The organism is Pseudomonas sp. YA1, assembly GCF_058680555.1.
Genome location: NZ_JBZWBG010000012.1, coordinates 1 through 55,816, shown reverse-complemented (window position 1 = coordinate 55,816; position 55,816 = coordinate 1). Strand labels below are relative to the sequence as shown.

Genomic DNA, 55,816 nt, shown 5'->3' with positions numbered 1-55,816 from the left:
AAGGCCATCGCCAAGAAGTTCTCCGCCGTCGCCGAAGGCCACCTCGGCGTGGAGCAGGACCTGGTCACGGTGCCGCTGCTGCACGACACCCCCACCGAGCTGGCGCAGCCGTTCGGCGGCGACGGCCATGACTGGAAGAAGGGCGAGTGCGAGCCGATGCCGGGACGCAACCTGCCGACGCTGCACCTGGTCGAGCGCGACTACCCGAACGTCTACCGCAAGTTCACCTCGCTCGGTCCGCTGCTGGACAAGCTGGGCAACGGCGGCAAGGGCATCGGCTGGAACACCGAGAAGGAAGTGAAGCTGGTCGGCGACCTCAACCATCGCGTCGTCGAGAGCGGCGTCAGCCAGGGCCGGCCGCGCATCGACAGCGCCATCGACGCCGCCGAGGTGGTCCTCGCCCTGGCTCCGGAAACCAACGGCCAGGTCGCGGTCAAGGCCTGGGAAGCGCTGTCGAAGATCACCGGCCGCGAGCACGCCCACCTGGCGCTGCCCAAGGAAGACGAGAAGATCCGCTTCCGCGACATCCAGGTGCAGCCGCGCAAGATCATCTCCAGCCCGACCTGGTCCGGCCTCGAGGACGAGCACGTCAGCTACAACGCCGGCTACACCAACGTCCACGAGCTGATCCCGTGGCGCACCATCACCGGTCGCCAGCAGTTCTACCAGGACCACCCATGGATGCAGGCGTTCGGCGAAGGCTTCGTCAGCTACCGGCCGCCGGTCAACACCCGGACCACCGAGAAGCTGTTGAACAGGAAGCCCAACGGCAACCCGGAGATCACCCTGAACTGGATCACCCCACACCAGAAATGGGGCATCCACTCCACCTACAGCGACAACCTGCTGATGCTCACCCTGTCGCGCGGCGGTCCGATCATCTGGCTCAGCGAGCACGACGCGGCCAAGGCCGGGATCGTCGATAACGACTGGGTCGAGGTGTTCAACGCCAACGGCGCGGCGACCTGCCGCGCGGTGGTCAGCCAGCGGGTCAAGGACGGCATGGTGATGATGTACCACGCCCAGGAACGCATCGTGAACGTACCCGGCAGCGAGACCACCGGCACCCGTGGCGGCCACCACAACTCGGTGACCCGCGTGGTGCTCAAGCCGACCCACATGATCGGCGGCTACGCCCAGCAGGCCTGGGGCTTCAACTACTACGGCACGGTCGGCTGCAACCGCGACGAGTTCGTCGTGGTGCGCAAGATGAGCAAGGTCGACTGGCTGGACGAACCCCGCCACGGCGGACTCGGCGGCGACGCCCTGCCGCAACCGCTGCCCCAGGACATTTGAGGAGAGACGCCATGAAAATTCGTTCGCAAGTCGGCATGGTGCTGAACCTCGACAAATGCATCGGTTGCCACACCTGCTCGATCACCTGCAAGAACGTCTGGACCAGCCGCGAAGGCATGGAGTACGCCTGGTTCAACAACGTCGAGACCAAGCCCGGGATCGGCTACCCGAAGGAATGGGAAAACCAGGAGAAGTGGAAGGGCGGCTGGGTGCGCGCGGCGGACGGTTCGATCCGCCCGCGCATCGGCGGCAAGTTCCGCGTGCTGGCGAACATCTTCGCCAACCCGGACCTGCCCGAGATCGACGACTACTACGAACCGTTCGACTTCGACTACCAGCACCTGCATACCGCGCCCAAGGCCGAACACCAGCCGGTGGCGCGCCCGCGCTCGCTGGTCTCCGGGCAGCGCATGGAGAAGATCGAGTGGGGCCCGAACTGGGAGGAGATCCTCGGCACCGAGTTCGCCAAGCGGCGCAAGGACAAGAACTTCGACCAGGTCCAGGCGGACATCTACGGTGAGTACGAGAACACCTTCATGATGTACCTGCCGCGCCTCTGCGAGCACTGCCTGAACCCGGCGTGCGTGGCGTCCTGCCCGAGCGGGGCGATCTACAAGCGCGAGGAGGACGGTATCGTCCTGATCGACCAGGACAAGTGCCGCGGCTGGCGGATGTGCATCTCCGGCTGCCCGTACAAGAAGATCTACTTCAACTGGAAGAGCGGCAAGTCCGAGAAGTGCATCTTCTGCTACCCGCGCATCGAGGCCGGCCAGCCCACCGTCTGCTCGGAGACCTGCGTCGGGCGCATCCGCTACCTCGGCGTGCTGCTCTACGACGCCGACCGCATCCACGAAGTGGCCAGTTGCGAGAACGAGCGCGAGCTGTACGAGAAGCAACTGGAGATCTTCCTCGATCCGTTCGACCCGGCGGTGATCGCCCAGGCGCGCAAGGACGGGGTGGCCGACAGCGTCATCGAGGCGGCGCAGAAGTCGCCGGTGTACAAGCTGGCGATGGACTGGAAGCTGGCCCTGCCGCTGCACCCGGAATACCGCACGCTGCCGATGGTCTGGTACGTGCCGCCGCTGTCGCCGATCCAGAACGCCGCCGCCGAGGGGCACATCGGCAGCGACGGGGTGATCCCGGACGTCGAGTCGCTGCGCATCCCCGTGCAGTACCTGGCCAACCTGCTCACCGCCGGCGACACCGCGCCGGTGCTGCTGGCGCTCAAGCGCCTGCTGGCGATGCGCGCCTACAAGCGCGCCGAGCACGTCGAAGGCCGCCAGGACCTGGAGGTGCTGGCCAAGGTCGGGTTGAGCGTGGAGCAGGTGGAGGAGATGTACCGCTACCTGGCCATCGCCAACTACGAGGATCGCTTCGTGATCCCCAGCGCGCACCGCGAGGAAGCGCTCTCCGATGCCTTCGCCGAGCGTTCCGGCTGCGGCTTCAGCTTCGGCAATGGCTGTTCCGGCGGCAGCAACTCCGCCGTCAACCTGTTCGGCGGCAAGCCGACCAACCGCCGCGACGTGATCCAGGTCGTGCAGATCCAGGAGTGAGCGCCATGAACGATCACAGCCAACTGTTCCGCCTGCTCGCCCTGCTGCTCGACTATCCGCGCGCCGAGCTGCGCGAGGAGAGCCTCGGCCTGCATGCGCTGATCCGCACCTGCGAACTGCCGGAAGCGCTGCGCGACGGCCTCGCGGCGCTGCTCAACGAACTCTGCCAGGGCGACCTGCTGGACGTCCAGGCGCGCTACGACGGTCTCTTCGAGCGCGGTCGCTCGGTCTCGCTGCTGCTCTTCGAGCACGTCCACGGCGAGAGCCGCGACCGTGGCCAGGCGATGGTCGACCTGCTCGACCGCTATACCGGGGCCGGCCTGCAGATCGACGTACCGGAGCTGCCGGACTACCTGCCGCTGTACCTCGAATACCTGTCGCTGCTGCCGTTCGCGGCGGCCAGCGAAGGGCTCGCCGAAGTGGCGCACATCCTCGGCCTGCTGGCGCTGCGCCTGGAGGAACGCGGCAGCGCCTACGCGGCGATTTTCGAGGCGTTGCTGGAACTCGGCGGCGAGCGCCCGGACCTCGGCGCGTTGCGTCGCGACCAGGCCCAGGAACAGCGCGACGACAGCCTGGAGGCCATCGACCGGGCCTGGGAGGAAACCCCGGTGAGCTTCACCGACCCTGCCGGCGGTTGCCCGTCGAGCAGCGGCCGCCGTCCGACGGCGTCCACCGAACAACCATTGCAATGGGTCGCCCAGCCGGTACCGCAGATGCAGTACCGCGCGGCCCGCGAAGGAGTCTGAGCATGTCGACCAATCTTCTGTTCTTCGGGATCTATCCCTATGTCGCGCTGCTGATCTGCCTGGTCGGCAGCTGGGCGCGCTTCGACCTCTCGCAGTACACCTGGAAGGCCGGTTCCAGCCAGATGCTCAGCAAGAAGGGCATGCGGGTATACAGCAACCTGTTCCACGTCGGCGTGCTGTTCATCCTCGCCGGCCACTTCGTCGGCCTGCTGACCCCGGCCTCGGTCTACCACCACCTGATCAGCACCGAGAACAAGCAACTGCTGGCGATGGTCTCCGGCGGCTTCTTCGGCGTGCTCTGCTTCATCGGCCTGAGCGGACTGATCCTGCGCCGCCTGACCGACGCACGGGTGCGCGCCACCGGCAACGCCTCCGACCTGATGATCCTGCTGGTGCTCTACGCCCAGCTGATCCTCGGCCTCTCCACCATCGTCGCCTCGACCCATCACATGGATGGCTCGGTGATGGTGATGCTCGCCGACTGGGCCCAGGCCATCGTCACCCTGCGTCCGCTGGCGGCGGCCGAAGCCATCGCGCCGGTGGGCCTGGTCTACAAGCTGCACGTCGGCCTGGGCCTGACCCTGTTCGTGCTGTTCCCCTTCACCCGCCTGGTGCACATCGTCAGCGCGCCGGTGTGGTACCTGGGCCGGCGCTACCAGATCGTGCGCCAGAAACGTCCTGCCTGAACCCTGGGCGGCCGGCGCATCCGGCGCCGGCCCGCCGAACCGAGGTGATCGATCATGAGTTGCTCCCACTACGAAGAACGCGTCGAGAAGGTCGAACTGCCGCAACTGAAGGTCAACGGCGTGGCCATCGGCGAAGACCTGCTGGCCCGCGAACTGCAATACCACCCGGCGGACAGCTACGCGCTGGCGCTGGAGGCCGCCTGCCGTGCGCTGATCGTCCGCCAGTTGCTCCTGCAACGGGCCGACGCGCTGGGCATCGAGGCCCGCTGCGAAGACGGCGAGACGCCGGAGGAAGCGCGCATCCGCCAATTGCTGGAGGAAGAGGTGCAGGTCCCGGAAGCCGACGAAGACGCCTGCCGGACCTGGTACGCGGCCAATCCGGGGCGCCTGCTCGGCCCCTGGCGCCTGCAATTGCGCCATGTGCTGCTGGCCTGCGCGCCGGACGACCTGGAAGGCCGCGAGACGGCGCGCAAGCAGGCCGCGGAGCTGCTCGACGAGTTGCGCGGGCATCCCGAGCGCTTCGTCGACCTGGCCCGGCGTTTCTCCGCCTGTCCGTCGAAGGAGGCGGGCGGCGACCTCGGCTGGATCGAGCCGGGGCAGACCGTCCCCGAATTCGAGAAGCGCCTGCTGCGCCGCGCGCCCGGGCTGCTCGAGCATCCGCTGGAAAGCCGCTATGGCCTGCATGTGGTGGAACTGCTGGCGCGCGAGGGCGGCGAGCCGCTCGACTTCGACGCGGCCCGCGCGCAAATCGCCGCGCACCTGCAAGCGCAAGTGTTGCAGCGGGCCGTGGGGCAGTACATCGGCGTGCTGGCGGGAGACGCCTGCATCGAGGGCTTCGCCTTCGAGGGCGCGGATGGGGCGCTGGTGCAATAGGTTTCGGCGCCGTTGTTTCCCTCTTCCTCCCGCACATCAATCGGAGTACCCAGGACATGACCGACTGGATCGATGGCCAAGGCCGACAGATCGACTACCTGCGCCTGTCGGTCACCGACCGTTGCGACTTCCGCTGTGTCTACTGCATGGCCGAGGACATGCGCTTCCTGCCGCGCCAGCAGGTGCTGACTCTGGAGGAGATCGAGCGGGTCGCCCGGCTGTTCGTCGCCGGCGGCGTGCGCAAGCTGCGCCTGACCGGCGGCGAGCCGCTGGTGCGGCCCGGCATCGTCGGCCTGTGCGAGCGCCTGGCGGCACTGCCGGGGTTGCGCGAACTGTGCATGACCAGCAACGGCTCGCAACTGGTGCGCTACGCCCGGCCGTTGTACGACGCCGGCCTGTCGCGTCTCAACATCAGCCTCGACACCCTCGATCCGCTGCGCTTCCGGGCGATCACCCGCAACGGCGAGCTGGACAAGGTGCTGGCCGGCATCGACGCCGCCCAGGCCGCCGGTTTCCGCCGGATCAAGCTGAACGCGGTGGTGATGAAGGGGCGCAACGCCGATGAGGTGCCGGCGCTGGTGGACTTCGCCATCGCCCGCGGCCTGGATATCAGCTTCATCGAGGAGATGCCGCTTGGCCAGGTCGGCCGCGAACGTGGCGAGAGCTTCTGCTCCAGCGACGAAGTACGCGCGCTGATCGCCCAGCGCCACGCCTTGCTCGACAGCGCCGAGCAGAGCGGCGGGCCGGCGCGCTACGTGCGCCTGGTCGAGCATCCGCAGACACGCATCGGCTTCATCTCGCCGCACTCGCACAACTTCTGCGCCACCTGCAACCGCCTGCGCCTGACCGTCGAGGGCCGCCTGCTGCTGTGCCTCGGCCACGAGCATTCGCTCGACCTGCGCGCGCTGCTGCGCCGCCACCCGCTGCACGACGGGCCGTTGCTGGAAGCGATCGGCGAGGCGCTCCAGCGCAAGCCGGCGCGCCATGAATTCAGCGCCGCCGGCGAGGTGCAGGTGCTGCGCTTCATGAACATGAGCGGCGGCTGAGGCGACTCAGGGCGTAGCCAGCGGGCCTTCGCCAGGGGCCAGGGCGAGGCCGCTCTTCTGGTAGGCCAGCAGGGTCTCGCTGCTGTACAGCTCACCCCAGGAAAACATCACGGCATAACCGTCGCTGGAGCTGCGCGCGATCACATAGCTGTAGCGGCTTGCAGTCGAAAACCGGCGGGCTCGCAATCAGCGCGATTTTGGGCTCAGATTATCTGCGACTGACGGTGGAGGCGGGCTCACATTAATTGCGAGCGAGCTTGCAATCCGTGCGCCGGGCTTGCAATCCGTTACCGCGGGCTCAGGCTCTTTGCGACTGACGCTCATACCTGTAATCCGGCACTTTGCATCTTTTCCTGCAACTCGAAAATGTCGGTGCGGTAACCAATTTCTTCCATCGTGGGGCGGCGCAGATCGTTACACAGCTTGGGATGGCCAGCCAGGACAATGGACAAGCGTCGCCGGCCGCTGTCGTCTTCGGCCAGTTCGAGCAGTCGCTTCAGACCGGTCAAGGTATGGCCATTGAGATCATGGGCTTCATCAACGAACAGGGCCACGGGGCGCTTGCTCTTCTTTACCAGTTCGTACAGTTCGCGATCCCGTTTTTCGATCTGGGTGGGAATGCGTACCTGTTTCTGGGTGGAAAGGTCATAGAAGAGCGCGGCGATGAAGGTGGCCAGCTTGATGTTGTGCTTCTCGATGGCCATCGATCTGGACTCCGTGACTTTCTTTTCCTCTTCCAGCAGGTGCTACAAACGACGCAGCATCACCGTCTTGCCGCTGCCGATCACACCCCACAGGGCGATCAGCCGGCCTTCGAAGATGGCGCCGCGGATGTCTCTCATCAACTGCTGATGATGGGTGGTTTCGAAATAGCCCGCCTGATTCGAGGGGGGCTCAGTCCGTAGCCAGGGTCTCGCTCAGCACCTGGTCGATGAAGGCGCGGTCATCCATTGAAAGCTTGGCCAGCGGCATTGCCAGTTCCTCGGCGATAGCCGGCTTGGCCGCAATGCGGGATTCCTGGGGCTCGAAAACGAAGGGCTGGATGGGGAGCGTCGAGTCAGTAGAACCGGGCTCTAGTCGTACATCTTCCCCGGAAAGCGCCGCGATCGGCAGCCCCAACTGGTCCGCGAGAGATCGGATACGAGCCGAGCGCTCGTCTGCCTTGCTGCGCTTGAAAGCCCGGTAGCGGTGCTGCGGAATGGGGCCGGACACCGGGTAGTGAGGACCGAACCGCTCGCCATCGAACTCGGCATGCAGCTCATCGTCGAACAGCCCCCAGAGCAGCACGACGTAGTCGCCGGCCATCTCTGGCTCAAGCTCGTACGCGGTACCGTCGGTGGTGATTCGGGCATCAGGCCCGACTTTGCGCCGCTCGGGCTCCCGAGCAAAGCGGCAGAACTGATCCCATGAGCACATTTCACGGATCCCCTCTGTTGGCACATGGGTGATCCAGTCCTCGATCCGTGAAAGGGGTTCGGCACGATGTGTCTGCTGGTTGTAGGTGCGCACTAGGTAGCGCAACAGCCACTCGTTGGCCTGGGCTTCGGTTTCCGGCTTGTGGAAGTGGTACAGGGTCTCGTGGGCTTCCTTCACTGTGCGGAAAGGACGTTCGACCTTGCCTTTCGAGCGGGCCGTGGTGCGCGTTCCATCCTTGCTGGCAGGGATGTGTGTCTGCCACTCGATGCCCAGCGCCCGCATGACGCTCTGGAAAACGCGACGCTTGGCCACCGGACCGTTGTCCAGATAGATCAGCTTGGGCCGGCCCTGAAAGGGAAAACTCGGGTCCGCTTTCGGCGCCATCGAGTTGAACAGAAAACGAAGTGCCGTCTCCGCATCCTCACCATAAACGCAGTGGTATTCCTGGTAGGCCACACCGCTGCGGTCATCCACCACGCTGAACAGCATCAGGGTGGGTTCGCCCTTGGCGGGATCGATCCACCGCGGATGCTCAATATGCTTGAGGTCCGACGGCGACATGTCGAACTGCCAACAATCGTTGCTGTGCTCAGCCTGGAACCGAGTTGCGCCTGGCTCCCGGGACAGTTGAGCAGGCCTTAATCGCCAATGTGATAGATATCGGTTGACGGTGGGTCTGTGGAGTACGCCTCTTGGGGCAACAATGAGGCCCCGGTCAGTTTCTACACCGTACTCTTCCAGCAGCTCAATGGCGCGGTGTGTAGATAGATGCCGCCCCTGCTTGTTGGTGGTGCGCAGCTTCAACGCCGCAATCAGTTCGCAGTAGCGCTCCAGTTCCGCCTGGGGCAGGACGCGGGGCTTGCCCTGGTCGGAGCGGTGGGCTGCCTAGGCCTGTGCAGAAGGACCAGGGCGCGATAGACCGTACTGGAGGAAACGCCGTACAGTTCAGCTACAAGGGCCACCTGACGGGCCCGCTCCGGGCTCTTCTTCGGCAAGTGATCCAGGCGCTGCCGCAGTTGCAGCAGCGAATCGACGGGAATGGCCTTACGCCTGCTGGTGGGCATTCCGTTCTGCCTCGGTGATGTAGTTGTAGAGCGTCGAGCGGCCGATTCCCATCATCCGACAGATCTCCACCACGGTGTATTGGCGCTCGTGATAGAGCTTCAGGGCGACTTTGCGCTTGGCGGGATCCAGGCGTTTCTTGCGGCCGCCCAGCCGACCGCGAGCACGTGCTGCAGATAGTCTCGCATGGGTGCATTCACTGATCAGGTTGCGCTCGAACTCGGCTAGCGCGGCAAAGAGGTGGAAAACCAAACGCCCTCCGGTGGATGTGGTGTCGATGTTCTCCTGGAGTCTCTTCAGACCCACGCCGGCATCCTCCAATTGCTCGACCAGGTAGATCAGGTCCTTGATCGCGGCCAAGCCGGTCCAGCCGCCAGACCACCACCGTGTCGCCCCGCTTTAGATTGGCGAGAAGCGCGGCCAGGCCGATTCGATCGGCCTTGGCGCCGCTGGCAGTGTCTTCGAACACTCGCTCGCAACCCGCCTTGGCCATCGCATCGCGTTGCAGGTCCAGTAGTTGATCGTCGGTGGAAATGCGCACGTACCCAATCAGTATGATTTCGTCCAGAAATGCGCGAAAGGCAGCATAGGTGAATTTTGAAAGCGAGAAATCGTTACTGGACTAAAAGTACGCGGCTTCTGGGGGCGGCCAAGGGGAACGAGGCTGGCGTCCAGAAAACGGTCGTCTGATGGACGCTTCCACGAACGGAGCGATACCGCAAAGGGAAGAATGGAGTGCAACCATCGTAGAGCTTCAAACTGAGATATTGCAGTTGATTGCCGCATCTGGCCGGCCTATTGCCGTGCATTTTCTACCTACTACTGCATCGCTAAAGAAGGTTCTGTAAATATATTGGTTCAACTCTTTCGATAGGAAAGCCATTCATGACAAATAATAGTGCGCCACCACTTGTCGTGACCAGAGGAAATGATAATGGTTACGAGCCTGGGTCGATGGTTATTACGCATGTACAGGCTAGTGGGCTAGACATAATCCAGTACATTCCAGGTCGGTCAAGCTACGGTACTCCACCATTTGTCCCGCCAGGACCAAGCCCGTATGTTGGCCCTGGAATGCAAGAGTACAGGAGGCTAAGAGATACTCTTGATAAGTCCCATTCAGAACTCAAGAAAAACCTGAAGAATAAAACCTTGAAGGAGGTAGATGAACTCAAGAGTGAAGCGGGGTTGCCAGTTAAAGCGGTCAGTGCCAATGACATCCGCGATGAAAAGAGTATCGTTGATGCACTCATGGATGCCAAAGCAAAATCGCTAAAGGCCATTGAGGATCGCCCGGCCAATCTTTATACGGCTTCAGACTTTCCTCAGAAGTCAGAGGCGATGTACCAGAATCAGTTGCTAGCCAGTCGAAAGTTCTATGGAGAGTTCCTTGATCGACATATGAGTGAGCTGGCCAAAGCGTACAGCGCTGATATCTATAAGGCGCAAATCGCTATCTTGAAACAAACGTCTCAAGAACTGGAGAGTAAAGCCCGGTCAATGGAGGCGCAAGCCCAGCAGGTCACTCAACAGCTCGGTGCCGACTTCAACGCGATCACCACTCCGACCGCCACCAAGGTCCAGCAACGTGTGAAAGCAGTGGATGCTAGTCTGTCTCAGGTTTCCACCCAGGTCAGTGGTGCAGTCGCCTCGGCAACCCAGGCGGTGCAGGTCAAGACAGCGCAAGCCCAGCAACAAGCCAACAGCCAGATTTCGTCCAGCCAGAACCTGATCAGCGCGGCATTTCGGAATCAGATTGCCTTGGCAGCACAGGCCAGTGGAGAAGCCCAGGTCACGGCTTTCAACACCAAAGTCAAGCAGATCGTCAACGAAGCCACGGCGTTTTCGACAGCACGAAAACAAGCGCTGGCTCAGTTTGCTGCCAATGCGGCCGCCGAGGTCGAAACCGAGGTCAACAGGCTAACCGCCCAGGTCAAGGCCAGCCCCACCAAGGCGGCTTCGCAAGCTGCACAAGCAACCCTTCGACAATTCACTGAAAGCACCTATGCCAAGGTGAACACCTATGCCCAGCAGACCGAAGCAGCGCTGCAGGCCAAAGCCAAGGAGGTTTCGGCAGCGGTAGCCGAGGCACAGCGTGCGGCGACCAACGATTTGCAAAAAACAGCCGATGTAGTACCAGGTCAGATCATTCAGGCTGCGAACACCTTGGCGATGCCGGCTACCTCTACGCCGCTGGTTTTGGTGGCCGGGTTTGGTAGTGCGGCAGTGGAGACGGCTCGCCTGGCGGCTTCCCTAACGAATGCTGTCAATCGCCTGGTTCAGATTGCTGGTAGTGGACCCGGCGCATACGTTGCCACCTTCGCGGTGCTGTCGCTGTATTCCGACCAGGCTGGTAAAGACAGTGACAAGGTTCCTGCCGGCGTTCGCAATGCATTGGCACTGGAGGCGTCCGCTCTGGGGCTTCCTGGCACGGCTGATTTGCAAAGCGTCGCCAAGGCAGGTGGCACGGTTGATATGCCGGTACGACTCACGAGTGCTGCACAAGAGAGCCCGAGTGGTAAATCGCAGATTGCCGCGATGTTGACCAACGGTGCAACTGTCCCCAAGGGCGTGCCTGTTCGCGCCGCGACCCTCAATGCTGCGACGGGCCGGTATGAGGTGACGGTTCCCGCAAAGTCCACCGTGCCGAATACACCACCGCTGATCTTGACCTGGACCCCTGCCACCCCTCCAGGAAGCCAGAACCCCTCAAGCACCACTCCGGTCGTACCGCAGCCGGTTCCGGTGTATGAGGGAGCAACGATCACCCCAGTACAGGCCGAGCCGGAGTCCTATCCGGGAGTGCCGTTAGATCTGGACGATCTGATTGTGATCTTCCCGGTGGGCTCGGGGGTTAAGCCAATCTATATAATGTTCAATCATAACCCTCATGATGTTGTTATTGATGATAAGATCAGAGAGCAAATTCCAATTAGAGGGTGGACTGAGGTTGAAATTAGAGATGTTATCGGAAAAGGTGCAACAGGTAGTTCTTCAGATAAGCGTCGGCCTAATAAGACGATAGATGGGCTGGGGCGGAATGACTCTGCAACAGTATATGGAAGTCCTCCTAATGGATATATAGTTGTGAACGATAGGACAGGTGAAATTATTCAAATTGCAGATCGGAACGATTCCGCATGGGCGGTTGACGGGCGAATCATCTGGAGAAATAAGTAATGATCAATCCTAATTCTGTCAAAATAGTTGACAATGGCCTAGATTTTTTTTCAAAAGAAGGCAATGGGAAGATGTGGCTAACTACGAAGGCAACTCTGGAAGTCGTATCTTTGGCAACTAAAAAAGGGTTGGCAATTTCAAAAATTGAGGGATTCATCTGGCATAAGGATGTAGGGAGGTTCGAGGCAAGACTTGATGCCATATTTGAAGGGCTTGTCAATCCAGTAAAAGTGCCTGATGATGTCAATAATAATAACACTAGAGCGAAAGAGAGTACAGAGGAAGATGCTTCTCTTGGGCATGATGCTTTTATTGTAACAATTGCCTCCAGAAAATAAAGGTGGAAACCTTGGGGCTGAGTTGGCTTGCAATCCCTTGTATGGACTACAAACAATATAGGCTCAGCCCCCTTAGGGATGGTCTGAAGTAGCCATGTCTTTCTGGCCGACTTCAGCCCCCGGCGAATTTGAAAGCGGAGAATCGATTAAAAACGATCCGATCACCCGCTCATTTCTGTGTTTTTAGCCGCCGCGAGCACCTCGCAGCAGCCATTCCCCCATTACAGACGCGCCTCTGCTTGCGCTTGCCGGCGTACTCGGCGTCGGCAAAGGTCATCTGCTTCATCGGGAAACTCGGGCAACGGGATCGGCGTATTACCGGTATGAGCGTCAGTCGCAAAGAGCGTGAGCCCGCGGTAATGGACTGCAAGCCCACCGCATGGATTGCAAGCTCGCTCGCAATTAATGTGAGCCCGCCCCCACCGTCAGTCACAGATAATCTGAGCCCAAAATCGCGCTGATTGCGAGCCCGCCGGTTTTCAATTGCAAGCCGCTACACATAGCTGCGCCGCGCGTCCGGGTGGCCGGGCATGTCCAGCCCGACCGGGTCCCGTACGTCGCTCAGGCACCCTTCGGTACTCGCGCTCGGCGCCGACCTGGGCGCGCTAGCTGGCGGAGCGCGGTTTGCGACGGGTAGCGAAGCCTCTCAAGGACGTTGACGAAACGAAAAAATCCCCGCGGCATGAGCGTGACGCGGGGATCCAGGCGTAAATAGAGCCTTAACCGTGATAGCTGAAATGGAGCAAGGGGGTGATGTCTGCGTAGCGGAACACCTCGCGGGGTGGCTGTGTATGGCTCAAGACTAAGTCCCGCGGGCCGGCGGGCCTATTCCTCGAAGGAGGTAAGGAGGGGTAGCGGAGGAGGGACGGCGATTGACGATGTATACTTTTTGGTCCAGATTGGACGAAAAGTATAAAGGCGGATCACCGTCTGTTTCCCGCCCGGGCCGCGGGCGCACCTTCGTCACCCCTGGAGTCGTCCATGATCAAGTCGCTGAACACCAAGAACTTGCTGGGAGGCCTGCTGCTCGGCGTGCTCACCAGCGGATCCGCCGTCGCCGCCGATGGCAACCTGCGAATCGGCATCGAGGCCGCCTACCCGCCGTTTTCCTTCAAGACCGCCGAAGGCGAACTGGCCGGCTTCGACTACGACATCGGCAACGCGCTGTGCGCGCAGATGCAGGTGAAGTGCCAGTGGATCGAGCAGGAGTACGACGGCCTGATTCCCTCGCTGAAAGTTCGCAAGATAGACGCCGCGCTGTCCTCCATCACCATCACCGAGGAGCGCCGGCGCTCGGTGGACTTCACCCACAAGTACTACTTCACGCCGGGCCGCCTGGTGATGAAGGAAGGCGCCCAGCTCGACGACAGCTTCAGCCAGTTGGCCGGCAAGCGCATCGGCGTGCAGCGCGGCGCTACCGCCGACCGCTTCGCCAGTGCGGTGCTGGCCAAGGCCGGTGCCGAAGTGGTGCGCTACACCAGCCAGGACGAGATCTACCTGGACCTGGTGGCCGGCCGCCTCGACGCCACCTTCGCCGACTCCATCCCGCTGCAGACCGGCTTCCTCGATACCCCGCGCGGCAAGGGCTACGCCTTCGTCGGGCCGGAGTTCAAGGACCCGAAATACTTCGGCGAGGGCGCCGGGATCGCGGTGCGCAAGGGGGACGCCGAGCTGGTCGGCAAGCTCAACGCGGCGATCGATGCGATTCGTGCCGACGGGACCTACAAGCGCATCGAGGGCAAGTACTTCAAGAGCGACATCTACGGCGACTGACCGCTCGCCGGCGGCGGCTGCCGTCAGTCGCCGCCTTCCTTCAGCTCCTTGAGGTGCTTGTAGACCGTCGCCCGGCCCATGTTCAGCACGTTGGCCACATAGTTGGCGGCGCTCTTGCCCTTGAACGCGCCCTCGGCGTGCAGGGCCAGGACCAGTTCGCGCTTGTGCTCGCGGGTCAGCAGGTTCAAGCCGAGCTGGCGCTGCCGCAGCCAGCCGTGCAGGAAGGTGTTGATGCGCTCCTGCCAGTCGTCGCGGAACAGCGCGTCCGGTTGCGGGATCAGCTTGCTCGGCGAGAGGAACAGGTCGAGCGCCGCCTTGGCGCTCTCGAACAGACTGATGTTCAGGTTGATGCACAGCACCGCCAGCGGCTGGCCGGCGGCGTCGCGCAGCACGGTGCTGACCGAGCGGATCTTCTGCCCGTCCCAGTTGAGCTTCTCGTAGGGACCGATGTTGCGCTCGTCGCTATCGCCTTCGAGCATGTCTTCCAGCGCCGAGTCGTCGCCGACCTCGCGCTTGGACAGGTTGTTGGCGATGTAGTCGACCCGCTGGCTGCGCAGGTCGTGCAGGACCACTTCGGCGTGGGGGAAGAACAGGGTGGCGATGCCGTCGGCGATCGCCCGGTAGTTCTCCAGGCTGGGGTCTTGGCTCGGGCTCATGCGCAGGGGTTCTCGTGGGGCGGCGGGCGAGGCGAGTGTGCCGCAAACCCGCCGCCGGGTCATCAGGGGGACAGGCGGCGCGGCGACAGCATCGCCTCGTCCAGGCCGTGCTCGCGCAGGTGCGCCGGCAGCGGCTGGTGGCGGATCAGCGCGGCGCTGGCCTCGCCCATCGCCGCCGAGGTCTGGATACCGTAGCCGCCCTGGGCGGCGACCCAAAAGAAGCCTTCCGCATCGGCGGCGTAGCCGGCCACCAGGTCGCCGTCGGCGACGAACGAGCGCAGCCCTGCCCAGGTGTGTTCCGGACGGCGAATGGTGAGGGTGGTGGCTTCTTCGATCAGGTACATGCCGGTGGCGATGTCCAGTTGCTCGGGCTGCACGTCGTGGGCCTCGACCGGATCGGCGTTGGCCGGAGAGCCGAGCAGCATGCCGGCGTCCGGTTTCAGGTAGAAGGATTCGTCGAGGCTGACCAGCATCGGCCAGTCGTGGCAGTCGATGCCTGGCGGCGGGGCGAAGATGAAGGCCGAGCGGCGCTTGGGTTGCAGGCCCAGCGGGCGGACGCCGGCCAGCCCGGCGATGGTGTCGCACCAGGCGCCCGCGGCGTTGACCAGCACCGCCGCGCGGTAGCTGCCGGCGGCGCAGCGGACTTCCCAGGCGCCGTCGACCCGGCGGATCTCCAGCGCTTCGTGGTTGCACAGGACCTGCCCCTGGTTGCGGCGGATGCCGCGCAGGTAGCCCTGGTGCAGGGCGTCGGTATCGATGTCGGCGCCGGTGGGGTCGTAGGTGGCGCCGAAGACCTTGTCGCGACGCAGCACCGGCACGATCGAGCAGGCCTGTTCCGCGTCCAGCAGGCGCATCTGCGGCACCAGCGCCTTGCCGCTTTCGTATTGACGGCGGAGTTCTTCCGGATCGTCGCTGAAGTCGACCACCATTTCCGGACGCGGGCTGAGCAGCGGATGCTCGCAGAAGCCGGCCGGCGGGTTGTCGAAGAAGGCCCGGCTGGCGGCGGTGAGCGCGCGCACCTGGGGCGTGCCGTAGGCCACCGTGTAGTGCGCGGCGGAGCGGCCGGTGGAGTGGTAGCCGGGCTGCGCCTCGCGCTCCAGCACCACGACCCGGCCGTGGGCCGACAGCCAGTAGCCGGTGGATGCGCCGGCGATGCCGGCACCGATGACGAGGTAATCCGCTTCGATCATGCTGCTCTCCTGCATCGCGCGATCAGCCTGCCTGGCGCAGGCGGTAGAGGGCGTTGGCCAGGGCTACGTCTTCCAGGCCCAGGCCGATCGAGCGGAAGAACGCCGGGCGCCGGTATTCCGGACGTGGCGCCTGGCCGCCGAGCAGTTCGGCGAGGTCGCCGCGGATCGCCTCGGGGCTCCAGCCATGCTGTTCGGCGGCGATCAGCATCTCGCCAGCGGAGCCTGGGGTGGTGTGCCGGTAGTCGCAATAGACGTCCATGGCCGCCAGGCTTTCCGCCGGTACCTCATGGGCGCGGGGCGCGTTGGTGCTGATCGAGGTGACCAGCGCCGGGCGCTCGAGTTGGCGCGGGTCGATCACCGCTCGGGCCGAGGAGGTGCAGAGCAGGATCACATCGGCTTCGTCCAGCGCTTCCTCCAGACTGCCGGCGGCTTCGGCGCGCGGGTCGATGGCGCGCAGGCTTTGCAGGCGGCGCTCGTCCAGGCACGGCGAATGGACTCGCACGCCCTGCCAGTCACGCAGGCCCTTCACGTATTGCAGGTGGGCATGGGCTACCGGTCCGCTGCCGATCAGCGCCAGGCGGCCGGCCTCGGCCGGAGCCAGGGCATCCACCGCCACCGCGGTGGTGGCGGCGGTGCGCGCGGTGGTCAGCCGGGCGGCATCGCAGAGCAGCAAGGGCTGGCCGGTCTGCATCGACATCAGCAGGGTCCAGGCGGTGACCAACGGGCCCTGTTCGCGAACGATGTAGGGTGAAGTCTTGACTCCGTAGACCTGTTCCTGGGCGAGCACGCCGAGGTAGTTGATGAAGTCGCCGCGACCGGCGGGGAACTCCACCAGTTGCTGGGCCGGCTGGAGCGCCTGGCCGGCGGCCAGGTCGAGGAACAGCTGGCGCATGGCCTGGAGGACGTCGATACGGGCGAGCAGTTGCTCGGCTTCGGCCTGCTGGACGATCAGGGGAGTGGCGGCGCTCATGCGATCTCCGGAATGGATGTAAACAATTTGTCCATTCTGGACTTTAAGGTATTGTCGGGCAAGCGCCGACCTGCCTCGATGACCGACGGCGGCACCTGCGTGTCGCAGAAACGAAAAAGGCGAAGCCGGATGGCTTCGCCTTTTTTCACCACGCCTGCGTTCAGTGCTTGCGCGGTACCGGCTTGAGCAGTTCGGCCGGCGGCATCTCGCAGGTGATCTTGCGGCCCAGCAGTTCTTCGATCGGCGGCAGGGCGAAGGCATCGTCCTCGCCGGCGAAGCTGATCGAGGTGCCCGAGGCGCCGGCGCGGCCGGTACGACCGATACGGTGCACGTAGTCGTCCGGGTCCTCCGGCAGGGTGAAGTTGATCACATGGCTGATGCCGTCGATGTGGATGCCGCGGCCGGCCACGTCGGTTGCCACCAGGACGCGGATCTTGCCTTCGCGGAAGCCTTCCAGGGTGCGGATGCGCTTGTGCTGCGGTACGTCGCCGGACATCTGGGCGGCGCTGATGCCGTCCTTGGTCAGGCGTTCCTCGATGCGGCGGACTTCGTCCTTGCGGTTGGCGAAGACCATCACCCGTTCCCAGTTGTTCTGTGCCACCAGGTTGTACAGCAGCTTGTACTTGTCGCTGCCGGCCACGGCGTAGACATGCTGCTCGACGGTGTCGCTGGCGACGTTCTCCGGCTCGATCTCGACGATCGCCGGATCGACGGTCCACTGCTTGGCGAGGTTCATCACGTCGTCGGTGAAGGTCGCCGAGAACAGCAGGGTCTGGCGTTCGCCCTTGTGCGGGGTCTGCCGGATGATCTGCCGGACCTGCGGGATGAAGCCCATGTCGAGCATGCGGTCGGCTTCGTCGAGGACCATCACCTCGACCATGTCCAGGTGCACCTCGCCGCGCTGGTTGAAGTCCAGCAGACGGCCTGGGGTGGCTACCAGGATGTCGCAGAAGCGCGCTTCCAGCTGCTTGAGTTGCTTGTCGAAGTCCATGCCGCCGACGAAGGTCATCACGTTCAGCCCGGTGTACTTGGTCAGCGCCGCGGCGTCCTTGGCGATCTGTACCACCAGTTCACGGGTCGGGGCGATGATCAGCGCGCGCGGCTCGCCCATGTAGCGCTCTTTCGGCGGCGGGGTCTGCAGCAACTGGGTGATGATCGAGATGAGGAACGCGGCGGTCTTGCCGGTACCGGTCTGGGCGCGGCCGATGGCGTCCTGGCCGCGCAGGGTGAAGCCCAGTACCTGCGCCTGGATCGGCGTGCAGTAGGGGAAGCCGAGGTCATGGATGGCGTGCATCAGGCTCGGGGCGAGGTTGAAGTCGTGGAAGCGGGTCTTGCCTTCCTGCGGTTCGACCACGAAGTCTTCCAGCTTCCAGTTGTCCACCGGCTTCGGCTTGCGTTCGCGGCGCGGCTTGTCGCTGCGCGGCTTGGCGTCCCGGCCTTCTTTGGCGGCGGGTTTGGCGGGCTTTTCGCCTTTCTCGGCCTTTTCAGCGGCGCGTGGGGCGCCGGACTCGTTGTCGGCGCGTGGGGCGCGCGGTTTGCGTGGGCGTTTCTCGGTCGGCTTTTCGCCGGTGGGGGCGGTACCTTTCGCGGTAGCGCCGGCAGGGCCTTGCGGGACCGGGGAGGAACCGCTCTGCGGCTGGGTTCCGTCGGCCTTGCCGAAGATTTTCTTGAGTGCTTTGAGCACGGCGATCTCGTAGTGGTTAAGGAATGAACGGGCGCCAGTGTAAAGCATGTTGCCAGCGGGGAGAAATCCATGCTTGGCCGGCGCCTTCCAGCCCTGGCCGGACGGGGCCTGGAGGCGGCTGCGCGAAGCTCCCGGGGCAGCCTCCGGGAGGGCTCGTGCGCGCGACCGGCGGCGCGCTACAAAAAGACAACGGTAGGGCGGCGACGGGGGTGGCATCTTCGGGACGGTGCCGGAGCGATCCGGCGAGTGTCCGCCCACTCACCAACGGAAGAACAAGAAAACCATGAATCCGTCCCCATCGATCGCCGGGCTGAGCGATATCGAAGCCCTGGAACGCGTGCCGCTGGAACAGCGCGACCTGCCGTCCAGCACCTACGAACTGTTGCAACGCTCGGCCCAGCGCCACGGCCAGCGTATCGCCCTGAGCTGCCTGCTGCATGGCAGCGCCGCCGAAGAACCGTTGCGGATCAGCTATGCCGAGCTGTTCGCCCGCGTCACCCAGACCGCCAACGCCTTGCACCGGCTGGGCCTGGAAAGCCACCAGGCGGTGTCCTTCCTGCTGCCCAACCTGCCGCAGACCCACTACGTGATCTGGGGCGGCGAAGCTGCCGGGATCGTCAATGCGATCAACCCGCTGCTGGAGCCGGAGCACATCGCCGAGCTGATCCGCGCCTCCAACACCCGGGTGCTGGTGACCCTGGCGCCGTTTCCCGGCACTGACCTGTGGCAGAAGGTCGCCGGCCTGCGCGCGCAGCTGCCGGAGCTGTACGCGATCGTCGTGGTCGATCCGGCCAACCTGTTGCCGGCGCCGCAGCGCGAGGCGCTCAAGGCCCAGCGCGGGCCGCTGCCGGAGGGCGTGCTGGACTTCGATACGCTGATCGCCGACTGCCCGGCAGACCGCCTGGAGAGCGGACGGGCGATCCATCCGGACGACGTCGCTTCCTATTTCCACACCGGCGGCACCACCGGCACGCCGAAGCTGGCGCCGCACAGCCACTTCAACGAGGTGGCGATGGCCGAGATCATGGGTCTGAACGCCGACTACGGGGTGGACGACGTGCTGCTCTGTGGCCTGCCGCTGTTCCACGTCAACGGCGTGATGGTTACCGGCCTGGCGCCCTTCCATCGCGGCGCCCAGGTGCTCCTGGCCGGGCCCCAGGGCTACCGCAATCCGACCCTGATCCAGGACTTCTGGAAGCTAGTGGAGCGCTACCGGGTCACCAGCTTCAGTGGCGTGCCGACCATCTACGCGGCGTTGCTGCAGGTCCCCAGCGATGGCCGCGACCTGTCCAGCTTGCGTTTCGCCCTGTGCGGCGCGGCGCCGATGCCGGTGGAGCTGATCCGCCAGTTCGAGGCGCGTACCGGGCTCAAGGTGATCGAAGGCTACGGCCTCACCGAAGGTACCTGCGGCACCAGTTGCAACCCGCGTGGCGGCGAGCGCCGGCCGGGTTCGATCGGCCTGCGCCTGCCGTACTGCCAGGTGAAGGTCGCGGTGCTCGACGGCGAGGGCAATTACCTGCGCGATGCCGCGCCGAACGAGGTGGGCAACCTCTGCCTGAAGGGCCCGACGGTGTTCAAGGGCTACCTGCAACAGGACCGGAACCGCGATATCTGGGTCGGCGATGGCTGGTTCAATACCGGCGACCTCGGTCGTATCGACGAGGACGGCTACATCTGGCTCACCGGGCGCAGCAAGGACCTGATCATTCGCGGTGGCCACAACATCGACCCACAGATGATCGAAGAAGCGCTGCACCGGCATCCGGCCGTGGCCCTGGCGGCGGCGGTGGGCAAGCCGGACGCCAAGGCCGGCGAGCTGCCGGTGGTGTATATCCAGCTCAAGCCCGGCGCCAGCGCCAGCGAGGAAGAGCTGCTGGAACACGCCAGCCGCCACGTACCGGAGCGGGCGGCGGTGCCCAAGGATGTCTGGCTGATCGAGAGCATGCCGGTCACCGCGGTGGGCAAGACCTTCAAGCCGGCGCTGCGCCTGGACGCGATCCGCCGGGTGCTGGAGGAGGAAAGCCGGAGGATCGCCGAGGATATCCGCGTGGAGGTGGTCGCCGACGAGCGCCACGGCCAGCTCGCCCACCTGCACGTTCCCGCGCTCGACGAAAGACGCCGGGCGGCGCTGGAAGAGCTGCTCGGCGGCTACGCGCTGAACTACCGGCTGCACGCCGTCTGAGAGAAGCTCCGGGCGTCAGAGGCGCTTGCGCAGCCAGGCGCCGATGTCGTGGATTTCCTCCAGGGACACCTCGTGGCCCATCGGGTAGTCGTGCCAGCCCACCTCCACGCCCTGCGCCTGCAAGGCGTCATGGGCCGCGCGGCCGAGCGCCGGGTCGACCACGTCGTCCTGGCTGCCATGCAGGTGCAGGACCGGAATCCGCTTGTGGCGCTCGTCCAGCGCCAGGTCGTCGAAGGTCGGCGCGTAGGTGGATAGCGCCAGCACCCCGCCGAGCGGCTGGGCGTAGCGGCGGAAGGCGGTATGCAGGACCACCGCGCCGCCCTGGGAGAAACCGGCGAGGATGATCCGCTCGGCGGCGATGCCCTTGGCGCGCTGTTCATCGATGAGGGCGATGACCTGGTCGGCGGAGGCGTTCAACTGGTCTTCGTCGATGGCCCGCGCCGGACTGAAGGCAAGGATGTCGTACCAGCTCGGCATGATCCAGCCGCCATTGACCGTCACCGCCTGGCTCGGCGCCTGGGGGAGGATGAAGCGGGTGCTTGCCAGGACCATCTGCAGGGCTTCGGCCACCGGCTTGAAGTCGGTACGGTCGGCGCCCAGGCCGTGCAGCCAGATGATACAGGCGTCGGCATTCGGGGCATCGAGGATCAGGGGTTCGCTCATAACGGCTCCAGGCAGGGGGCATATGCGTTCGGAATGGGAGGACCATTCGACAACAGGCGCTTTCCCGCTCGCAAGTCGGCCAGATTGTCGCAGATCATGCATTCGCCAATTTCCCGCGGATGCGCTTTGCTAAGGGAAGTGCGCCGGGTACGCCGTTCGTCGCCCGCCGCCGTCGCGCCGCCGGCTGCCCCTGCCGGTGCCGCGGCGCTTGCGGTTACAGTGCGGCGACCGGCCCGGGAAGCGACCGGCGCGGGGCCGGCGGTTCACCCAGGGGCGGCGAGGGAGTGGCGAACAGATGACAATAATGAAAGGTACCTGGCTGCTGCTGGCCGCCGTCTGCCTCGGCGCCAGCGCCACGGCCGAGGCCGGCGCGACGCTGGATGCGGTGAAGCGCAAGGGCTACGTGCAGTGCGGCGTCAGCGACGGCCTGCCGGGGTTCTCCTACGCCGACGCCAAGGGCCGTTTCAAGGGGCTCGACGTCGACATCTGCCGGGCGCTGGCCGCCGCGCTGTTCGGCGACGCCGGGAAGGTGCGCTTCACCCCGCTGTCCGCCACCGAGCGGTTTTCGGCGTTGCAGTCCGGCACGGTCGACCTGCTGTCGCGCAACACCTCATGGACCAGCTCGCGGGATACCGCGCTGGGCATCCACTTCACCGGCGTCACCTATTTCGACGGCCAGGGCTTCCTGGTCAATCGCAAGCTCGGCGTGTCCAGCGCCCGCGAACTGAAGGACGCGACGGTGTGCATCCAGTCCGGCACCACCAACGAGCTGAACGTGGCGGACTACTTCCGGGCCCACGGCATCCGCTACAAGGCGGTGCTCGACGACAGCTACGAGAAGAGCGCCCGTGCCCTGGAGGCGGGGCAGTGCGACGTGCTCAGCTCCGACCAGTCGCAGCTCTACGCCCAGCGCCTGAAGCTGGCCAAGCCGGACCAGTACGTGGTGCTGCCGGAAGTGATCTCCAAGGAGCCGCTCGGCCCGGCCGTGCGGCAGGGCGACGAAGCCTGGTTCAACATCGTCCGCTGGACCCTGTACGGCCTACTCAACGCGGAGGAGCTGGGGGTCACCTCGAGCAACGTCGAGCGCCAGGCCAGGGACAGCCGCAACCCGGACGTCGCCCGCCTGCTCGGCAGCGAGGGTGACGCCGGCAAGGACTTGCAACTGCCGCGCGACTGGGTGGTGCAGATGGTGCGCCAGGTCGGCAACTATGGCGAGATCTTCGCCCGCAACGTCGGCGACGGCAGCCCGCTGAAGATGCCGCGCGGCCTCAACGCACAATGGAATCTCGGCGGCCTGCACTATGCGCCGCCGATCCGCTGACCGGCGGGGGGCTGGCTGAACTCTCGCCAGCACCGACAATCCGATAACAGACAGACGCACCGGTGCCGGTGCACTATAGAGCGACGCGTCATGCCGAACACCGAACAAGAGAAATGCCCGTGAACCTATCGATGACTCCCATCAACAAAGCCAAGGCCTGGGGCGTCCACGCCGTCACCGCCAGCGGCGTGATCCTGGCCTTGCTGGCCCTGCTCGCGCTGGTCGACAACAAACCCCAGGCCTGCCTGCTCTGGCTCGGCCTGGCCCTGCTGGTGGACGGCCTCGACGGCACCCTGGCGCGCAAGTACGAAGTCAAGGAAATGCTGCCGCATTTCGACGGCTCGGTGCTCGACCTGGTGATCGACTACCTGACCTACGTGTTCATCCCGGCCATCTTCATCTACCGCTACATCCCCCTGCCGGAGCATTTCGAACTGCTGGCGGTGGGCGTGATCCTGGTTTCGTCGCTGTTCTGCTTCTGCAACGTCAACATGAAGAGCACCGACAACTACTTCGTCGGCTTCCCGGCCGCCTGGAACGTGGTGGCGGTGTACTTCTACGTGCTCGACCTGCACCCCTGGGTCAACCTCGTCACGGTGCTGGTGCTGGCCGCCCTGACCCTGACCCGGATGAAGTTCCTCCACCCGTTCCGCGTGCGCCAGTTCATGCCGTTGAACATCGCGGTGACCTTCGTCTGGCTGATCAGCAGCGGTCTGCTGATCGTCCAGCAGCCGGCCGACCTGCCAATCCTGCTCGGCCTGTGGTTCGCCGCCTCGGCCTATTTCGTCGGTATCTGCCTCTGGCGCAGCGCCCGCGAGTGGTTCGGCTGAAACGACCCGGCGCGACGGCGTTCCCGCCTGGGGACGCCTGGCAAGTCCTTCTCATCGCAAGGAACCCCGCATGGCCCACCCCAACGCCGAACTGATCGAGCGCTTCTACCAGGCCTTCCAGCGCCTCGACGGCGAGGCCATGGCGGCCTGCTACGCCCCCCAGGCGACCTTCCACGACCCGGCCTTCGGCGAACTGCGTGGGCGCGAGGTGGGCGACATGTGGCGCCTGCTGACCAGCCGGGCGCGGGACTTCCGCCTGGACTACGCGAACGTCCGCGCCGACGAGAACGAGGGGCGTGCGCAATGGGTGGCCCACTACCTGTTCACCCAGACCGGGCGCAGGGTGGAGAATCGCATCGAGGCCCGTTTCCGCTTCGCCGACGGTTTGATCGTCGAGCATCGCGACCTGTTCGACCTGTGGCGCTGGAGCCGCCAGGCGCTTGGCGCCAAGGGCCTGCTGCTGGGCTGGGCGCCGCCGGTGCAGCGGGCGATCCGCGGGCAGGCGCGCAAGGGCCTGGCCGCCTACCAGGCTGCCCATCCGGCGGCCGGCTGAGGCTGTCGGTGGCCGAAGCGCGGATAATCTCCTAAGCTCGCCGCGGACAACCCGCAGGACGCCGCGATGATCACGCTCTTCCAGTTCCCCGCCGCATTCAACGTACCCAATGCCAGTCCCTACTGCCTGAAACTGGAAACCTGGTTGCGCCTGGCCGGCCTGGAGTATCAGGTGAAGGTCGTCAGCGACCCGCGCAAGGCGCCCAAGGGCAAGCTGCCCTACGTGCGTATCGAGGGCGAGGCGATCGGTGACAGCGAGATCGTCATCCGTACCCTCGGCGAGCGCTACGGTGTCACTCTCGACGCCGGCCTGGATGCACGGGGCAAGGGCTGGGCACGGGCGATCACGCGCCTGTGCGACGAACACCTGTACTACCTGATGCTGTATTTCCGCTGGTTCGACGAGGACAGCTGGCGCGTGCTCAAGCCGGTGTTCTTCGGCTCGCTGCCATTCGGCGTGCGCGACGCGGTGGCCTGGGCCATGCGCCGCAAGGTCCGCGCTACCCTCAGGGCGCAGGGACTCGGGGTCCACGGCAGGGACGAACTGCTGGCCTTCGCCCGCGACGACCTCGATGCCCTCGACGGCCTGCTCGGCCAGGTCCCGTACTACGGCGGCGAACATCCGTGCAGCGCCGATGCCGCCGCTTACGGTATCCTCGCCAACCTCATCGAGGCGACCTTGGATACCCCGCTCAGCCATGTGGCGCGAGGCTATCCGCGCCTGGTGGCGTATTGCGAGCGGATGCGGGAGCGGGTCTGGAGTGAGTGAGGCGACGGCCGCCACGGCGGCGATCGGGAAGTGTTGGTCGGTCTACCTGGTGAGAGCGGAAAACGGCGCGTTGTACTGCGGCATCAGCGACGATCCGCTGCGCCGCTTCGACACTCATTGCAGCGGCAAGGGCGCGCGGTTCTTCCATTCCAGCCCCGCCCGCGCGCTGGTCTACGTCGAGGCCTGCGCCAGCAAGGGCGACGCCCTGCGCCGCGAGCGGGCGATCAAGGCCCTGAGCAAGCGCGCCAAGGAGCGCCTGTTGGTCGGCGTACCGGTGTTGCGCGAGGTCGGCGAGCCGGCAATCTAGGACGTTCATCTGCGGTCATGGGGTATTCGTGGGTTACCTGAAGAATCATTGGTGGAAACGCTGGATCCGCCGCCGCGGCTGCAAGCTGGCCGGCGGCCCGGCCAGTGTCGGCAAGCGCACCACGCTGGTGCTCGAGGAGCAGGTCGAACTCGGCCACCTGCGCATCGTCCCGCCGAGGCTGGAGATCGGCGCCTACAGCTATGTGCGCAGCGGCACCGACCTGTCCCTGGTGGCGTCCATCGGGCGTTTCTGCTCGATCGGCTCGGACTGCTTCATCGGCCAGGAAAAACATACCCATCCCAGCGACTGGGTGAGCAGCCACCCCTTCCAGCACACCGGCACCGCGCTGCGCTACGAGCCGGCTCTGAGCTACGCGGAAATCGGCCACGATGTCTGGATCGGACACAGCGCGATGGTGATGGAAGGGGTCAAGGTCGGGACCGGGGCGATCATCGCCACGCGCGCCGTGGTCACTCGCGACGTGCCGCCCTACGCCATCGTCGCCGGCACCCCGGCGCAGGTGATCCGCTACCGGCATCCGCCGGAGATCATCGAGGGTCTGCTCGCCTCGCGCTGGTGGGAGCTGGATAGCGCCTTCCTCACCGGCCTGCCGCTGGACCGTCCCCGGGAGTTCCTCGCCGCCCTGGAGGCGCGCGAGGCGCCGCGTGCGGCGTACCGGCGGATGACCATCACCCGCCAGGGGTGCCGGCTGGATTGAGCGCCCCCATCGCCAGGCCCATCGGGCCAGGCGATGGGGTGCCCTTCATGTCCCGGATTGTCATAGGCGTGTTTTCCCTGCCGCGCTAAGCTGGTGCCTCACATCCGCCCGGAGGCGCCCATGTCAGAGCTGATCCTGCATCACTATCCCACTTCGCCCTTCGCCGAGAAGGCGCGCCTGCTGCTCGGTTTCAAGCAACTGTCCTGGCGTTCGGTGATGATTCCGCCAGTGATGCCCAAGCCGGACCTGGTGGCGCTGACCGGCGGCTATCGGAAGACCCCGGTGTTGCAGGTCGGCGCCGATGTGTATTGCGATACCGCGTTGATCGCCCGTCGCCTGGAGCAGGAAAAGGCGGTTCCGGCGCTGTTTCCCGAAGGCCAGGAGATGGTCGCCGCGAGCTTCGCCCAGTGGGCCGACGCGGTGCTGTTCCAGCACGCGGTAAGCCTGGCGTTCGCCCCGGAGTCCATCGCCGTGCGTTTCGGCAAGCTGCCGCCGGAATTCCTCAAGGCCTTCATGGCCGATCGCAGCCAACTGTTCAGCGGCGGCAGCGCCGGCCGCCTGCCGCTGGAACAGGCGCGCCACCAGTGGCCGGCATTCATGGCGCGACTGGAGCGCCAGTTGTCGCGCGAGGACGGCGATTTCCTGTTCGGCGAAGCGTCCGTCGCCGACTTCGCCGTGGCGCACTGCCTGTGGTTCCTCAAGGGCACGCCGGTCACCGCGCCGCTGGTCGACGATTACCCGCAGGTGCAGGCCTGGTTGGGCCGGGTGCTCGGCTTCGGCCATGGCGCGCCAGCCGAGATGAGTGCGGAGGAAGCCCTGGAGGTGGCTCGCGGCAGCCAGCCCGCGGCATTGCCGGACGAATCCTTCAGCGACCCCAACGGTTTCCGGCCCGGCCAGGCGGTCGCCATCGCCGCCACCGACTACGGTGTCGACGCGGTACAGGGCGAACTGCTCTTCGCCGGCAGCGAGGAACTCATCCTGCGCCGCGAAGACCCGCGGGCGGGTACCGTGCATGTGCATTTCCCGCGCCTGGGCTTTCGCATCGAGGCGCGTTGAGGCATGCCGGCGGAGACCCCGTCGCCGCGCCCGGACGCCGATCCGCCGCAGTGCGCGTTGCCCGAGGCGAGGCCGGACCGCGACGCTGGCACCAAGCTGCGCGCCGCGGTGCTCGGCGCCAACGATGGCCTGGTGTCGAACCTGTGCCTGGTGATGGGCGTGGCGGGTGCGAGCATGGCGCATTCGTCCATCGTCCTCACCGGGATGGCCGGACTGGTGTCCGGGGCCTGCTCGATGGCCCTCGGCGAGTGGCTGTCGGTGACCAACGCCCGCGAGATGGCGAGCAAGCGCATCGCCGAGGAAGAACGCCTGCTCAGGCTCTGCCCGAACACCGAGACCCAGGAACTGATCGATATCTTCACCGCCAAGGGGCTGAGCGAGGTGTCCGCCCGGCGCGTGGCCCTGCAACTGATGAACGACGGTCGTGGCGCGCTGGACACCTTGTCCCGCGAGGCCCTCGGCATCGATCCGACGGAGTTGGGCGGCAACCCGTGGAACGCGGCGGGTACGTCGTTCCTGCTGTTTTCCCTTGGCGCCCTGGTGCCGGTGGCGCCGTTCCTGTTCCTCGACGGCGCCGCGGCGCTGGTCGCAAGCCTGCTGTCCAGTCTGCTTGCGCTGCTGTTCAGCGGCGCGGTCACCGCCCGTTTCACCGGGCGGCCGCTGGCGTTCTCGGCGTTGCGCCAGGTGCTGGTCGGTACGCTTGCCGCGGCCTTCACCTATGGGTTGGGTACCGCGCTCGGCGTGGGCCTGGGCTGAAAGTCCTTCGCCTGCGGGGGACTCCGTTTTACACTGCGACACCCGGCCGGCGTGGCCGGGAACAGGAAAAACCGACCAGGGAGTGGCCATGAACGCCTACGACATCGAAATCGTCAACGACGCCGCGCACGCCGGCGAAGCCAACCACGGCTGGTGCTTCGGCCTGCCGCCGGGCATCCGTCCGGAGCAGTGGCCGCTGGATCCGGACACCGGCTATCCGCTGATGCACGGCTTCACCCTGCTGCTGCCGGAGGACTACCGGGTGCATGGCCCGGAGATCGTCGCGCTGAGCTTCTTCTCCCTCGCCCCGGACCAGAACGACGGTGGACCGACCAGCGTCGATGGCATTCGCGAGATGCTCATCGATCCGCCCGCGCAACCGCCGGCCGACGCGGAACTGCGGCCGTTCTGGGAGGCCGGGCGCAATAGCCATCCGCGTCTGCATCGGATGGAGGACATCCTTGGCGGCGCCTATGCGTTGATCCTGCTCGACGCCGCTGAATTCAGCGGCGCGCCCTGCCAGCCGCCGGCGCTGCCGGCGGGCAACCCGCTGCTGGCGCAGACCGAGCCGCCTCAGTGGCTGGAGGCTGGTTCGGCGGCCAGCTTCGTGCCGGACTGGGCGGAGGACGACTACTACCTGCTGCGCGCCCTCGGTGGCCGCCCGGCGGCCGGCCACCAGCAGCGCTACCCGCTGCGCTGGACGGCGCGGGCGCAAGACCCCAACGCCGGGGTGGTGCCCAGCGAATACGGCGACGGCGGCTACCAGCTGCCGCACTACTGGCTGGACGGCAAGATCGAGCGCGACAACTACCGCGAGCATCCCTGGGTGGAAGGGCACCTGCCGAACCATATCGGCGGCACCATGCGTCCGGTGCAGGGCGTGCCGGAGATGAGTCCCTTCTACGTAGAGTTCGAGGAATACCTGGGCGGCTACAACTTCGGCGGCGGCAACGCCCAGCTCGATTTCCGCGACATGCGCTTCGACTGGGCCTGCGGCTGAGGAGGGAAAGGGAGCGCCGGCGGCGCTCCGGGGCGGCGCGGGTCAGTCCTTGCGCCGCTTGAGCTGGTCCTTCAACTGGGTCGGCAACTGGCGGATGATCAGCATGTCGCGCTCTTCGTCGTATTCCACCTTGGAGCCCAGCAGGTGCGCCTCGAAGCTGATCGACAGGCCTTCGGCGCGGCCGGTGAAGCGGCGGAACTGGTTGAGGGTGCGCTTGTCCGCCGGGATTTCCGGCGACAGGCCGTAGTCCTTGTTACGGATGTAGTCGTAGAACGCCCGCGGTTGCTGGTCGTCCATCAGTTCCGAAAGCGCGTCGAGGGTCATCGGCTCGCCGATGCGCGCCTGCGAGGTGGCGTAGTCGACCAGCGTCTCGGTCTTCTCGCGGGCCTGTTCCTCGGCCATGTCCTCGCTTTCCACGAAATCGCTGAAGGCTTTCAGCAGGGTGCGCGTCTCGCTCGGCGAATCCACCCCTTCCTGGCAGCCGATGAAGTCGCGGAAATAGTCGGAGACCTTCTTCCCGCCCTTGCCCTTGATGAACGAGATGTACTGCTTCGACTGCTTGTTGTTGCGCCATTCGGAAATGTTGATCCGCGCGGCCAGGTGCAACTGGCCGAGGTCCAGGTGGCGCGACGGGGTGACCTCCAGCGACTCGTTCACCGCCACGCCTTCGCTGTGGTGCAGCAGGGCGATCGCCAGGTAGTCGGTCATGCCTTGCTGGTAGTGGGCGAACAGGACGTGGCCGCCGGTGGAGAGATTGGACTCCTCCATCAGCTTTTGCAGGTGCTCGACCGCTTCGCGGCTGAAGCCGACGAAGTCGCGGTCGCCCTCCAGGTACTCGCCGAGCCAGCCGCTGAACGGGTAGGCCCCGGACTCGCCCTGGAAGAAGCCCCAGGCCTTGTTCTTGGCGTTGTAGCTTTCGTTGAGGTCGGCCAGCAGGTTCTCGATGGCCTGGGAGTCGCCCAGCTCGGCGTCGCGCGCGTGGAGCACGGCCGGGGTGCCGTCGGGCTTCTTCTCGATCAGGTGGACGATGGCGTGATGGATCGGCATGTCAGGTTCGACCTTTCAGGTAATCGGCGGCGCCGCGCAGGTTTCCGCGATGCTGCGGGACACGCCGCTGGCGCGCCCGCGGATCGGCCAGTTTACCCGAGGTTGCCGGCTTCTGCCTGCGTCGCCTGGCGTTCCTGCAGACCGTGCAGGCGCTTGATCACGAAGTTCAGGTGCAGGTGCAGCTCGTACAGCTCGTGGTAGTAGGAGAGCGGCACCTCCACGGTGTTCAGCTCGCTCTCCAGTTTCTCCAGCCGTTCGATCTCGCTTCTCAGTTGCTCGGCGTCGGTGCCGCTGTCGAGCTTGCGGTCGATGTCGCGGATGTAGCGGTACCAGCGGTAGATGCGCGCGCGGATGCGCCAGCGATACAGCGGGCCGATGGACTTCATCAGCGGGATGAGGATGGCGATGAACGGGATCAGCAGGATGATGTAGCGGTCCGCCAGGGAGGCGATGCGGAACGGCAGGTAGCGCTGCAGCAGCGGCAGGCCGCTCTTGTAGTAGCGCTCGGCGTCCTCGTGCAGGCGCAGGGTGCGCGGCTCGGCGCTGGGGAAGGCGCCGGGCTTGTCGAGCAGGCTGCCGTCCTTCATCACCTCGCGCGCGGCTTCCAGCACCAGCGGGATCAGCGCCGGGTGGAAGCGCTCGTTGATCACCAGGGTGGCCACCGGCGACAGGGTGCTGATGTTTCGTTCCGGCACGTTGCGCGGCAGGTTGAGCAGGCCTTCGCCGACCTCGACCCGCTTGAGGAACGGCAGGCGCGCCTCGTAGGCGGCGCTGCGGCGGAAGTTGACCAGGCGAAGCTGGTCGTTGTCGGCCAATTTCTGGATCGCCGGGTTCTCCGCCGGGCCGACGATGAACGCCGCGTCCAGCTTGCCGGCCAGCAGGTCGTCGACCACCGCGTTGCCGCCGCGGGCTTCCCAGGTGATCGGATAGTGTCCCGGGGCGATGTCGTTGGCCTGCAGGATCGCCTCGGTGGCGGCGCGGGTGCCGCTGCCGTCGCTGCCGATGGCCAGGCGCAGGTGCAGCAGGTCGCTGAGCTGGTCGATGTGCACGTTGCTGCGGTGGAACAGCCAGAGCGGCTCCTGGTAGACCGCGCCGAGGGTCTGCAACTGGCGCGCCTGCCCAGCTTCGAGCTGGCGCTCCTGGCCGCTCTGGACCAGGGCGATGTCGACCTCGCCGGTGCCGAGCAGGCGCTCCAGGTTGTCGCGCGAGCCGGCGCTGGGCACCAGCTTCAGTTCGAAGCCCTGCTCCTTGAGCTTTTCCCGGAGCTTGCCGGCGAACACGGCGTAGCCGCCGCCCTCGGCGCCGGTGGCCATGGTCGCGCTCATCGGCGGCGGCGGGGCGACGAAATAGAACACCGCGGCGACCAGGGCGGCGATCACCGGGATCAGCCAGAGGTTGGCGCGGATCAGGATGGCGAGGTCCTTGAGCAGGTGCTTGATGCGATTCATGAGCGGTCCTTGTGCTGCTCTCCAGAAGGGTATGACGGATGCGGGCGGGCGCACTCCTCAGCGTAGCCGAGGGTCACCGGCGGTCCGTGCGGAACTGCCGGCAGAGCACCCGGTGGCGATGCCGGAAGATGCGGGTGAGGAACCAGCGTACCAGTCCGGCGGCGAATAGCGGGCGCACGGTCAACTGGTCGACCAGCAGGCATTCCCCGGCCTCGCCCGGTGCCGGCAGGATGCGTCGCTCGTGGCGCCAGAGGCGCATGCCGGTCATCGGCGACTGTTCGATGAAGCCGCGGCCGGGCGTCAGCTCCAGCAGGGTCAGTTGCGAAGTGCCCAGCGGCAGCAAGCCGAACAGGCGCATGTGGCTGCGGAACAGCGGGCGCCGGGGCACTACCTCCAGGTCTTCGAGGCTGCGGATACCGGGCGGTACGCTCATGCTCAGCAACGGGCGTATCTCGCGGAGTATCCCGTCCACCGAGGTGATCCACCGCCAGAGCTGTTCGGGGCTGGCCTGCAGGCGCGATTCGAAATGCAGGCTGATATTCATCGCAGGCTCCTGCTAGGGTTGTGGGAGGACGCGCTGTCCATGGCGCCCGTGCCGTGCAAGCCTAAGCCAGACGAACCGAGACGTCGAACCGAAGGAGGACGCCATGCTGATCCGCGCCGCAACCTCGACCCTGCTGGTGGTCGATATCCAGGAGCGCCTGCTGCCGGCCATCGACGACGGCCCGGCGCTGGTCGAGTACAGCCAGTGGTTGTTGCGCGTGGCCCGCGCACTGGACGTGCCGGTGCTGGCCAGCGAGCAGTACAGCAAGGGCCTGGGGCCGACGGTGGCGGCCCTGCGCGATGAGCTGGACGCCACGCAGATCCTCGAGAAGCTGGACTTCTCGGCCGCCGCCGATGGCGCCCTGCTGCGCGCGCCCGGCGGCGACCGCCGGCAGTTCGTGGTTTGCGGCAGCGAGGCGCATGTCTGCGTGCTGCAGACCGTGCTCGACCTGCTTGGCCGCGGTCGCGAGGTGTTCGTCGTGGAGGAGGCGATCGGCTCGCGGCGGCCGAGCGACAAGGCGCTGGCCGTGGAGCGGATGCGCCAGGCCGGGGCGATGATCGTGTCGCGGGAGATGGTCGCCTTCGAATGGATGGAGCGCGCCGGCAGCGACCGCTTCCGCGAGATCAGCCGCAACTTCATTCGCTGAGCGGCGGTTGCTCGGCCTGGTAGCGCCGGGCCTCCTCGCGCAGCCAGTCGGCGAAGGCCTGGTGGCGGTCGCTCGGCGGCTCGCGCTGTGGCCAGACCAGCCAGTAGGGATAGGGGTAGGGCACGCGGATGTCGCCCAGTTGCACCAGGCGGCCCTCGGCGAGGGCGCCGGCGACCAGGCTGCGACGCTCCAGGGCGATGCCCTGGCCCAGGCGCACGGCTTCCAGCAGCAGGTTCGAGTCGTTGATCAGCAGTCCGTGCTGCGGTTCCGCCACGCCGGCACGCTGGCACCAGAGCGCCCAGGATTCGGTGGAGCGCAGGGTAGGGCAGGCGACGATCTCGCTCGGCGTGCGCGGCAGGCGGCCGCCGTTGAAGTCGGGCGCGGCGACCATCAGCAACTCGTCGTCGAACAGGCGTTCCCGACCGACCCCTTCCCAGTCGCCCTTGCCGATGCGTACGCCGAGGTCGGCCAGGCCCTGGCGCAGGTTCTGCACGTCGAGACTGGCCACCAGCCGCACGCGACAGTGCGGATGGCGCTCGCGAAAGCGCGGCAGGCGCGGCAGCAGCCAGTTCAGGCCGAAGGACGGCATCACCGTGACCACCAGCTCGCCCTCCCGCGGACGCGCCCGCACCACCCGCGTGGCGTCGGCGATCTCGCCCAGAGAGGCGCGTACCTGCAGGGCGTAGAACCGGCCGTTCTCACTCAGGCGCAGGCCGCGCCCCTCGCGGACGAACAGGGCCAGGCCGAGGAGGTTTTCCAGCAGCTTGATCTGCTGGCTGATCGCCGAGTGGGTGACGTGCAGCTCGCTGGCGGCCTGGCTGATGCTGCCGAGCCGGGCGACCGCTTCGAAGCTGCGCAGCGCGGTGAGGGGAGGGAGGTCGCTCATGTAAGTTTTTCTAAAGGGTTCGCTGGATTTATCTCGATATTTTTCGCGTTGTGCAACGACTAGAGTGATTTTCCCAGGCGTCGCCCTCTTAGCGGCGCTTAATCATCGACAAAGGATGCCGCGATGCAACTGATCGGTATGCTGGATTCGCCTTTTGTGCGCCGGGTCGCCATCGCCCTGCGCCTGCTGGACCTGCCCTACGAGCACCGGCCGCTGTCGGTGTTCCGCAATTTCGAGGCGTTCAGCCTGTTCAACCCGATGGTCAAGGCGCCCACGCTGGTGCTGGACGATGGCACCGTGCTGATGGACTCCAGCCTGATCCTCGATTACCTGGAGTGCCTGGCCGGCCGCGAACGCAGTCTGCTGCCGCAACGGCCGCAGGCCCGTGCACGGGCGCTGAGTCTGATCGGCGCGGCGCTGGTGGCCTGCGAGAAGTCCGTGCAGATCTACTACGAACTGAACCTGCGTCCCGAGGAACGCCGCCATGGCCCCTGGCTGGAGCGGGTGGAGGGGCAGTTGCTGGCGGCCTACGACTGGCTGGAGGCAGCGCTGCGCCAGGAGCCGCTGGCACGCGACGGCGGCATCGAGCTGGTTGGGGTGACCGTCGCGGTGGCCTGGCGCTTCAGCCAACTGGTGGTCGCGGAGCGGGTCGCCGCCAGCGAATACCCGGAACTGGCAAGCTATTCGGATTATGCGGAGGGGTTGCCGGTGTTCCTCGAGACGCCGCCGGTCTGAGCCCGCGAGGGGCCAGGCTGGCGCCCCTCGAACGGCTCGTTTCCGCCTGCGCCAGGCCCCGGTTCGTCGGCTGGCCGCCCCGACCTGGGCGCTGCGGGTCGGTACCGGGCACATGCCGGGGCGGGCCGCGATCGGGGCCCGTTCCGCGCCGTGGCGTCAGCGGGCGAACGCCTGTGCGGGATCGACCGATGGCTCGACCGCGATCGCGATTTTTCCCCGGATGCCATTGTCGCGACTCTCCAGGCGGGCGTGGGCGAGGGGGATGTCGGCAAGCGAATAGACGGCGCCGACATGCGGGCGCAACCGGCCGCGCTCGACCAGGGCGCTCAACTCGTCGAGCTTGCCGCGATTCTGCCGGGTGAAGACGAAGTGATAGCTCGCGTTCCTGCCCCAGGCCTGGAGGAGGTTCTGCGGCTGGGCGAGGTCGACGATGCTGACCACGCGGCCGAGCTGCGCGAGCACCTCGGGGCTGCGCGACAGGGTGTCGCCGCCGATGCTGTCGAACACCACGTCGACGCCGCGGCCTCCGGTTTCCCGCAGGATGGCCTCGACGTAGTCCTGCTTCTGGTAGTCGATGAGCACATCGGCGCCCATCTGGCGGGCGAACTCGAAGTTGACCTCGCGCACTGTGGTGAAGACCCGGGCTCCCATGGCCTTCGCCAACTGGATCGCGACATGCCCGACGCCGCCGGCGCCGCCGTGCACCAGGATGCTTTCGCCGACCCTCAGCGCCGCGCGTGCGACCAGCGCTTCCCAGGCCGTGCCGCCGACCAGGCTGAGGCTCGCCGCCTCCAGGTGGCTCAGCGCGGCGGGCTTCCTGCCGATGATGCCTTCCGCTGCCAGGTGGTACTCGGCATAGCTGCCCTGGCCTTCGAAGATCTGCGGGGTGTACCAGACCTCGTCTCCCGGTGCGACGGCGGTCACTCCCGGCCCTACCGCTTCGACGACGCCGGACACGTCATGCCCGGTGATGGCCGGAAGCGCTACCAGGTCGGGGTAGTCGCCGCGACGGACCTGGTAGTCCAGCGGATTGATCGAGGTCGCATGGACCCGCACCAATACCTGTCCCGCCTGCGGCACCGGTTTGGGCACCTCGTGCAACTCGAAGGATTCCGGACCGCCAAACGCCTTGAGTATCAACGCTTTCATTGCATATCCTCGTTTCGGTAAAAAGGGATATCGGGAATTTTCGATATATTGTGGCGTAGAAAGAACTACAGTTCCGCGCCAATTAGCTCGACGAGGGCACGGATATTCGCTTCGTTGCGCTTGTAGTAGGTCCATTGGCCGATCCGCCTGACTTCGACCAGGCCCGCCCGTTGCAGGATCGCCAGGTAATCGGACACGGTCGACTGCGACAGGCCGACGCCCTCCTGGATACTGCTGACGCAGACGCCCACGGTGTCGACGTCGCCCTCGTCCTGCGGAGGAAAGTTCTTCGCCGGGTCCTTCAGGCCTTTCAGGATTTCCAGGCGTGTCCGGTTCGACAGGGCTTTGAATGTTTCGAGCAGGTCCATGGCGGCGAGGATATCGGGAATTTCCGATTTGTCAATCCGGGACGACGGAGACCTGCCGTCGCTGTTGACCTCAAGTTAGGTTCAGGTCCTAGAGTGCCATCCGGCGTTCCCGCCGTTCCTCCCGATCAGCGCAGGCCCTGCGCTCGTTGGCGCCGGAAGGGCGTCGAGCGACGACCGCCCGTACTCTGCAAAGGACCCGGAATGGACACCCAGACTTCATTGATGATCTTCCAGCTCACCTGCTGCCTCGGCTTCACCCTGTGGCTGAGCCTCGCCCTGATCAACAACCTGCAGGCCTTCGCCAGCTCGGTGGGGGCGATCGGCGTGACCATGTCGATGGCTCCCCTGGCCCAGCCGCCCGCGATCGACATGCCCTTGCTGGCGCGGGCGGTGCGCTCGCCGCTCATGCACCGCCTGGCCTTGTCGATCATCGTCGCGCTGCAGGTCGCTGCCGTCGTCACGGCCTGGACCGGCTGTTACGAACTGCTGTTCGGCGCCGGCCTGGAGACGGCCCGGCCCTGGCTCAACCTGGCCCTGAGCGCGGCCCTCGGCTTCCTCTTCGGCATGCTGCTGGGCGGGCTCTGGTTCGGCTACTGGATCCGCCAGGAGGGATTGCAACTGACCCACCTGCTGCTGGTGGTCTGGGTGCTGGCGAACTTCTTCGTGCTCAACGTCCGCTGGAGCTGACGGGGACTGCCGGTACGAGGGAGCAGGGCGCGAGGACGGCGACGGTGGAGCGAGCCGGACGCCCGTCGATAGCGCGAAGTCGCATCTCGCTCCTGCCACCCGCTCCCTCGGCTCCCCTCTGTTCGCACGCGCTGCATGGGCTGACGCAGCTGGAACTGCCCCCAGGCAGTGGCAGCCGGCTGCCTCGAGGGCAGGTGCTCCGGCTGGCTCGGCATGGTCACTGGAGTTCAGCCCCGAGGTTCTTCGAGGAAAGCAGAACGTGCGGCATCGGCTCCTTTCGCACGACTGGGCTCAGCGCAGCTCTTCGGCGGCGGCGACCAGTTGTTCGAGTTGATGGTGGATCTGGGCCCTGTCCAGCAACTGCAAGGGCTGGCGGTTCCAGAGCAGCCGTTCGCCGCTTTCGGGGTCGCGGCCCAGGATCGGCTTGCAAGGGTCCTGGCTGAACAGGTTCTGCTCGCTGGCCGTAGCGTCTCCTTGTCCTTCCAGGCGGGTGAACATCAACAGGTGATCGGTCGGATGTTCTGCCAGATGGCAGAGATGCGGGCCCACCTGCAGGCTGAGTACGCTCTCCTCGTCATTGGGCGTCGGGAGATCGAGAGCGAGAAAAAGCTGGTGGATGGTGGCGCGGTAGAGTGGATTCATGGCGTGTTCCGAGTCACTGGAGGCAGCCATTAGAGCAGTGCCAGCCCGGAGAAACTGTTAATCGGGGTTCTCTTTTTTTAGGTTTTGCCGCTGCCGATTCCAGTGGAAAAACGGTGGCCGATCCTGATAGGCGATGGGGTGTCCGTTTTGGGGCTCGGCAGCGGAGCCGGGTGGCGAGGCGTGCTGGCTATTCGCCCAGTGGTTCCAGGAGGGCTGCTGTCCAGCGCTCCTTGCGCCAGGCCCGGCGCTGCTTCTTGTCGAGGTAGGTCCAGGCGACGAAGCGGCTCTGCTTCTGTCCCTGGGCCATGTCCACCACGCGGATATCGCTGGCGCCCAGCGTCTTCAGGCGCTCCTGGAGGTTCGGCAGGTTGCTCGCCTTGGATACCAGGGTGGTGAACCAGAACACCTGCGTGGCAAACGCCCGGCTTTCCTCGGCCATGCCGGCCAGGAAGGCTGCTTCGCCGCCCTCGCAGTACAGCTCGGCGCCCTGGCCGCCGAAGTTCAGTAGCGGCAGGGTACGGGTCGGGTCGAGCTTGCCGAGGTTCTTCCACTTGCGCCGGCTGCCGCGCGTGGCTTCGTCCAGCGAGGCGTGGAAGGGCGGGTTGCAGAGGGTCATGTCGAAGCGCTCATCGACGCCGATCAGGCCCTGGAATATCTGCCTGCGATCAGGCTGCCGGCGCAACTCGATGGCAGCGGCGAAGCGTGGGTTGGCGGCGAGGATCGCAGCGGCCGAGGCCAGCGATTGCGGGTCGATGTCGGCGCCGACGAAGCGCCAGCCGTATTCGTGGTGGCCGAGCAGCGGGTAGATGCAGTTGGCGCCGGTTCCGACGTCCAGCGCACGCAGGCCGGGACCGCGTGGAATCAGGCCATCGTGGCTGGCGCCGAGCAGGTCGGCCAGGTAGTGCAGGTAGTCGGCGCGACCGGGAATGGGCGGGCACAGGTAACCATCGGGTATATCCCACTCGCGTACGTCGTAGAACTGTTGCAGCAGCGCGCGGTTGAAGGCTTTCACCGCCGCCGGATCAGCGAAGTCGATGCTCTGCCTGCCGTACGGATTGAGGATGACGAAGCGCTCCAGTTCCGGGCTGCCGGCGATCAGGCGCGGAAAGTCGTAGCGTCCCAGGTGGCGATTGCGCGGGTGCAGCGGGCTGGCGCTCTTGCGCTCGGCGTCGGGATGCGGGCTGGTCGGGCGGGGCATGGTCTCGGTTTCCGTGACGGCGAGGCGGGCATTATTCACATCCGCCGGAGGCTGGCCAGTGTTTCTGCCGAGCGGCGCGCTCCTGGCCCGGTCACAATGGAAACAGCCACGGAATCACCAGCACGCAGACGAACATCACCAGCAGGGTAAATGGCACGCCGATCCGGACGAAGTCGCCGAAGCGGTATTGGCCAGGGCCCAGCACCAGGGTGTTCACCGGCGAGGAAATCGGCGTCATGAAGGCTGCCGAGGCCGCCACCGCCACCACCATGGCGAAGGGGTAGGGCGAGGCGCCGATCTGGTTGGCGGTGGCGATGGCGATCGGCGCCATCAGCACCGCGGTAGCGGTGTTGGAGATGAACAGGCCGATGGCCGCGGTGAGCAGGAACAGGCTGGCCAGCAGCACGCGCGGGCCGGCGTCGCCGAGGGCGTCGACCAGCAGCGAGACCACCAGGTCGATACCGCCGGTCTTCTGCAGGGCCAGGGCGAAGGGCAGCATGCCGACGATCAGGACCAGGCTTTGCCAATGGATGGCGCGGTAGGCGCCGTCCATGTCGATGCAACGGAACAGGCCCATCAACAGGCAGCCGACCAGTGCCGCGACCACGTTGGGCACCACCCCGCTGACCATCAGCGCCACCATCACGGCCAGGCTGAGCAGGGCGTGCGGCGCCTTGCTCAGGGCCGGCGCCACCTCGTCGATCTCCGCCGGCAGGCTGAGCACCAGGAAATCGCGGTTGCGTCCCTGCAACTGGCGGATCGCCTTCCAGGCGCCGATCACCAGCAGGGTATCGCCCAGGCGCAGCTTCTCTTCCAGCATGCCGTCGGTGAGCGCTTCGTGGTCGCGACGCAGGCCGACCACGTTGAGCCCGTACTGCGAACGGAAGCCCAGCTCCAGGACGCTCTTGCCGAGCAGGGTGGAGTCCGGCGGCAGAGTCACCTCGGCCATGCCGACCTCCCGCGACTGGTCGATGAAGTAGCTGGCGCGGAACGGCAGGCGCACCAGGTTCAGCTCGGCGCAGCGCCGGTCCATGTCCTCCGGAGGGGCGAAGACGTCCAGCAGCAACACGTCGCCCGCCTTCAGCTCGGTGCTGCCGCCGACCTTGACCACCTCGCTGTGGAACTTGCGCACCCGCTCCAGGCCGACCACGTTGGCGCCCAGGCGGGTGCGCAGTTGCAGTTCTTCCAGGGTGCTGCCGATCAACGGCGAGCCGAGCTGGACCTGCAGGCGCCGCTCGCGGCCGGCCAGGCGATAGTCGCGGATCAGGTCGCGCAGGGTCCGCCGTGCCTTCGGCGCGCCGACTTCCGCCGGGCTGGCGGCGTTCAGCCAGTTGCGCGTGAGCAGCATGTAGGCCACGCCGATGGCGAGCACCATCAGGCCTATCGGGGTGAAGGCGAAGAAGCCGAAGCCGGCATGACCCTCGCGCGCCAGCTCGCTGTTGACCACCATGTTCGGCGGTGTGGCGACCAGGGTCATCATGCCGCTGATCAGTCCGGCGAAGGCCAGCGGCATCATCAGCCGGCCCGGAGGGATCTTCAGCTTGGCGGCGATGCTCAGGACCACCGGGATGAAGATCGCCACCACCCCGGTGGAACTCATCACCGAGCCCAGCCCGGCCACCGCCAGCATCAGCAGTACCAGCAGGCGCGCTTCGCTGCTGCCGGCGCGGGCGATCAGCCAGTCCCCGACCTGGTAGGCCACCCCGGTACGCACCAGGCCTTCGCCGATCACGAACAGCGCGGCGATCAGTATCACGCTGGGATCGCTGAAGCCGGCCAGGGCTTCGTTGAGGGTAAGGGTTCCGCTGACGCTGAAGGCCATGATCACCAGTAGGGCGATCACGTCCAGGCGCAGGCGGTTGTGGATGAAGAGGGCGACGGTGGTGGCGAGCAGGCCGACCACCCAGAGCAGTTCGAGGTTCATGCGGGCATCTGAGCGGGAGGATGCCTGCGAGTGTGGCAGACGGACGCGGATCGCGCCTTGATCTGCTGCAGGTCGACGGCGCCTCCCCGCTTCGCCGCGGAGAGGCGCAGCGGCCCTGTCAGCCGAGGAGGAGGGCGTCGTCGGCGAGCTTCTCGCCGCGCACCTTCTCGAACATCGCCAGCAGGTCCGGTACGTCGAGGCCCTTGCGTTGCTCGCCGGAGACGTCCAGCACCACCTGGCCCTGGTGCAGCATCACCGTGCGCTCGCCCACGTCCAGCGCCTGGCGCATGCTGTGGGTGACCATCATGGTGGTGAGTTTCTTCTCGGCGACGATCCGTGCGGTGAGATGCAGGACGAAGTCGGCGGTGCGCGGGTCGAGCGCCGCGGTGTGTTCGTCGAGCAACAGGATGCGCGACGGCTGCAGCGCCGCCATCAGCAGGCTGACGGCCTGGCGCTGGCCGCCGGAGAGCAGGCCGATGCGGTCGCCGAGGCGGTTCTCCAGGCCGAGGCCGAGGGTCGCCAGGCTTTCCCGGAAACCGTCGCGCATCGATGCCTGCACCGCCCTGCCGAGACCGCGACCGGCACCGCGACGCTGCGCCAGGGCCATGTTCTCCTCGATGGTGAGGTCCTCGCAGGTACCCGCCATGGGGTCCTGGAACACTCGCGCGACGCGGTTGGCGCGGGCCCAGACCGGCTTGCGGGTGACGTCTTCGTCGTCGATCAGGATCTGTCCGCTGTCGATCGGCAGGTCGCCGGATACCGCGTTGAGGAAGGTCGACTTGCCGGCGCCGTTGGAGCCGATCACGGTGACGAACTGGCCGGCCGGGATGTCCAGCGACAGGCCGCGCAGGGCGCGGGTCTCGATGGGGGTGCCGGGGTTGAAGGTGATCTTCAGGTTCTTCGCGCTGAGCATGGTCAGGCTCCCTTCTTGCCGAGCAGGCGTTTCTTCATCATCGGAATCACCAGGGCGACGGTGACCAGCACCGCGGTGACCAGGTTCAGGTCCTGGGCCTGCAAGCCGATGAAATCGCTGTTCAGCGCCAGGGCGATGAAGAAGCGGTAGACGATGGCGCCGAGGATCACCGCGAGGGTCGCCAGGATCAGCCGGCGCGAGGGCAGGATGCTTTCGCCGACGATCACCGCGGCCAGGCCGATGACGATGGTGCCGATACCCATGGAGATATCGGCGCCGCCCTGGGTCTGCGCGAACAGCGCGCCGGCCAGCGCCACCAGCGCGTTGGAGATGGCCATGCCGAGCAGGATCATGCCGCCGGTGTTGACCCCCTGGGCACGGGCCATCCGCGGGTTGGAGCCGGTGGCGCGGATCGCCAGGCCTTTCTGGGTGGTGAAGAACCAGTCCAGCAGCAGCTTCGCGGCGATCACGATGAACACCAGCAGCAGCGGGCGGAACACGTAGTCGCTGAGCCATTCCGGCTGCAGCAGGGTGAACAATGTCGGCTCGGCGATCAGCGGTACGTTGGGCTTGCCCATGATGCGCAGGTTGATCGAGTAGAGCGCGATCATCATCAGGATGCTGGCGAGCAGGTCCATGATCTTCAGCTTGACGTTGAGCAGGCCGGTGGCCAGCCCGGCCAGTGCACCGGCGGCGGTGGCCGCCAGGGTCGCGCTGTACGGGTCCCAGCCAAGGGCGATGAGGGTCGCGCAGACCGCGCCGCCGAGCGGGAAGCTGCCGTCCACCGTGAGGTCGGGGAAGCGCAGCAGGCGGAAGGAGATGAACACGCCGAGTGCCACGAGGCTGAAGATCAGGCCGATCTCCAGGGCACCGAACAGGGAAAACAGAGACATGACTTCGTAACCGAGTGCGTGAAGGCAGGATTATCGTGCCGTCCGGCCACGGGCGGGACGCCCGCGGCCGGCGGCCGCTTTTTTTACTTGATGACTTCCGCGGCCGACTTGAGCAGTTCGTCGGACAGGGTCACGCCCTGCTTCTGCGCGGCCCCGGGATTGACGAACAGCTGCAGGTTGTCGCTGGTCTCCGGCTTGATCTCGCCCGGCTTCTCGCCCTTGAGGATGCGCACCACCATGCGGCCGGTCTGCTTGCCCATCTCCTTGTAGTTGATGCCGAGGGCGGCGATGGCGCCGCGCTTGACGCTGTCGGTGTCGGAGGCGATCAGCGGGATCTTCGCGTCGTTGCCGACCTTGACCAGCGCCTCGTAGGCGGACACCACGTTGTTGTCGGTGTTGGTGTAGATCGCGTCGACCTTGCCGACCAGGCTGCGCGCCGCCGAGCTGACGTCCACCGAACGCGGGGCCGAGGCTTCGACCAGGCTCAGGCCCATCTTCGGCAGCAGCTCCTTCAGCTCCTTGACCACCACCACGGAGTTGGCTTCGCCCGGGTTGTAGACCATGCCGATGCGCTTGGCGCCCGGCACCACTTTCTTGATCAGCTCGATCTGCTTGTCCAGCGCGAGCATGTCGGAAACCCCGGTGACGTTGGTGCCTGAGGCTTCCCAGCTCGGCGTCAGGTGCGCGCCGACCGGGTCGGTGACGGTGCTGAAGACGATCGGGATGCTCTTGGTCGCGGCCACCAGCGCCTGGGCCGATGGAGTGGCGATACCGACGATCACGTCGGGCTTGTCGCCGATGAACTTGCGGGCGATCTGCGCGGCGGTGCCGGTGTTGCCCTGGGCGCTCTGGTACTGCCACTTGAGGTTCTTGCCGTCTTCGTAGCCGGCCTCCTGGAGGGCCTCCTTGACCCCGTCGCGAGCGGCGTCCAGCGCCGGGTGCTCGACGATGGCGGTCACGGCCACCGACTTCTGCTCGTCGGCGTTGGCGCCGAAGGACAGGGCCATGCCAAGGGCCAGGGCACTGAGGGGCAACCATTTATTCTTATAGGCCTGCATCATGCGGCGATCTCCTGATTGTATTGGCGCGCTGTAGCGAATTGTTCTGATTGGGCGGTGCGGGTACAGCGTGGCCGAAACATCGCATTTTTCGCGCAAGTCGTCAGCAGGTTTGATGTTTTTTCTTGCGGCGGGATTACCGCTGGGGGGGCGGGCAAGGGGGAGGAGTGCCTGCCCTTTGCGAAAATTCGATGAGGCCCCGCGTGGCCTCCGAACAGAAGGTCATCGGTTTCGAGCCCAACCAAAGATATGTGGCCAATTGATGGCCTTGTGGTAAACGTCTCCCGAGTTGCAAGGACGCGTACCGCACCGCCTGCCTGGGAGCGGTGCTTTGCGCCCGGTCTGCGTGCCTGCCATGGGGGTGGGCTCTGGGGGATGCATGGTGGGGCGTTGGAGTGCGTGGATCGTCGCCGTGGCGATCTGTCTCATGGTCGGGGACGCGACCGCCGCTGGCTGGCGTTCGGCAAACTTCCGTGTCTATAGCGGCGCAGGCCTACAACCGTTACTCCTATGGCTGGAATAATCCGATCGCCAGTGTGGATCCGACGGGGTATGCGTTGGAGGAGATTTCTTCGTCCAAAAGTTGGTACTCGCCAGTTATTGATAATAGTTGGTTGTTCTTGAGCAACTTGTGGATGGGGAATGGTCCGGAAAGTGGCTTCGAATTTGGCCTGGGCATTTTAAAAGGAGGGCTATCCTTTCCTCAGTCTATGTCATGGGTCAATCCAGTTGCCGGAGGTGTTCAATATCTTTCGAATAACTGGGCTTCTCAAGCTATTTGGGGTGAAGGGTTTAGTGAGTTAATATCTTATAAAAATATCGATCAGCGTGCTGGCGGTGGCTTGTTTGATGTTGGCAGTGTCTTTCTTCCTGTCGGGCGCGCAAGAGTTTCTGTAGGTTTTGACTTTATGTTCGGGGCCGTCTCGGGAGCGGAGCGCGGGCTAGGAGGGCGTGGTGGCCATAAATATGCTGCTGGTATACTTTCTGGAGGTAGTGGGAAAGCGTTCGCAGGGCACGGTAAATATGTTTTCGGTAGCGGGGATTTTTGGGTGCTTGATGGGACGTACATAACTCTTCCAAGGCCTGGAATTAATATTCTGGATGAAACCGGTCGATTTATTGAATTGGGTGATTGGGCTGGTTTGGCGCAGGCTGCAAAAATTAATCCGAGACTTGCAGGTGATATTGAAGGCATGGCTACTTATTTGCCGCGTGCTGAGATTCCTAACTATACTCCAAGTGCTCCAGCTGCTAGAGGTCCAGCATTGCATATCTATGGAAACTCAACGACTGTTGAGTTCAGTACCCCCTTGGAAAAACTATTACAGCCTGGGATGGGATGCGTGCAGTGGGCTGCTTGTACAACATTTGCGAGGTAGGTGATTTATGTATTTTCCAGACATGTCTTTTTATTCGTATTTTCTTTTGAGGCCGTTAGGTAGTGTAAGAAACATAGGTTGGTTAGGAAGAGGGCAGCAGTACTCCAGGGGGCGGGTAAGTTCTGGATTACTTGATAAATTGAAGTTGATAATTATGTCGGAGGGGGCGGTTGATTTCCACGTTAATAGAGTAATGAGCGCACATGAGTGTGTAGTCGCTGGATGTCGGGATTTGTTCGTGGGAGATGTTGGTTTGGGTTTTTCTGAAATATGGATTCCTGGAGTTGAGAAAGGAGCATATTTTGCATCTCCTTCGTTGATACTTCATTATATTGAAGAGCATGATTATTGCCCTCCACAGATGTATTCGGAGGCGGTGATGGCTGTTGATTTGGAAGTTGGCTATAAAGCCCAGGAGGTATATGTGGGGCTTGTAGCTGGCCATTTTTAGATTTATAGAGTCTTGCGGTTATTAGGTCTGTTCCAACCTATTGATAAGATTTTTCTGAAAGTTTTTCAGGCTTTAGGGGCCAAGCTAGGGTTATTTGTCAATGAGGGGCTGGAAGGTTATGGGGAGGTCGGTCAGAAAAGCATAAGTTTTTTGGGTTCAGTCAGGAAGTATGACGTGAAGGTTGAGCACCAGAGAGGGATGTGATAGCTGATTTTGAATATTATATTAAAGGTGATATGGCGCTACGGTGTAATTCAGAAGGGTTGTGGTATTTGTCCGTGGGGGATCAGGTTTTTTTTCTCCAGGAGGAAGAGAGTTTTTGGAGGGTTCTGGTTTTATTGGAGAAACCTTACGAAGAGGTCAGGGAAAAGCTTAAGGGTGGATTTTGTTACTTAAATGTTGTTTTGGCGGGACTAGATAGTGAGTCTGACTACTGGATTGGTTTGGCACTTTCTTGGATAGAGCAAGGAGGCGCAGAAGCCAGTGATGTACTACTAGCACGCCTGAAGGGGGTGGTTGAGGGGCGGAGCGCCAATCAAAAAAACAGGCATAAAGCTTTTTCAGTATTGAGAAAAATAGGTGGGTAACTACTTGGGTATTGGTTTTTCTAAAAGCATAGTTGCTTTAGTTGGTTGATAGAGCGGGTTTTTAAGTTTTTGCAGTGAGTGTTGTTATTGTGTTTTTTTGTTGTGGCTGGTTTGAAACTTTTTGTTGGTGTTTTCTGTTTCTAGATTTAAGACGGTTTCTATGGCCAGAGTACTGATTTTTTTAGTGGGGTGGTGAAGAAATGCTTTGCATATCGTTGAAAAATGGCATTTAGAAGGTTATATGGGCAAGAGAGTGGTTGTATTGCTATGGCTGCTATTCACATCAATGTCAGCCCACGCCATCGATAAAAAAGTCAACAACGTCACCATCATGCGCGTGGGCTTCATGGTGGACGCGAATTCTCCGGGTGGAGGCTGGGGCTTCATCGTCAGCAAGCCGGGAGCGGCGGATTGCGGCTTTGGCCTGATGCGCCTGCCGCCGATGAATACCGATGCCGGCAAGGCCATGCTGTCGCTGATGCTGAGCGCCCAGGCCACACAGAACAAACTGCCGGAGATCGCCTATTCGGCCAGCGCCACGGTGAACGCGGTATGCCAGATCACTTCGGCGCAGATAGGCAGCGGCGCCTGAGGGGAGAAAGGTACGAGGCCGCAGCCCCGTACCTTGGCGAGAGTGCTTAGAGCTCGGCGATCTTCTGCCGTTGCTCGGCCAGCTTGGCCAGGGCCTGTTCGGCCTCGGCGAGCTTGGCGCGTTCCTTCTCGATCACGTCGGCCGGGGCCTTGGCGACGAAGCCTTCGTTGGACAGCTTGCCGCCGACGCGCTTGACCTCGCCTTCCAGGCGCTGGATCTCCTTGTCCAGGCGCCCCAGTTCGGCGCTCTTGTCGATCAGGCCGGCCATCGGCACCAATACTTCCATGTCGCCGACCAGGGCGGTGGCGGACATCGGCGCTTCCTCGCCGGCTTCCAGCACGCGGATGCTTTCCAGCTTGGCCAGTTTCATCAGCAGCGGCTCGTTGTCGGCCAGGCGGCGGTGGTCGCTGGGCGAGGCGTTCTTGAGGATGATGTCGATGCGCTTGGCCATGGAGATGTTCATCTCGCCGCGGATCTGCCGTACGCCGAGCATCAGCGCCTTGACCCACTCGATGTCGCCTTCGGCGGCGGCGTCGATCCTGCCTTCGTCGGCCACCGGCCAGGGTTGCAGCATCAGGGTCGGACCTTCCTTGCCGGCCTGGCCCTTGATGCGCTGCCAGATTTCCTCGGTGATGAACGGCATGAACGGGTGCGCCAGGCGCAGGGCCGTCTCCAGCACGCGGATCAGGGTGCGACGAGTGCCGCGCTGGCGCTCGATAGGGGCGTTCTCGTCCCACAGCACCGGCTTGACCAGCTCCAGGTACCAGGCGCAGTACTCGTCCCAGATGAACTCATAGAGGGCCTGGGCGGCCAGGTCGAAGCGGAAGGCGTCGAGCTGGCGGGTGACTTCCTGCTCGGTGCGCTGCAACTGGGAGATGATCCAGCGGTCGACGGAGGACAGCTCGACCGGCTCGCCGTTGACCCCGGTGTCCTGGCCATCGGTGTTCTCGATGACGAAGTTGGCGGCGTTCCAGATCTTGTTGCAGAAGTTGCGGAAGCCTTCGACGCGGCCCATGTCGAACTTGATGTCGCGGCCGGTGGAGGCCAGCGAGCAGAAGGTGAAGCGCAGGGCGTCGGTGCCGTAGCTGGCGATGCCTTCGGGGAATTCGGCGCGGGTCTGCTTGGCGATCTTCTCCGCCAGCTTCGGCTGCATCATGCCGCTGGTGCGCTTTTGCAGCAGGGTATCGAGGTCGATGCCGTCGACGATGTCCAGCGGGTCGAGCACGTTGCCCTTGGACTTGGACATCTTCTGGCCCTGGCCGTCGCGCACCAGGCCGTGAACATAGACGGTCTTGAACGGGATCTGCGGGGTGCCGTCGGGGTTCTTCACCAGGTGCATGGTGAGCATGATCATCCGCGCGACCCAGAAGAAGATGATGTCGAAGCCGGTGACCAGCACGTCGGTGGGGTGGAAGGTCTTGAGGAACTCGGTCTGCTGCGGCCAGCCGAGGGTGGAGAAGGTCCACAGGCCGGAGCTGAACCAGGTGTCGAGAACGTCTTCGTCCTGGCGCAACTCGACCTCGTTGCCGAGCTTGTGCTTGGTGCGCACCTCGACCTCGTCGCGGCCGACGTAGACGTTGCCGGCCTCGTCGTACCAGGCCGGGATGCGGTGGCCCCACCAGAGCTGGCGGCTGATGCACCAGTCCTGGATGTCGCGCATCCAGGAGAAGTACATGTTCTCGTACTGCTTGGGCACGAACTGGATACGGCCGTCTTCCACGGCGGCGATGGCGTCTTCGGCCAGCGGCTTGGTGCTGACGTACCACTGGTCGGTCAGCCAGGGCTCGATGACGGTGCCGGAGCGGTCGCCCTTCGGTACTTTCAGCGCGTGGTCGTCGACCTTCTCGAGCAAGCCCATGGCCTCGAACTCGGCGACGATGGCCTTGCGCGCGGCGAAGCGGTCCATGCCGGCGTAGCTCTGCGGCAGGCTGGGGTCGAGGTTCGGGTTGACGCTGCCGTCGAGGTGGAACACCTGGGCCTGGGCCAGCACCGCGGCGTTCTTGTCGAAGATGTTGATCAGCGGCAGGTCGTGGCGCTTGCCCACTTCGTAGTCGTTGAAGTCGTGGGCCGGGGTGATCTTCACGCAGCCGGTGCCGAATTCGCGGTCGACGTACTCGTCGGCGATGATCGGGATGTGCCGGCCGACGATCGGCAGTTCGGCGAACTGGCCGATCAGCTTGGCGTAGCGCTCGTCTTCCGGGTGCACCGCGACCGCGGCGTCGCCCAGCAGGGTTTCCGGACGGGTGGTGGCGACCACCAGGTAATCCAGGCCTTCGCTGGTCTTCGCGCCGTTCACCAGCGGGTAGCGCAGGTGCCAGAGGTGGCCCTTCTCGTCGTGGTTTTCCACTTCCAGGTCGGAAATCGCGGTGTGCAGCTTGGTGTCCCAGTTCACCAGGCGTTTGCCGCGGTAGATCAGGCCGTCTTCATGCAGGCGCACGAAGGCTTCCTTGACCGCTTCGGAGAGGCCGTCGTCCATGGTGAAGCGCTCGCGCGACCAGTCCACCGAGGAGCCCAGGCGACGAATCTGCCGGGTGATGTTGCCGCCGGACTGTTCCTTCCATTCCCAGACTTTCTCCAGGAACTTCTCCCGGCCGAGGTCGTGGCGGCTCACGCCCTGGGCGCCGAGCTGGCGCTCGACCACCATCTGGGTGGCGATGCCGGCGTGATCGGTGCCCGGCTGCCACAGGGTGTTGCGGCCCTGCATGCGGCGGTAGCGGATCAGCGCGTCCATGATCGCGTTGTTGAAGCCATGGCCCATGTGCAGGCTGCCGGTCACGTTCGGCGGCGGGATCATGATGGTGTAGGGCTGGCCTTCGCCGCTCGGAGCGAAGTAGTCGTTGGACTCCCAGGTCTCGTACCAGGAAGTCTCGATGGCGTGCGGCTGGTAAGTCTTGTCCATGCGAAAGGGGACCAAAGCTGAATATGGCTGGGGAAAATGCGAAGAAAGTCCGGGAGTATAGCGGGGATGGCAGCCCGGGGGTAAGGCCGCGGGCCGCGGGGGGGGGGGGGGGAGGGCCGCGGGCCGCGGCGGGCGCCCGCCGCGTCCGGATCAGCCGTTGCGTTGGCCGAGCAGGCGACCCAGGCGGGCTTGCAGGCGGCGGCGCAGTTCGGCTTCGATCTGCGGGGCGAAGTCGTCGATGACTTCCTGCAGGATCAGTTCGGCGGACGCTCGCAACTCGTCGTCCAGGCGCTCCTGTTCGGCGGGCGCCAGCCCTGCCGTGGTGGCTGCCGCGGCCTGCGGCTCTGGCGCGCGCGGGGCGGTACCGGGGGAGACGACGTCGGAGAGCAGGGGAATGTTGTCCGGCTCGAAGGATTCGGTCAGCAAGGGCGGCTCGTTCCGTTCGTAGAGCAGGTCGTGGATCGACTCCAGGTCATCGAGCAACTGCTCCGGGGGTTGTGTCGGTTTGTGGCTGTCCATGGTCGTGCACTTCAGATACGCGGCAGGCGATGGTCCTGTAGAGGATAGCCCTGCTCCCGGTAGAAGCGGAATTTATCCCGTGCCGCCTGGCGGATCGCCGGCTCCTCGACCACCAGTTCGGCCACCCGCGAAAAGTTCGCGACGAAGCCGGGGGCCTCGAGGGTCAGGTTGATCAGCAGGTCGCGATGGTTCCCCGGGGGCTCGCCCAGGCCCAGGGCGACGGGCGCCTCGGCGTCTTCCTCGGCCAGGCTGTGAGGAATGAAGGCCTCGCCGCGGAAGCTCCACAGGCGGCCGTCCAACTCGCTGCGCTGCGCCTCGTCGGCGCAATGCAGGTAGACCTGCATGCCCTGCCGCCAGGCCTTCTCGGCCAGGCGGCAGGCGACCTGCAGGCGCGCCGACGGATCGGCGCTGGGGATCACGTAGAAATCGACCCGGGTCACTTGGCCCGTTCCAGCAGGTACTGGGTCAACAACGGAACCGGGCGGCCGGTGGCGCCTTTGTCCTTGCCGCCGCTGATCCAGGCGGTGCCGGCGATGTCCAGGTGCGCCCAGTGGTATTTCTTGGCGAAGCGCGAGAGGAAGCAGCCGGCGGTGATGGTGCCGGCTTTCGGCCCGCCGATGTTGGCGATGTCGGCGAACGGGCTGTCCAGCTGTTCCTGGTATTCGTCGAACAGCGGCAATTGCCAGGCGCGGTCGTCGGCGAACTCGCCGGCCTTGAGCAGTTGCCTGACCAGCGCTTCGTTGTTGCCCATAAGGCCCGAGGTGTTGCTGCCCAGGGCGACGATGCAGGCGCCGGTGAGGGTGGCGATGTCGATCACCGACTGCGGCTTGAAGCGCTCGGCGTAGGTCAGTGCGTCGCACAGCACCAGGCGCCCTTCGGCGTCGGTGTTGAGGATCTCGACGGTCTGCCCGCTCATGGTGGTGACGATGTCCCCCGGACGGGTGGCTCCGCCGCTGGGCATGTTCTCGGCGCAGGCCAGCAGGCCGACCAGGTTGATCGGCAACTGCAGTTCGAGCACCGCGCGGAAGGTGCCGAAGACGCTGGCGGCGCCGCACATGTCGAACTTCATCTCGTCCATGCCCAGGCCCGGCTTGAGGCTGATGCCGCCGGTGTCGAAGGTGATGCCCTTGCCGACCAGCACGTGCGGGGCCTGGTCCTTCTTCGCGCCGTTGTATTGCAGGACGATCAGCCGCGGCGGCTGCTCGCTGCCCTGGGCGACGGCGAGGAACGAGCCCATGCCCAGCTCGCGCAGTTTCTTCTCGTCGAGGACCTCGACCTTCAGGCCCTTGAACTCCTTGGCCAGGCCCTTGGCCTGCTCGCCGAGGAACGTCGGATGGCAGACGTTCGGCGGCAGGTTGCCGAGATCGCGGGTCAGGGCCATGCCATTGGCGATGGCCTGAGCTTCCTTGCTGCCTTGCTCGACGGCGGCGCTGTCGGCCTTGTCGGCGAGCAGGGTCAGCTTCTTCAGTTTCAGCGGCTCGGCTTTCTGGCTCTTGTAGCGATCGAACACGTACAGGCCATCGGCCAGGGTTTCCACCAGCAGACGCGCCTTCGCGTGGGCATCGCGGCCTTTCACCGCGAGATCGCCGAGGGCCAGCGCGGCATCGGCGCCGGCCAGGCCCTTGAGGGTCGACAGCACGGCGGAGGCCAGCTTGCGGTACTGGCGGTCGCCCAGTTCGCGCTCCTTGCCGGCGCCGACCAGCAGCACGCGCTCGGCCTTGAGATTGGGCAGGCTCTGCAGGAGCAGGGTCTGGCCGACCTTGCCGGCCAGGTCGCCACGCTTGAGCACTGCGCTGATGGCGCCGCCGGTGGCGTCGTCGACCGCCTTGGCGCTGGCGCCGAGCTTGCGGCCTTCGCCTACGGCGAGCACCAGGGTGGCGGTTTTCAGGGTTTCCGGGCGTACGCTTTTAACAAGGAATTCCATGGAAGAGGTCCCCAATACAGACAGTCGGGATGGCGCAAGGGGCGGCATCCGTTAGCGGTAAGCGATTGTTCCGAGCACGATTCGTCCCGAGGACTGACGGTCGCCGCCGGGGCGGTGACGCAGGCAGCGACAGCTTAGTCGTTGCGGCGGGGGTCGTTCCATGCCGAGGATGGCAACCGAGGTTCTACAGCGCCGGAGCCGGGTTGGCGGTGCCTCCCGGCCGTTGCCGCACATGGTCGCACAACTGCGGCGTGTCTGGCACGACTGTGTACGCACGGGAATCCGCGGCCATGCCGCGTCCCTATAATGAACGTTTCGTTCCGCAGGAGTCGCACCGTGCCCGCCAGCAAACCTGTCGCGGATCCCGCCCGGAGTACCGACCCACGCGATTACCAGCGAGTCGGCCGGCCGCTCGGGGTCATGGCCAAGACCTTCCCGGCGGGTTTCGTGGTCGCCGAGCATCGGCACGAGCGGGCGCAGTTGATCCATGCCCTGTCGGGCGTGATCGAACTGCATGTCGGTCGCACGCTATGGCTGGTCCCGCCGCAGCGCGCGGTATGGATGCCGGCGGGGATGGCGCACGCGATGCTGGCGCGCGGCGAGGTCCGCTTGCACACCGTCTATGTCCGGCCGCAGTCCTGCCCGCCGGAATTCCCCCGGGTGCCGCGCGGAGTGATGGTCAGCCCATTGTTGCGCGAGTTGATCGTGCGCGCCGCCGGCCTGCCGTTGTTGTACGACGAGCGCGGCCGGGAGGGGCGGTTGATGGCGGTGCTGCTGGACGAACTGGAGTGGTCGCGGGAACAGCCCCTGGCCTTGCCAGACCCCGCGGACCGACGCCTGGGAAGAATCTGCCAAGCGCTGCTGGAGGACCCCGCCGACCCTCGCGGGCTGGAGGAGTGGGCGCGCTGCGTGGGGGCGTCCTCGCGGACCCTGGCACGGCTGTTTCTCTCCGAACTGGGAGTGACCTTCGTCCATTGGCGCCACCAGGTGCGCCTGGCCGCCGCCCTGCCACGCCTGGCGGCTGGCGAAGCGGTGGCGCGGATCGCCGTGGATCTCGGCTACCAGACTCCCAGCGCATTCAGTGCCATGTTCCGACGCCTGACCGGGAGCACGCCGAGCCGCTACTTTGCCTTGTCCGATTCGGCGTAGCCTTCGTCCGTTGGCGGACGGCGCCGACGCGGCAGGATTCCTATGCTGGGCCCGTTTCCAGACGACCGCCCCGGGAGGCAAGCATGCAACGACTGAACGTGGAATTCCGCTCCGAGGGTGTCGCCCTGCGCGGCTGGCTGTATTTGCCGGAGGCGCGTGCCGAGCGGCCGGCGATCGTCATGACGCACGGTTTTTCCGGGGTGAAGGAGCAGTACCTGGACCGTTACGCCGAGGTATTCGCCGCCGCCGGCTTCGTCGTGCTCCTCTACGATCATCCGAACTTCGGCGACAGCGACGGCGAGCCGCGCCAGGAAATCGATCCGGTGATGCAGCGTCGCGGCTATCGCGACGCGATCACCTGGTTGGGTGCCCAGGCACGGGTCGACGCGAGGCGTATCGGCATCTGGGGAACCAGCTACAGCGGCGGACATGTGCTGGAAGTGGCCGCACTGGATCGGCGGGTGAAATGCGTGGTGGCGCAGGTGCCGACCGTCAGCGGCCATGCCTCGGCGTTGCGCCGGACCCGCGCCGAGCAGTTGCCGGCATTGCTGGCAAGCTTCGACGCGGACCGCCAGCGGCGCTTCGAGGACTTGCCGCCGGCGCTGTTGCCGGCGGTCGCCGCAGACCCCGACGAGCCTTGCGCGATGGCCGGCGCGGACGCCCACCGGTTCTTCACCGACAGCGCGGCGCTGGCGCCGAGCTGGTGCAACCGGGTGACCCTGCGTAGCGCCGAGCTGGCGCGAGAGAACGAGCCGGGCATTCACATTGGGCGGATCAGCCCCACGCCGCTGCTGATGATCGTCGCCGACCGGGACCTGCTTACGCCCACGGACCTTTGCCTGGAGGCCTACCAGCGGGCATTGCCGCCCAAGCGGCTGCTGATGCTCGCCGGCGGCCATTTCACACCGTACATCGAGCATTTCGACGCCACCAGCCAGGCCGCAGCAGACTGGTTCGTCCGTCATCTCGGAGAGGGCGACGAGCAGTCAGCGACGGTCGTCGAATAAATCGGCAAGCGCTGAACGAGCGTTCGCCTCGACGGTCTATCGGGCTCTTGGTTCGGCCTGCGCAGTGACAGGCCCGCCGAATCGCAGGATAATGCCGGCTATTTTCTCCGCGCCATGCCGCCATGGCCGGAAACGCGTGATGACGGGGCCGACGGGCCCCGTCAGAGCCTGGCAACCCAGGAGTGTCCGGATTGATCGTTTTCCGTTATTTGTCCCGTGAAGTGCTGGTCACCATGAGCGCCGTCAGCGCCGTGCTGCTGGTGATCATCATGAGTGGCCGTTTCATCAAGTACCTGGCGCAAGCGGCGCAGGGGTTGCTCGACCCCGGTTCGCTGTTCCTGATCATGGCGTTCCGGATTCCCGGCTTCCTGCAGCTGATCCTGCCGCTTGGCCTGTTCCTCGGCATCCTCCTGGCCTACGGGCGGCTCTATCTGGAAAGCGAGATGACCGTGCTCTCGGCGACCGGCATGAGTCAGAAGCGCCTGCTCGGCTATACCATGGCCCCGGCGCTGCTGGTGGCGATCCTGGTGGCCTGGCTGAGCCTGTTCCTGGCGCCCCAGGGCATCAACCAGTTCGCCCTGCTGTTGAACAAGCAGGATACCCTGACCGAGTTCGACACCCTGGTCCCGGGCCGTTTCCAGGCAATGCGCGACGGTACCCGGGTGACCTATACCGAGGAACTGTCGAAGGATCGCGGCGAACTGGCCGGCATCTTCATCTCGCAGAAGGACCTCAACAGCAGCAACCAGGAACGCGGCATCTCCATCCTGGTGGCGGAGAAGGGCACCCAGAACATCCAGGCGGATGGCAGCCGTTACCTGATCCTGCACAATGGCTACCGCTACGACGGTAATCCCGGGCAGGCCAACTACCGGGCGATCCAGTACGACACCTATGGCGTGATGCTGCCCAAGCCCGAGGCCAGCAGCGAGGTGAGCGAGCGCGACGCGGTGCCCACCGCCGACCTGTTCGGCAGCGACAACCCACGCTACCAGGCCGAATTGCAGTGGCGCCTGTCGACCCCGCTGCTGGTGTTCGTGGTGACCCTGCTGGCGGTGCCGCTGTCGCGGGTCAACCCACGGCAGGGGCGGTTCCTCAAGCTGCTGCCGGCGATCCTCCTTTATATGGGCTACCTGGCTCTGCTGATCGCTGTCCGTGGCCAGTTGGACAAAGGCAAGATCCCCATGGCCATCGGCCTGTGGTGGGTCCACGGACTATTCCTGGCGATCGGTCTTCTTCTGTTCTATTGGGAACCCTTGCGCCTGAAGCTGGCGTCCTCCCGTGCCGGTCGCGAGGTGGCGCATGGTTAAGCTCGATCGTTACATCGGTGTCACCGTCTTCGTCGCGATCCTCGCGGTGCTCGGGGTGATCCTCGGCCTGGCGCTGCTGTTCGCCTTCATCGACGAACTCAACGACATCAGCGCCAGCTACGGCATCGGCGACGCCCTGCGCTTCATCTTCCTCACCGCGCCACGGCGCGCCTACGACATGCTGCCGATGGCGGCGCTGATCGGCTGCCTGGTCGGCCTCGGCACCCTGGCCAGCAACAGCGAACTGACCATCATGCGCGCGGCCGGGGTATCCCTGTCACGGATCGTCTGGGCGGTGATGAAACCGATGCTGGTGCTGATGCTGGCCGGCATCCTGGTTGGCGAGTACGTCGCGCCCTGGACCGAGAACATCGCCCAGAGCGGCCGCGCCCTGGCCCAGGGCGGCGGCGATTCGCAAAGCTCCAAGCGCGGTCTGTGGCATCGCCAGGGGCGCGAGTACATCCACATCAACGCGGTGCAGCCCAATGGCGTGCTGTACGGCGTGACGCGCTACCGCTTCGACGAGCAGCGTGGCCTGGAATCGGCCAGTTTCGCCAAGCGCGCGCGCTTCGAGACCGATCACTGGCAACTGGAAGAGGTCACCACCACCTTGCTGCATCCGAGGGAAAAGCGCTCCGAGGTGGTCAAGCTGCCGACCGAACGCTGGGATGCCCAGCTCAGCCCGCAACTGCTGAACACTGTGGTGATGGAGCCCGAGGCGCTGTCTATCAGCGGTCTCTGGCAGTACATCCACTATCTCGCCGACCAGGGCCTGAACAACAACCGCCACTGGCTGGCGTTCTGGACCAAGGTCCTGCAACCGCTGGTGACCGCCGCGCTGGTGCTGATGGCGATTTCCTTCATCTTCGGTCCGTTGCGCTCGGTGACCCTGGGCCAGCGGATCTTCACCGGCGTGCTGGTGGGCTTCGTCTTCCGCATCGCCCAGGACCTGCTCGGTCCCTCCAGCCTGGTGTTCGACTTCCCGCCGCTGCTGGCGGTGGTGATCCCCGCCTCGATCTGCGCACTGGCGGGTGTCTGGCTGCTACGCCGGGCGGGCTGACAGGCCCGGCAGGCCGAGTATGAAAAAAGGCCACCTTCGGGTGGCCTTTGTATTTCCTTTGTCCCGTCCTGAATAAGGTTTACACCTCCCATGCCGATTTTCCGGAGAGCTAGATGGAGCAAGGTGTAAAGCGCACACAGCGAGATTACTCACTGTCTTTTAAATTGGCCGTCGTTGA

52 protein-coding genes and 4 pseudogenes (1 of these 56 cut by a window edge) are annotated in these 55,816 nt (G+C 65.1%); 32 read left to right on the top strand and 24 right to left on the bottom strand.

Annotated elements, in window-relative coordinates:
• The 6 genes in view from AC4OR5_RS18115 to moaA are tightly spaced (at most 56 nt apart) and all read left to right on the top strand, a layout consistent with a single transcriptional unit that may run on beyond the window.
• Positions 1–1,296: the final stretch of a nitrate reductase subunit alpha gene (locus AC4OR5_RS18115; RefSeq protein WP_003092960.1), read on the top strand. It extends 2,490 nt beyond the left edge of the window; the window shows 1,296 of its 3,786 coding nt (coding positions 2,491–3,786); its start codon lies beyond the left edge, outside the window; its stop codon occupies positions 1,294–1,296.
• An 11-nt stretch (positions 1,297–1,307) separates the two neighbouring features.
• Complete coding sequence (narH, locus tag AC4OR5_RS18110; protein WP_003092958.1) at positions 1,308–2,849, top strand: nitrate reductase subunit beta; 1,542 nt, start codon at positions 1,308–1,310, stop codon at positions 2,847–2,849.
• Between the two features lie 5 nt (positions 2,850–2,854).
• On the top strand, positions 2,855–3,595 hold the full coding sequence (narJ, locus tag AC4OR5_RS18105) for a nitrate reductase molybdenum cofactor assembly chaperone (RefSeq protein WP_003092956.1): 741 nt from the start codon (positions 2,855–2,857) through the stop codon (positions 3,593–3,595).
• A gap of 2 nt (positions 3,596–3,597) precedes the next feature.
• Positions 3,598–4,281, top strand: coding sequence for a respiratory nitrate reductase subunit gamma (gene narI / locus AC4OR5_RS18100; RefSeq protein ID WP_003092953.1), 684 nt, complete (start codon positions 3,598–3,600; stop codon positions 4,279–4,281).
• A 54-nt stretch (positions 4,282–4,335) separates the two neighbouring features.
• Positions 4,336–5,154: a peptidylprolyl isomerase gene (locus AC4OR5_RS18095; RefSeq protein WP_003092951.1), complete on the top strand. Its 819-nt coding sequence runs from the start codon at positions 4,336–4,338 to the stop codon at positions 5,152–5,154.
• Between the two features lie 56 nt (positions 5,155–5,210).
• Positions 5,211–6,200 (top strand): GTP 3',8-cyclase MoaA, encoded by a 990-nt coding sequence (gene moaA / locus AC4OR5_RS18090; protein ID WP_003092949.1) that lies wholly within the window; start codon positions 5,211–5,213, stop codon positions 6,198–6,200.
• Between the two features lie 320 nt (positions 6,201–6,520).
• Here the strand turns inward: moaA and AC4OR5_RS18085 are convergent, their stop codons facing one another.
• From AC4OR5_RS18085 to AC4OR5_RS18075, 3 genes and pseudogenes are all read right to left on the bottom strand, one after another.
• Complete coding sequence (locus AC4OR5_RS18085; RefSeq protein ID WP_003137790.1) at positions 6,521–6,904, bottom strand: AAA family ATPase; 384 nt, start codon at positions 6,902–6,904, stop codon at positions 6,521–6,523.
• A gap of 202 nt (positions 6,905–7,106) precedes the next feature.
• Positions 7,107–8,680, bottom strand: a pseudogene (locus AC4OR5_RS18080) (transposase family protein); the annotation flags it as partial.
• Positions 8,661–9,234 (bottom strand): annotated as a pseudogene (locus AC4OR5_RS18075) (recombinase family protein). The pseudogenes AC4OR5_RS18075 and AC4OR5_RS18080, both read right to left, overlap by 20 nt.
• Positions 9,235–9,563: 329 nt before the next feature.
• On the opposite strand from AC4OR5_RS18075, the pseudogene AC4OR5_RS18070 reads away from it, so the two are divergent.
• The 5 genes and pseudogenes from AC4OR5_RS18070 to AC4OR5_RS18050 form a co-directional block, all read left to right on the top strand.
• Positions 9,564–10,197: pseudogene (locus AC4OR5_RS18070) on the top strand (hypothetical protein); the annotation flags it as partial.
• Positions 10,188–11,567: pseudogene (locus tag AC4OR5_RS18065) on the top strand (S-type pyocin domain-containing protein); the annotation flags it as partial. The pseudogenes AC4OR5_RS18070 and AC4OR5_RS18065, both read left to right, overlap by 10 nt.
• Entirely contained in the window at positions 11,550–11,858 is a 309-nt protein-coding gene (locus AC4OR5_RS18060) for a colicin E5-related ribonuclease (protein WP_170870257.1), read from the top strand. The pseudogene AC4OR5_RS18065 and the gene AC4OR5_RS18060, both read left to right, overlap by 18 nt.
• The gene (locus AC4OR5_RS18055) at positions 11,858–12,196 is read left to right on the top strand and encodes a hypothetical protein (RefSeq protein WP_071536194.1); all 339 of its coding nucleotides are present in this window, start codon (positions 11,858–11,860) and stop codon (positions 12,194–12,196) included. The genes AC4OR5_RS18060 and AC4OR5_RS18055 overlap by 1 nt, the downstream gene beginning before the upstream one ends.
• A 981-nt stretch (positions 12,197–13,177) precedes the next feature.
• Positions 13,178–13,969: an ABC transporter substrate-binding protein gene (locus AC4OR5_RS18050; protein WP_058160518.1), complete on the top strand. Its 792-nt coding sequence runs from the start codon at positions 13,178–13,180 to the stop codon at positions 13,967–13,969.
• A 23-nt stretch (positions 13,970–13,992) separates the two neighbouring features.
• Here AC4OR5_RS18050 and dauR read toward each other — a convergent pair whose 3' ends face one another.
• The 4 genes from dauR to rhlB form a co-directional block, all read right to left on the bottom strand.
• Positions 13,993–14,625: a transcriptional regulator DauR gene (gene dauR / locus AC4OR5_RS18045; RefSeq protein WP_003092943.1), complete on the bottom strand. Its 633-nt coding sequence runs from the start codon at positions 14,623–14,625 to the stop codon at positions 13,993–13,995.
• A 62-nt stretch (positions 14,626–14,687) separates the two neighbouring features.
• Positions 14,688–15,815 carry an FAD-dependent catabolic D-arginine dehydrogenase DauA gene (gene dauA / locus AC4OR5_RS18040; protein WP_003092942.1) on the bottom strand — a complete coding sequence of 376 codons (1,128 nt, stop codon included), beginning with the start codon at positions 15,813–15,815 and terminating at the stop codon, positions 14,688–14,690.
• Between the two features lie 22 nt (positions 15,816–15,837).
• The gene (dauB, locus tag AC4OR5_RS18035; RefSeq protein WP_033991041.1) at positions 15,838–16,785 is read right to left on the bottom strand and encodes an NAD(P)H-dependent anabolic L-arginine dehydrogenase DauB; all 948 of its coding nucleotides are present in this window, start codon (positions 16,783–16,785) and stop codon (positions 15,838–15,840) included.
• 160 nt (positions 16,786–16,945) lie between these two features.
• Positions 16,946–18,469, bottom strand: a complete 1,524-nt coding sequence (gene rhlB / locus AC4OR5_RS18030; RefSeq protein WP_031630864.1) for an ATP-dependent RNA helicase RhlB — start codon at positions 18,467–18,469, stop codon at positions 16,946–16,948.
• A gap of 283 nt (positions 18,470–18,752) precedes the next feature.
• Here rhlB and AC4OR5_RS18025 point away from each other — a divergent pair, with 283 nt between their 5' ends.
• A complete protein-coding gene (locus AC4OR5_RS18025) occupies positions 18,753–20,651 on the top strand; it encodes an acyl-CoA synthetase (protein ID WP_003137805.1) in 1,899 nt (632 codons plus the stop codon).
• A gap of 15 nt (positions 20,652–20,666) precedes the next feature.
• On the opposite strand, the gene AC4OR5_RS18020 is transcribed toward AC4OR5_RS18025, so the two are convergent.
• Positions 20,667–21,314 (bottom strand): carboxylesterase, encoded by a 648-nt coding sequence (locus AC4OR5_RS18020; protein WP_058160517.1) that lies wholly within the window; start codon positions 21,312–21,314, stop codon positions 20,667–20,669.
• A gap of 295 nt (positions 21,315–21,609) precedes the next feature.
• Between AC4OR5_RS18020 and AC4OR5_RS18015 the strand changes: the two genes are divergently transcribed.
• The 9 genes from AC4OR5_RS18015 (at position 21,610) to AC4OR5_RS17975 (ending at position 28,623) form a co-directional block, all read left to right on the top strand.
• The gene (locus AC4OR5_RS18015; RefSeq protein WP_058160516.1) at positions 21,610–22,635 is read left to right on the top strand and encodes an amino acid ABC transporter substrate-binding protein; all 1,026 of its coding nucleotides are present in this window, start codon (positions 21,610–21,612) and stop codon (positions 22,633–22,635) included.
• 113 nt (positions 22,636–22,748) lie between these two features.
• On the top strand, positions 22,749–23,465 hold the full coding sequence (pcsA, locus tag AC4OR5_RS18010) for a phosphatidylcholine synthase (protein ID WP_003129573.1): 717 nt from the start codon (positions 22,749–22,751) through the stop codon (positions 23,463–23,465).
• 70 nt (positions 23,466–23,535) lie between these two features.
• Positions 23,536–24,018, top strand: coding sequence for a nuclear transport factor 2 family protein (locus AC4OR5_RS18005; protein ID WP_034029561.1), 483 nt, complete (start codon positions 23,536–23,538; stop codon positions 24,016–24,018).
• 66 nt (positions 24,019–24,084) lie between these two features.
• Complete coding sequence (locus AC4OR5_RS18000; RefSeq protein ID WP_003092922.1) at positions 24,085–24,786, top strand: glutathione S-transferase C-terminal domain-containing protein; 702 nt, start codon at positions 24,085–24,087, stop codon at positions 24,784–24,786.
• Positions 24,779–25,093: a GIY-YIG nuclease family protein gene (locus AC4OR5_RS17995; RefSeq protein WP_003119275.1), complete on the top strand. Its 315-nt coding sequence runs from the start codon at positions 24,779–24,781 to the stop codon at positions 25,091–25,093. Before AC4OR5_RS18000 ends, AC4OR5_RS17995 begins: the two co-directional genes overlap by 8 nt.
• Positions 25,094–25,121: 28 nt before the next feature.
• Positions 25,122–25,811 (top strand): CatB-related O-acetyltransferase, encoded by a 690-nt coding sequence (locus tag AC4OR5_RS17990; RefSeq protein WP_003092917.1) that lies wholly within the window; start codon positions 25,122–25,124, stop codon positions 25,809–25,811.
• 120 nt (positions 25,812–25,931) lie between these two features.
• Positions 25,932–26,867, top strand: coding sequence for a glutathione S-transferase family protein (locus AC4OR5_RS17985; RefSeq protein ID WP_003137812.1), 936 nt, complete (start codon positions 25,932–25,934; stop codon positions 26,865–26,867).
• 3 nt (positions 26,868–26,870) lie between these two features.
• Positions 26,871–27,623 carry a VIT1/CCC1 transporter family protein gene (locus tag AC4OR5_RS17980; protein WP_034084372.1) on the top strand — a complete coding sequence of 251 codons (753 nt, stop codon included), beginning with the start codon at positions 26,871–26,873 and terminating at the stop codon, positions 27,621–27,623.
• Positions 27,624–27,711: 88 nt separating this feature from the next.
• A complete protein-coding gene (locus tag AC4OR5_RS17975; protein ID WP_003092910.1) occupies positions 27,712–28,623 on the top strand; it encodes a hypothetical protein in 912 nt (303 codons plus the stop codon).
• Between the two features lie 42 nt (positions 28,624–28,665).
• Here AC4OR5_RS17975 and yejK read toward each other — a convergent pair whose 3' ends face one another.
• From yejK to AC4OR5_RS17960, 3 genes are all read right to left on the bottom strand, one after another.
• Complete coding sequence (gene yejK / locus AC4OR5_RS17970) at positions 28,666–29,670, bottom strand: nucleoid-associated protein YejK (RefSeq protein ID WP_003092908.1); 1,005 nt, start codon at positions 29,668–29,670, stop codon at positions 28,666–28,668.
• Positions 29,671–29,762: 92 nt separating this feature from the next.
• Positions 29,763–31,118 (bottom strand): TAXI family TRAP transporter solute-binding subunit, encoded by a 1,356-nt coding sequence (locus tag AC4OR5_RS17965; protein ID WP_003111143.1) that lies wholly within the window; start codon positions 31,116–31,118, stop codon positions 29,763–29,765.
• Between the two features lie 73 nt (positions 31,119–31,191).
• Positions 31,192–31,662, bottom strand: a complete 471-nt coding sequence (locus AC4OR5_RS17960) for an Rv1443c family protein (RefSeq protein ID WP_003092903.1) — start codon at positions 31,660–31,662, stop codon at positions 31,192–31,194.
• Between the two features lie 103 nt (positions 31,663–31,765).
• Between AC4OR5_RS17960 and AC4OR5_RS17955 the strand changes: the two genes are divergently transcribed.
• A complete protein-coding gene (locus AC4OR5_RS17955; RefSeq protein WP_003111145.1) occupies positions 31,766–32,308 on the top strand; it encodes a hydrolase in 543 nt (180 codons plus the stop codon).
• On the opposite strand, the gene AC4OR5_RS17950 is transcribed toward AC4OR5_RS17955, so the two are convergent.
• Complete coding sequence (locus AC4OR5_RS17950; RefSeq protein ID WP_003100573.1) at positions 32,298–33,194, bottom strand: LysR substrate-binding domain-containing protein; 897 nt, start codon at positions 33,192–33,194, stop codon at positions 32,298–32,300. The two genes, AC4OR5_RS17955 and AC4OR5_RS17950, sit on opposite strands and share 11 nt — an antisense overlap.
• Before the next feature lie 123 nt (positions 33,195–33,317).
• Here AC4OR5_RS17950 and AC4OR5_RS17945 point away from each other — a divergent pair, with 123 nt between their 5' ends.
• Positions 33,318–33,929: a glutathione S-transferase gene (locus tag AC4OR5_RS17945; protein WP_003118301.1), complete on the top strand. Its 612-nt coding sequence runs from the start codon at positions 33,318–33,320 to the stop codon at positions 33,927–33,929.
• A gap of 156 nt (positions 33,930–34,085) precedes the next feature.
• Here the strand turns inward: AC4OR5_RS17945 and AC4OR5_RS17940 are convergent, their stop codons facing one another.
• Positions 34,086–35,078, bottom strand: a complete 993-nt coding sequence (locus AC4OR5_RS17940) for a zinc-dependent alcohol dehydrogenase family protein (RefSeq protein WP_058160951.1) — start codon at positions 35,076–35,078, stop codon at positions 34,086–34,088.
• Positions 35,079–35,143: 65 nt separating this feature from the next.
• Positions 35,144–35,446: an ArsR/SmtB family transcription factor gene (locus tag AC4OR5_RS17935; protein WP_003092893.1), complete on the bottom strand. Its 303-nt coding sequence runs from the start codon at positions 35,444–35,446 to the stop codon at positions 35,144–35,146.
• Positions 35,447–35,647: 201 nt separating this feature from the next.
• On the opposite strand from AC4OR5_RS17935, the gene AC4OR5_RS17930 reads away from it, so the two are divergent.
• Positions 35,648–36,133, top strand: a complete 486-nt coding sequence (locus AC4OR5_RS17930) for a DUF2165 family protein (protein ID WP_058160953.1) — start codon at positions 35,648–35,650, stop codon at positions 36,131–36,133.
• A 291-nt stretch (positions 36,134–36,424) separates the two neighbouring features.
• On the opposite strand, the gene AC4OR5_RS17925 is transcribed toward AC4OR5_RS17930, so the two are convergent.
• The 6 genes from AC4OR5_RS17925 to AC4OR5_RS17900 form a co-directional block, all read right to left on the bottom strand.
• Positions 36,425–36,775 (bottom strand): CesT family type III secretion system chaperone, encoded by a 351-nt coding sequence (locus AC4OR5_RS17925; protein WP_003092889.1) that lies wholly within the window; start codon positions 36,773–36,775, stop codon positions 36,425–36,427.
• Positions 36,776–36,962: 187 nt separating this feature from the next.
• The gene (gene rlmF / locus AC4OR5_RS17920; RefSeq protein WP_003092887.1) at positions 36,963–37,973 is read right to left on the bottom strand and encodes a 23S rRNA (adenine(1618)-N(6))-methyltransferase RlmF; all 1,011 of its coding nucleotides are present in this window, start codon (positions 37,971–37,973) and stop codon (positions 36,963–36,965) included.
• A 91-nt stretch (positions 37,974–38,064) separates the two neighbouring features.
• On the bottom strand, positions 38,065–39,897 hold the full coding sequence (locus AC4OR5_RS17915) for an SLC13 family permease (RefSeq protein ID WP_003092885.1): 1,833 nt from the start codon (positions 39,895–39,897) through the stop codon (positions 38,065–38,067).
• 118 nt (positions 39,898–40,015) lie between these two features.
• Positions 40,016–40,810, bottom strand: coding sequence for an ABC transporter ATP-binding protein (locus AC4OR5_RS17910; RefSeq protein ID WP_003092883.1), 795 nt, complete (start codon positions 40,808–40,810; stop codon positions 40,016–40,018).
• A gap of 2 nt (positions 40,811–40,812) precedes the next feature.
• Positions 40,813–41,703 carry an ABC transporter permease gene (locus AC4OR5_RS17905; protein ID WP_003092881.1) on the bottom strand — a complete coding sequence of 297 codons (891 nt, stop codon included), beginning with the start codon at positions 41,701–41,703 and terminating at the stop codon, positions 40,813–40,815.
• 83 nt (positions 41,704–41,786) lie between these two features.
• Positions 41,787–42,764, bottom strand: a complete 978-nt coding sequence (locus AC4OR5_RS17900) for an ABC transporter substrate-binding protein (protein WP_003100588.1) — start codon at positions 42,762–42,764, stop codon at positions 41,787–41,789.
• 617 nt (positions 42,765–43,381) lie between these two features.
• Here AC4OR5_RS17900 and AC4OR5_RS17895 point away from each other — a divergent pair.
• The 4 genes from AC4OR5_RS17895 (at position 43,382) to AC4OR5_RS17880 (ending at position 45,770) form a co-directional block, all read left to right on the top strand.
• On the top strand, positions 43,382–44,140 hold the full coding sequence (locus AC4OR5_RS17895; protein ID WP_128691878.1) for a putative adhesin: 759 nt from the start codon (positions 43,382–43,384) through the stop codon (positions 44,138–44,140).
• A gap of 7 nt (positions 44,141–44,147) precedes the next feature.
• Positions 44,148–44,591 (top strand): DUF7919 family protein, encoded by a 444-nt coding sequence (locus AC4OR5_RS17890; protein ID WP_153274350.1) that lies wholly within the window; start codon positions 44,148–44,150, stop codon positions 44,589–44,591.
• A 200-nt stretch (positions 44,592–44,791) separates the two neighbouring features.
• Complete coding sequence (locus AC4OR5_RS17885) at positions 44,792–45,178, top strand: hypothetical protein (RefSeq protein WP_147482395.1); 387 nt, start codon at positions 44,792–44,794, stop codon at positions 45,176–45,178.
• 241 nt (positions 45,179–45,419) lie between these two features.
• Positions 45,420–45,770, top strand: coding sequence for a hypothetical protein (locus tag AC4OR5_RS17880; RefSeq protein WP_079992453.1), 351 nt, complete (start codon positions 45,420–45,422; stop codon positions 45,768–45,770).
• A 46-nt stretch (positions 45,771–45,816) separates the two neighbouring features.
• Here the strand turns inward: AC4OR5_RS17880 and AC4OR5_RS17875 are convergent, their stop codons facing one another.
• From AC4OR5_RS17875 to AC4OR5_RS17860, 4 genes are all read right to left on the bottom strand, one after another.
• Positions 45,817–48,669, bottom strand: coding sequence for a valine--tRNA ligase (locus AC4OR5_RS17875; RefSeq protein WP_058160963.1), 2,853 nt, complete (start codon positions 48,667–48,669; stop codon positions 45,817–45,819).
• 150 nt (positions 48,670–48,819) lie between these two features.
• Positions 48,820–49,188 carry a hypothetical protein gene (locus AC4OR5_RS17870; protein WP_003112023.1) on the bottom strand — a complete coding sequence of 123 codons (369 nt, stop codon included), beginning with the start codon at positions 49,186–49,188 and terminating at the stop codon, positions 48,820–48,822.
• 11 nt (positions 49,189–49,199) lie between these two features.
• The gene (gene holC, locus AC4OR5_RS17865) at positions 49,200–49,628 is read right to left on the bottom strand and encodes a DNA polymerase III subunit chi (protein WP_015502422.1); all 429 of its coding nucleotides are present in this window, start codon (positions 49,626–49,628) and stop codon (positions 49,200–49,202) included.
• Positions 49,625–51,112 carry a leucyl aminopeptidase gene (locus AC4OR5_RS17860; RefSeq protein WP_058160958.1) on the bottom strand — a complete coding sequence of 496 codons (1,488 nt, stop codon included), beginning with the start codon at positions 51,110–51,112 and terminating at the stop codon, positions 49,625–49,627. Before AC4OR5_RS17860 ends, holC begins: the two co-directional genes overlap by 4 nt.
• 336 nt (positions 51,113–51,448) lie before the next feature.
• Here AC4OR5_RS17860 and AC4OR5_RS17855 point away from each other — a divergent pair, with 336 nt between their 5' ends.
• The 4 genes from AC4OR5_RS17855 (at position 51,449) to lptG (ending at position 55,638) form a co-directional block, all read left to right on the top strand.
• Positions 51,449–52,261, top strand: a complete 813-nt coding sequence (locus AC4OR5_RS17855) for an AraC family transcriptional regulator (RefSeq protein WP_016253042.1) — start codon at positions 51,449–51,451, stop codon at positions 52,259–52,261.
• An 83-nt stretch (positions 52,262–52,344) separates the two neighbouring features.
• Complete coding sequence (locus AC4OR5_RS17850; RefSeq protein ID WP_058160960.1) at positions 52,345–53,268, top strand: alpha/beta hydrolase; 924 nt, start codon at positions 52,345–52,347, stop codon at positions 53,266–53,268.
• 191 nt (positions 53,269–53,459) lie between these two features.
• A complete protein-coding gene (lptF, locus tag AC4OR5_RS17845; protein WP_003092864.1) occupies positions 53,460–54,578 on the top strand; it encodes an LPS export ABC transporter permease LptF in 1,119 nt (372 codons plus the stop codon).
• The gene (gene lptG, locus AC4OR5_RS17840; protein WP_058160961.1) at positions 54,571–55,638 is read left to right on the top strand and encodes an LPS export ABC transporter permease LptG; all 1,068 of its coding nucleotides are present in this window, start codon (positions 54,571–54,573) and stop codon (positions 55,636–55,638) included. The genes lptF and lptG overlap by 8 nt, the downstream gene beginning before the upstream one ends.
• Positions 55,639–55,816: the final 178 nt, after the last annotated feature.

Coding starts and splice junctions, on each gene's coding strand:
- narH (WP_003092958.1), top strand. CDS start 1,308: ATGAAAATTCGTTCGCAAGTCGGCATGGTGCTGAACCTCGACAAATGC.
- narJ (WP_003092956.1), top strand. CDS start 2,855: ATGAACGATCACAGCCAACTGTTCCGCCTGCTCGCCCTGCTGCTCGAC.
- narI (WP_003092953.1), top strand. CDS start 3,598: ATGTCGACCAATCTTCTGTTCTTCGGGATCTATCCCTATGTCGCGCTG.
- AC4OR5_RS18095 (WP_003092951.1), top strand. CDS start 4,336: ATGAGTTGCTCCCACTACGAAGAACGCGTCGAGAAGGTCGAACTGCCG.
- moaA (WP_003092949.1), top strand. CDS start 5,211: ATGACCGACTGGATCGATGGCCAAGGCCGACAGATCGACTACCTGCGC.
- AC4OR5_RS18085 (WP_003137790.1), bottom strand. CDS start 6,904: ATGGCCATCGAGAAGCACAACATCAAGCTGGCCACCTTCATCGCCGCG.
- AC4OR5_RS18060 (WP_170870257.1), top strand. CDS start 11,550: ATGTTCAATCATAACCCTCATGATGTTGTTATTGATGATAAGATCAGA.
- AC4OR5_RS18055 (WP_071536194.1), top strand. CDS start 11,858: ATGATCAATCCTAATTCTGTCAAAATAGTTGACAATGGCCTAGATTTT.
- AC4OR5_RS18050 (WP_058160518.1), top strand. CDS start 13,178: ATGATCAAGTCGCTGAACACCAAGAACTTGCTGGGAGGCCTGCTGCTC.
- dauR (WP_003092943.1), bottom strand. CDS start 14,625: ATGAGCCCGAGCCAAGACCCCAGCCTGGAGAACTACCGGGCGATCGCC.
- dauA (WP_003092942.1), bottom strand. CDS start 15,815: ATGATCGAAGCGGATTACCTCGTCATCGGTGCCGGCATCGCCGGCGCA.
- dauB (WP_033991041.1), bottom strand. CDS start 16,785: ATGAGCGCCGCCACTCCCCTGATCGTCCAGCAGGCCGAAGCCGAGCAA.
- AC4OR5_RS18025 (WP_003137805.1), top strand. CDS start 18,753: ATGAATCCGTCCCCATCGATCGCCGGGCTGAGCGATATCGAAGCCCTG.
- AC4OR5_RS18020 (WP_058160517.1), bottom strand. CDS start 21,314: ATGAGCGAACCCCTGATCCTCGATGCCCCGAATGCCGACGCCTGTATC.
- AC4OR5_RS18015 (WP_058160516.1), top strand. CDS start 21,610: ATGACAATAATGAAAGGTACCTGGCTGCTGCTGGCCGCCGTCTGCCTC.
- pcsA (WP_003129573.1), top strand. CDS start 22,749: ATGCCCGTGAACCTATCGATGACTCCCATCAACAAAGCCAAGGCCTGG.
- AC4OR5_RS18005 (WP_034029561.1), top strand. CDS start 23,536: ATGGCCCACCCCAACGCCGAACTGATCGAGCGCTTCTACCAGGCCTTC.
- AC4OR5_RS18000 (WP_003092922.1), top strand. CDS start 24,085: ATGATCACGCTCTTCCAGTTCCCCGCCGCATTCAACGTACCCAATGCC.
- AC4OR5_RS17985 (WP_003137812.1), top strand. CDS start 25,932: ATGTCAGAGCTGATCCTGCATCACTATCCCACTTCGCCCTTCGCCGAG.
- AC4OR5_RS17980 (WP_034084372.1), top strand. CDS start 26,871: ATGCCGGCGGAGACCCCGTCGCCGCGCCCGGACGCCGATCCGCCGCAG.
- AC4OR5_RS17975 (WP_003092910.1), top strand. CDS start 27,712: ATGAACGCCTACGACATCGAAATCGTCAACGACGCCGCGCACGCCGGC.
- yejK (WP_003092908.1), bottom strand. CDS start 29,670: ATGCCGATCCATCACGCCATCGTCCACCTGATCGAGAAGAAGCCCGAC.
- AC4OR5_RS17965 (WP_003111143.1), bottom strand. CDS start 31,118: ATGAATCGCATCAAGCACCTGCTCAAGGACCTCGCCATCCTGATCCGC.
- AC4OR5_RS17960 (WP_003092903.1), bottom strand. CDS start 31,662: ATGAATATCAGCCTGCATTTCGAATCGCGCCTGCAGGCCAGCCCCGAA.
- AC4OR5_RS17955 (WP_003111145.1), top strand. CDS start 31,766: ATGCTGATCCGCGCCGCAACCTCGACCCTGCTGGTGGTCGATATCCAG.
- AC4OR5_RS17950 (WP_003100573.1), bottom strand. CDS start 33,194: ATGAGCGACCTCCCTCCCCTCACCGCGCTGCGCAGCTTCGAAGCGGTC.
- AC4OR5_RS17945 (WP_003118301.1), top strand. CDS start 33,318: ATGCAACTGATCGGTATGCTGGATTCGCCTTTTGTGCGCCGGGTCGCC.
- AC4OR5_RS17940 (WP_058160951.1), bottom strand. CDS start 35,078: ATGAAAGCGTTGATACTCAAGGCGTTTGGCGGTCCGGAATCCTTCGAG.
- AC4OR5_RS17935 (WP_003092893.1), bottom strand. CDS start 35,446: ATGGACCTGCTCGAAACATTCAAAGCCCTGTCGAACCGGACACGCCTG.
- AC4OR5_RS17930 (WP_058160953.1), top strand. CDS start 35,648: ATGGACACCCAGACTTCATTGATGATCTTCCAGCTCACCTGCTGCCTC.
- AC4OR5_RS17925 (WP_003092889.1), bottom strand. CDS start 36,775: ATGAATCCACTCTACCGCGCCACCATCCACCAGCTTTTTCTCGCTCTC.
- rlmF (WP_003092887.1), bottom strand. CDS start 37,973: ATGCCCCGCCCGACCAGCCCGCATCCCGACGCCGAGCGCAAGAGCGCC.
- AC4OR5_RS17915 (WP_003092885.1), bottom strand. CDS start 39,897: ATGAACCTCGAACTGCTCTGGGTGGTCGGCCTGCTCGCCACCACCGTC.
- AC4OR5_RS17910 (WP_003092883.1), bottom strand. CDS start 40,810: ATGCTCAGCGCGAAGAACCTGAAGATCACCTTCAACCCCGGCACCCCC.
- AC4OR5_RS17905 (WP_003092881.1), bottom strand. CDS start 41,703: ATGTCTCTGTTTTCCCTGTTCGGTGCCCTGGAGATCGGCCTGATCTTC.
- AC4OR5_RS17900 (WP_003100588.1), bottom strand. CDS start 42,764: ATGATGCAGGCCTATAAGAATAAATGGTTGCCCCTCAGTGCCCTGGCC.
- AC4OR5_RS17890 (WP_153274350.1), top strand. CDS start 44,148: ATGTATTTTCCAGACATGTCTTTTTATTCGTATTTTCTTTTGAGGCCG.
- AC4OR5_RS17880 (WP_079992453.1), top strand. CDS start 45,420: ATGGGCAAGAGAGTGGTTGTATTGCTATGGCTGCTATTCACATCAATG.
- AC4OR5_RS17875 (WP_058160963.1), bottom strand. CDS start 48,669: ATGGACAAGACTTACCAGCCGCACGCCATCGAGACTTCCTGGTACGAG.
- AC4OR5_RS17870 (WP_003112023.1), bottom strand. CDS start 49,188: ATGGACAGCCACAAACCGACACAACCCCCGGAGCAGTTGCTCGATGAC.
- AC4OR5_RS17860 (WP_058160958.1), bottom strand. CDS start 51,112: ATGGAATTCCTTGTTAAAAGCGTACGCCCGGAAACCCTGAAAACCGCC.
- AC4OR5_RS17850 (WP_058160960.1), top strand. CDS start 52,345: ATGCAACGACTGAACGTGGAATTCCGCTCCGAGGGTGTCGCCCTGCGC.
- lptG (WP_058160961.1), top strand. CDS start 54,571: ATGGTTAAGCTCGATCGTTACATCGGTGTCACCGTCTTCGTCGCGATC.